General features: G+C 63.9%; 57 protein-coding genes, 11 pseudogenes and 1 other annotated feature (1 of these 69 cut by a window edge). Of the genes and pseudogenes, 44 read left to right on the top strand and 24 right to left on the bottom strand.

Annotated features, from left to right (window positions below; translation table 11 throughout):
• On the top strand, positions 1 to 1011 hold the full coding sequence (locus RSP_RS22350) for a lysozyme family protein (protein WP_227590690.1): 1011 nt from the start codon (positions 1 to 3) through the stop codon (positions 1009 to 1011).
• Positions 1012 to 1065: 54 nt separating this feature from the next.
• Here the strand turns inward: RSP_RS22350 and RSP_RS20865 are convergent, their stop codons facing one another.
• Complete coding sequence (locus RSP_RS20865) at positions 1066 to 1863, bottom strand: hypothetical protein (RefSeq protein ID WP_155731657.1); 798 nt, start codon at positions 1861 to 1863, stop codon at positions 1066 to 1068.
• Positions 1864 to 3165: 1302 nt separating this feature from the next.
• On the opposite strand from RSP_RS20865, the gene RSP_RS20870 reads away from it, so the two are divergent.
• Both RSP_RS20870 and RSP_RS20875 read left to right on the top strand, forming a co-directional pair.
• The gene (locus tag RSP_RS20870) at positions 3166 to 3891 is read left to right on the top strand and encodes an AAA family ATPase (RefSeq protein WP_011331416.1); all 726 of its coding nucleotides are present in this window, start codon (positions 3166 to 3168) and stop codon (positions 3889 to 3891) included.
• Positions 3888 to 4514 carry a hypothetical protein gene (locus tag RSP_RS20875; protein ID WP_020477363.1) on the top strand — a complete coding sequence of 209 codons (627 nt, stop codon included), beginning with the start codon at positions 3888 to 3890 and terminating at the stop codon, positions 4512 to 4514. Before RSP_RS20870 ends, RSP_RS20875 begins: the two co-directional genes overlap by 4 nt.
• Before the next feature lie 63 nt (positions 4515 to 4577).
• Here the strand turns inward: RSP_RS20875 and RSP_RS20880 are convergent, their stop codons facing one another.
• Positions 4578 to 4829 (bottom strand): hypothetical protein, encoded by a 252-nt coding sequence (locus RSP_RS20880; protein ID WP_017140537.1) that lies wholly within the window; start codon positions 4827 to 4829, stop codon positions 4578 to 4580.
• Between the two features lie 154 nt (positions 4830 to 4983).
• Here RSP_RS20880 and RSP_RS20885 point away from each other — a divergent pair, with 154 nt between their 5' ends.
• Positions 4984 to 5181 (top strand): hypothetical protein, encoded by a 198-nt coding sequence (locus RSP_RS20885; protein ID WP_017140536.1) that lies wholly within the window; start codon positions 4984 to 4986, stop codon positions 5179 to 5181.
• Between the two features lie 45 nt (positions 5182 to 5226).
• Here RSP_RS20885 and RSP_RS20890 read toward each other — a convergent pair whose 3' ends face one another.
• On the bottom strand, positions 5227 to 5418 hold the full coding sequence (locus RSP_RS20890) for a hypothetical protein (protein ID WP_017140535.1): 192 nt from the start codon (positions 5416 to 5418) through the stop codon (positions 5227 to 5229).
• A gap of 1056 nt (positions 5419 to 6474) precedes the next feature.
• On the opposite strand from RSP_RS20890, the gene RSP_RS20895 reads away from it, so the two are divergent.
• From RSP_RS20895 to RSP_RS20910, 4 genes are all read left to right on the top strand, one after another.
• A complete protein-coding gene (locus RSP_RS20895) occupies positions 6475 to 6633 on the top strand; it encodes a hypothetical protein (protein ID WP_023003456.1) in 159 nt (52 codons plus the stop codon).
• A gap of 576 nt (positions 6634 to 7209) precedes the next feature.
• Positions 7210 to 7881: an SOS response-associated peptidase gene (locus tag RSP_RS20900; protein WP_011331417.1), complete on the top strand. Its 672-nt coding sequence runs from the start codon at positions 7210 to 7212 to the stop codon at positions 7879 to 7881.
• A 62-nt stretch (positions 7882 to 7943) separates the two neighbouring features.
• The gene (locus tag RSP_RS20905) at positions 7944 to 8156 is read left to right on the top strand and encodes a type II toxin-antitoxin system VapB family antitoxin (RefSeq protein WP_017140533.1); all 213 of its coding nucleotides are present in this window, start codon (positions 7944 to 7946) and stop codon (positions 8154 to 8156) included.
• The gene (locus tag RSP_RS20910; RefSeq protein ID WP_011331418.1) at positions 8156 to 8569 is read left to right on the top strand and encodes a type II toxin-antitoxin system VapC family toxin; all 414 of its coding nucleotides are present in this window, start codon (positions 8156 to 8158) and stop codon (positions 8567 to 8569) included. Before RSP_RS20905 ends, RSP_RS20910 begins: the two co-directional genes overlap by 1 nt.
• Before the next feature lie 592 nt (positions 8570 to 9161).
• Here the strand turns inward: RSP_RS20910 and RSP_RS20915 are convergent.
• Genes RSP_RS20915 through RSP_RS20925 form a run of 3 tightly spaced genes read right to left on the bottom strand, consistent with a single transcriptional unit; the run spans position 9162 to position 11403 of the window.
• Positions 9162 to 9515: a hypothetical protein gene (locus RSP_RS20915; RefSeq protein ID WP_017140531.1), complete on the bottom strand. Its 354-nt coding sequence runs from the start codon at positions 9513 to 9515 to the stop codon at positions 9162 to 9164.
• Entirely contained in the window at positions 9512 to 10957 is a 1446-nt protein-coding gene (locus RSP_RS20920; RefSeq protein WP_011331420.1) for a DUF4942 domain-containing protein, read from the bottom strand. Before RSP_RS20920 ends, RSP_RS20915 begins: the two co-directional genes overlap by 4 nt.
• A gap of 50 nt (positions 10958 to 11007) precedes the next feature.
• A complete protein-coding gene (locus RSP_RS20925; RefSeq protein WP_011331421.1) occupies positions 11008 to 11403 on the bottom strand; it encodes a DUF3768 domain-containing protein in 396 nt (131 codons plus the stop codon).
• A gap of 179 nt (positions 11404 to 11582) precedes the next feature.
• Here RSP_RS20925 and RSP_RS22535 point away from each other — a divergent pair, with 179 nt between their 5' ends.
• The gene (locus tag RSP_RS22535) at positions 11583 to 12386 is read left to right on the top strand and encodes a plasmid pRiA4b ORF-3 family protein (protein ID WP_227590691.1); all 804 of its coding nucleotides are present in this window, start codon (positions 11583 to 11585) and stop codon (positions 12384 to 12386) included.
• A gap of 42 nt (positions 12387 to 12428) precedes the next feature.
• A pseudogene (locus tag RSP_RS20935) lies at positions 12429 to 12770 on the top strand (IS66 family transposase); the annotation flags it as partial.
• Positions 12771 to 12852: 82 nt separating this feature from the next.
• Here the strand turns inward: RSP_RS20935 and RSP_RS20940 are convergent.
• The 6 genes and pseudogenes from RSP_RS20940 to tnpB (RSP_RS20960) all read right to left on the bottom strand — a co-directional run bounded on the left by RSP_RS20940 (position 12853) and on the right by tnpB (RSP_RS20960) (position 16175).
• Complete coding sequence (locus RSP_RS20940) at positions 12853 to 13503, bottom strand: LysE family translocator (protein WP_011331424.1); 651 nt, start codon at positions 13501 to 13503, stop codon at positions 12853 to 12855.
• 6 nt (positions 13504 to 13509) lie between these two features.
• Positions 13510 to 14601: a DUF2332 domain-containing protein gene (locus RSP_RS20945; protein ID WP_011331425.1), complete on the bottom strand. Its 1092-nt coding sequence runs from the start codon at positions 14599 to 14601 to the stop codon at positions 13510 to 13512.
• 218 nt (positions 14602 to 14819) lie between these two features.
• A pseudogene (locus RSP_RS20950) lies at positions 14820 to 14951 on the bottom strand (IS3 family transposase); the annotation flags it as partial.
• Positions 14952 to 15007: 56 nt separating this feature from the next.
• Positions 15008 to 15388: pseudogene (locus RSP_RS22790) on the bottom strand (IS66 family transposase); the annotation flags it as partial.
• A pseudogene (locus RSP_RS22545) lies at positions 15381 to 15821 on the bottom strand (transposase domain-containing protein); the annotation flags it as partial. The pseudogenes RSP_RS22790 and RSP_RS22545, both read right to left, overlap by 8 nt.
• 63 nt (positions 15822 to 15884) lie before the next feature.
• On the bottom strand, positions 15885 to 16175 hold the full coding sequence (tnpB, locus tag RSP_RS20960; RefSeq protein ID WP_011331427.1) for an IS66 family insertion sequence element accessory protein TnpB: 291 nt from the start codon (positions 16173 to 16175) through the stop codon (positions 15885 to 15887).
• A 341-nt stretch (positions 16176 to 16516) separates the two neighbouring features.
• Here tnpB (RSP_RS20960) and RSP_RS20965 point away from each other — a divergent pair, with 341 nt between their 5' ends.
• The 8 genes and pseudogenes from RSP_RS20965 to RSP_RS21000 form a co-directional block, all read left to right on the top strand.
• On the top strand, positions 16517 to 17587 hold the full coding sequence (locus RSP_RS20965; RefSeq protein WP_011331428.1) for a radical SAM protein: 1071 nt from the start codon (positions 16517 to 16519) through the stop codon (positions 17585 to 17587).
• A gap of 7 nt (positions 17588 to 17594) precedes the next feature.
• The gene (locus RSP_RS20970; RefSeq protein WP_023003459.1) at positions 17595 to 18647 is read left to right on the top strand and encodes a class I SAM-dependent methyltransferase; all 1053 of its coding nucleotides are present in this window, start codon (positions 17595 to 17597) and stop codon (positions 18645 to 18647) included.
• A gap of 74 nt (positions 18648 to 18721) precedes the next feature.
• The gene (locus RSP_RS20975; protein WP_011331430.1) at positions 18722 to 19732 is read left to right on the top strand and encodes a LeuA family protein; all 1011 of its coding nucleotides are present in this window, start codon (positions 18722 to 18724) and stop codon (positions 19730 to 19732) included.
• Positions 19733 to 19806: 74 nt separating this feature from the next.
• Positions 19807 to 20175 (top strand): hypothetical protein, encoded by a 369-nt coding sequence (locus RSP_RS20980; protein WP_011331431.1) that lies wholly within the window; start codon positions 19807 to 19809, stop codon positions 20173 to 20175.
• A complete protein-coding gene (locus RSP_RS20985) occupies positions 20168 to 21490 on the top strand; it encodes a PLP-dependent transferase (RefSeq protein WP_011331432.1) in 1323 nt (440 codons plus the stop codon). Before RSP_RS20980 ends, RSP_RS20985 begins: the two co-directional genes overlap by 8 nt.
• Before the next feature lie 35 nt (positions 21491 to 21525).
• A complete protein-coding gene (locus tag RSP_RS20990) occupies positions 21526 to 22302 on the top strand; it encodes an MDR/zinc-dependent alcohol dehydrogenase-like family protein (protein WP_011331433.1) in 777 nt (258 codons plus the stop codon).
• An 8-nt stretch (positions 22303 to 22310) separates the two neighbouring features.
• Positions 22311 to 24074, top strand: a complete 1764-nt coding sequence (locus tag RSP_RS20995; RefSeq protein ID WP_011331434.1) for an asparagine synthetase B family protein — start codon at positions 22311 to 22313, stop codon at positions 24072 to 24074.
• A 62-nt stretch (positions 24075 to 24136) separates the two neighbouring features.
• Positions 24137 to 24268: pseudogene (locus tag RSP_RS21000) on the top strand (transposase); the annotation flags it as partial.
• Positions 24269 to 24335: 67 nt separating this feature from the next.
• On the opposite strand, the gene RSP_RS21005 reads toward RSP_RS21000, so the two are convergent.
• From RSP_RS21005 to RSP_RS21030, 5 genes and pseudogenes are all read right to left on the bottom strand, one after another.
• Entirely contained in the window at positions 24336 to 25907 is a 1572-nt protein-coding gene (locus RSP_RS21005; protein WP_011331435.1) for an IS66-like element ISRhsp5 family transposase, read from the bottom strand.
• Between the two features lie 68 nt (positions 25908 to 25975).
• Positions 25976 to 26329 (bottom strand): IS66 family insertion sequence element accessory protein TnpB, encoded by a 354-nt coding sequence (gene tnpB / locus RSP_RS21010; protein ID WP_011331436.1) that lies wholly within the window; start codon positions 26327 to 26329, stop codon positions 25976 to 25978.
• On the bottom strand, positions 26326 to 26775 hold the full coding sequence (gene tnpA, locus RSP_RS21015) for an IS66-like element accessory protein TnpA (RefSeq protein ID WP_320406920.1): 450 nt from the start codon (positions 26773 to 26775) through the stop codon (positions 26326 to 26328). The genes tnpB (RSP_RS21010) and tnpA (RSP_RS21015) overlap by 4 nt, the downstream gene beginning before the upstream one ends.
• Positions 26776 to 26990: 215 nt before the next feature.
• Positions 26991 to 27284 (bottom strand): annotated as a pseudogene (locus tag RSP_RS21025) (transposase domain-containing protein); the annotation flags it as partial.
• A 38-nt stretch (positions 27285 to 27322) separates the two neighbouring features.
• A pseudogene (locus tag RSP_RS21030) lies at positions 27323 to 27469 on the bottom strand (hypothetical protein); the annotation flags it as partial.
• Positions 27470 to 27554: 85 nt separating this feature from the next.
• Here RSP_RS21030 and RSP_RS21035 point away from each other — a divergent pair.
• A pseudogene (locus tag RSP_RS21035) lies at positions 27555 to 27764 on the top strand (integrase core domain-containing protein); the annotation flags it as partial.
• Between the two features lie 368 nt (positions 27765 to 28132).
• Positions 28133 to 28960 (top strand): hypothetical protein, encoded by an 828-nt coding sequence (locus RSP_RS21040; RefSeq protein ID WP_011331438.1) that lies wholly within the window; start codon positions 28133 to 28135, stop codon positions 28958 to 28960.
• Positions 28961 to 29002: 42 nt separating this feature from the next.
• Here RSP_RS21040 and RSP_RS21045 read toward each other — a convergent pair whose 3' ends face one another.
• On the bottom strand, positions 29003 to 29380 hold the full coding sequence (locus RSP_RS21045) for a hypothetical protein (RefSeq protein ID WP_011331439.1): 378 nt from the start codon (positions 29378 to 29380) through the stop codon (positions 29003 to 29005).
• The gene (locus RSP_RS21050; RefSeq protein WP_023003461.1) at positions 29380 to 29808 is read right to left on the bottom strand and encodes a type II toxin-antitoxin system Phd/YefM family antitoxin; all 429 of its coding nucleotides are present in this window, start codon (positions 29806 to 29808) and stop codon (positions 29380 to 29382) included. The genes RSP_RS21045 and RSP_RS21050 overlap by 1 nt, the downstream gene beginning before the upstream one ends.
• Positions 29809 to 30219: 411 nt before the next feature.
• Between RSP_RS21050 and RSP_RS22555 the strand changes: the two genes are divergently transcribed.
• From RSP_RS22555 to RSP_RS22570, 7 genes and pseudogenes are all read left to right on the top strand, one after another.
• Entirely contained in the window at positions 30220 to 31173 is a 954-nt protein-coding gene (locus tag RSP_RS22555; protein WP_023003463.1) for a hypothetical protein, read from the top strand.
• A gap of 71 nt (positions 31174 to 31244) precedes the next feature.
• A pseudogene (locus RSP_RS22560) lies at positions 31245 to 31597 on the top strand (IS3 family transposase); the annotation flags it as partial.
• A gap of 58 nt (positions 31598 to 31655) precedes the next feature.
• Positions 31656 to 32106 (top strand): annotated as a pseudogene (gene tnpA, locus RSP_RS21060) (IS66-like element accessory protein TnpA).
• Between the two features lie 119 nt (positions 32107 to 32225).
• Complete coding sequence (gene tnpB, locus RSP_RS21070) at positions 32226 to 32408, top strand: IS66 family insertion sequence element accessory protein TnpB (RefSeq protein WP_017140518.1); 183 nt, start codon at positions 32226 to 32228, stop codon at positions 32406 to 32408.
• 162 nt (positions 32409 to 32570) lie between these two features.
• The gene (locus RSP_RS22565) at positions 32571 to 32870 is read left to right on the top strand and encodes a transposase (protein WP_011331441.1); all 300 of its coding nucleotides are present in this window, start codon (positions 32571 to 32573) and stop codon (positions 32868 to 32870) included.
• Positions 32871 to 32930: 60 nt separating this feature from the next.
• A complete protein-coding gene (gene tnpC, locus RSP_RS21075) occupies positions 32931 to 33932 on the top strand; it encodes an IS66 family transposase (RefSeq protein ID WP_011331442.1) in 1002 nt (333 codons plus the stop codon).
• A 14-nt stretch (positions 33933 to 33946) separates the two neighbouring features.
• Complete coding sequence (locus RSP_RS22570; RefSeq protein WP_017140516.1) at positions 33947 to 34093, top strand: transposase; 147 nt, start codon at positions 33947 to 33949, stop codon at positions 34091 to 34093.
• 519 nt (positions 34094 to 34612) lie between these two features.
• Here RSP_RS22570 and repC read toward each other — a convergent pair.
• From repC to repA, 3 genes are all read right to left on the bottom strand, one after another.
• Complete coding sequence (gene repC, locus RSP_RS21080; RefSeq protein ID WP_011331443.1) at positions 34613 to 35824, bottom strand: plasmid replication protein RepC; 1212 nt, start codon at positions 35822 to 35824, stop codon at positions 34613 to 34615.
• Positions 35825 to 36006: 182 nt separating this feature from the next.
• Positions 36007 to 36993, bottom strand: a complete 987-nt coding sequence (gene repB / locus RSP_RS21085; RefSeq protein WP_011331444.1) for a plasmid partitioning protein RepB — start codon at positions 36991 to 36993, stop codon at positions 36007 to 36009.
• Positions 36993 to 38177, bottom strand: coding sequence for a plasmid partitioning protein RepA (gene repA, locus RSP_RS21090; protein WP_011331445.1), 1185 nt, complete (start codon positions 38175 to 38177; stop codon positions 36993 to 36995). Before repA ends, repB begins: the two co-directional genes overlap by 1 nt.
• Before the next feature lie 214 nt (positions 38178 to 38391).
• Between repA and RSP_RS21095 the strand changes: the two genes are divergently transcribed.
• Together RSP_RS21095 and RSP_RS21100 are read left to right on the top strand one after the other, a co-directional pair.
• Positions 38392 to 38619: an AbrB/MazE/SpoVT family DNA-binding domain-containing protein gene (locus RSP_RS21095; protein WP_011331446.1), complete on the top strand. Its 228-nt coding sequence runs from the start codon at positions 38392 to 38394 to the stop codon at positions 38617 to 38619.
• Complete coding sequence (locus RSP_RS21100) at positions 38609 to 39004, top strand: PIN domain-containing protein (protein WP_011331447.1); 396 nt, start codon at positions 38609 to 38611, stop codon at positions 39002 to 39004. The genes RSP_RS21095 and RSP_RS21100 overlap by 11 nt, the downstream gene beginning before the upstream one ends.
• A gap of 79 nt (positions 39005 to 39083) precedes the next feature.
• Here RSP_RS21100 and RSP_RS21105 read toward each other — a convergent pair whose 3' ends face one another.
• Positions 39084 to 39968 carry a recombinase family protein gene (locus RSP_RS21105; protein WP_011331448.1) on the bottom strand — a complete coding sequence of 295 codons (885 nt, stop codon included), beginning with the start codon at positions 39966 to 39968 and terminating at the stop codon, positions 39084 to 39086.
• Positions 39969 to 40533: 565 nt separating this feature from the next.
• On the opposite strand from RSP_RS21105, the gene RSP_RS21110 reads away from it, so the two are divergent.
• Positions 40534 to 41274, top strand: coding sequence for a biliverdin-producing heme oxygenase (locus RSP_RS21110; protein WP_227590692.1), 741 nt, complete (start codon positions 40534 to 40536; stop codon positions 41272 to 41274).
• Positions 41275 to 41341: 67 nt separating this feature from the next.
• A complete protein-coding gene (locus tag RSP_RS21115) occupies positions 41342 to 44137 on the top strand; it encodes a bifunctional diguanylate cyclase/phosphodiesterase (RefSeq protein ID WP_017140511.1) in 2796 nt (931 codons plus the stop codon).
• Positions 44138 to 44314: 177 nt separating this feature from the next.
• Here RSP_RS21115 and RSP_RS21120 read toward each other — a convergent pair whose 3' ends face one another.
• Complete coding sequence (locus tag RSP_RS21120) at positions 44315 to 44434, bottom strand: integrase core domain-containing protein (RefSeq protein ID WP_017140510.1); 120 nt, start codon at positions 44432 to 44434, stop codon at positions 44315 to 44317.
• A 164-nt stretch (positions 44435 to 44598) separates the two neighbouring features.
• Here RSP_RS21120 and RSP_RS21125 point away from each other — a divergent pair, with 164 nt between their 5' ends.
• From RSP_RS21125 to RSP_RS21185, 13 genes and pseudogenes are all read left to right on the top strand, one after another.
• Positions 44599 to 45153 (top strand): methanogen output domain 1-containing protein, encoded by a 555-nt coding sequence (locus tag RSP_RS21125; RefSeq protein ID WP_011331451.1) that lies wholly within the window; start codon positions 44599 to 44601, stop codon positions 45151 to 45153.
• Positions 45153 to 46187, top strand: a complete 1035-nt coding sequence (locus tag RSP_RS21130) for a sensor histidine kinase (protein WP_011331452.1) — start codon at positions 45153 to 45155, stop codon at positions 46185 to 46187. The genes RSP_RS21125 and RSP_RS21130 overlap by 1 nt, the downstream gene beginning before the upstream one ends.
• On the top strand, positions 46184 to 46648 hold the full coding sequence (locus RSP_RS21135) for a response regulator (protein WP_011331453.1): 465 nt from the start codon (positions 46184 to 46186) through the stop codon (positions 46646 to 46648). The genes RSP_RS21130 and RSP_RS21135 overlap by 4 nt, the downstream gene beginning before the upstream one ends.
• Positions 46649 to 46952: 304 nt before the next feature.
• A pseudogene (locus RSP_RS21140) lies at positions 46953 to 47191 on the top strand (transposase); the annotation flags it as partial.
• Between the two features lie 344 nt (positions 47192 to 47535).
• Positions 47536 to 47593 (top strand) — a sequence feature (sul1 is cis-regulatory element that is thought to sense ions involved in sulfur or methionine metabolism; They are found in Alphaproteobacteria).
• 64 nt (positions 47594 to 47657) lie between these two features.
• Positions 47658 to 49148, top strand: a complete 1491-nt coding sequence (locus tag RSP_RS21145) for a SulP family inorganic anion transporter (RefSeq protein WP_011331455.1) — start codon at positions 47658 to 47660, stop codon at positions 49146 to 49148.
• 11 nt (positions 49149 to 49159) lie between these two features.
• Complete coding sequence (locus RSP_RS21150) at positions 49160 to 50008, top strand: universal stress protein (protein ID WP_017140509.1); 849 nt, start codon at positions 49160 to 49162, stop codon at positions 50006 to 50008.
• Positions 50009 to 50014: 6 nt separating this feature from the next.
• Positions 50015 to 50350: a TraR/DksA family transcriptional regulator gene (locus RSP_RS21155; protein ID WP_011331456.1), complete on the top strand. Its 336-nt coding sequence runs from the start codon at positions 50015 to 50017 to the stop codon at positions 50348 to 50350.
• Positions 50351 to 50381: 31 nt separating this feature from the next.
• The gene (locus RSP_RS21160; protein WP_011331457.1) at positions 50382 to 51632 is read left to right on the top strand and encodes an MFS transporter; all 1251 of its coding nucleotides are present in this window, start codon (positions 50382 to 50384) and stop codon (positions 51630 to 51632) included.
• Between the two features lie 170 nt (positions 51633 to 51802).
• Positions 51803 to 52087, top strand: coding sequence for an ArsR/SmtB family transcription factor (locus tag RSP_RS21165; protein WP_011331458.1), 285 nt, complete (start codon positions 51803 to 51805; stop codon positions 52085 to 52087).
• Positions 52084 to 53142, top strand: coding sequence for a permease (locus RSP_RS21170; protein WP_011331459.1), 1059 nt, complete (start codon positions 52084 to 52086; stop codon positions 53140 to 53142). Before RSP_RS21165 ends, RSP_RS21170 begins: the two co-directional genes overlap by 4 nt.
• 12 nt (positions 53143 to 53154) lie before the next feature.
• Positions 53155 to 53385 (top strand): thioredoxin family protein, encoded by a 231-nt coding sequence (locus tag RSP_RS21175; RefSeq protein ID WP_011331460.1) that lies wholly within the window; start codon positions 53155 to 53157, stop codon positions 53383 to 53385.
• Positions 53382 to 53699, top strand: coding sequence for a rhodanese-like domain-containing protein (locus RSP_RS21180; RefSeq protein WP_011331461.1), 318 nt, complete (start codon positions 53382 to 53384; stop codon positions 53697 to 53699). Before RSP_RS21175 ends, RSP_RS21180 begins: the two co-directional genes overlap by 4 nt.
• A 112-nt stretch (positions 53700 to 53811) precedes the next feature.
• Positions 53812 to 53992: the beginning of a hypothetical protein gene (locus RSP_RS21185; protein ID WP_227590686.1), read on the top strand. The gene runs 386 nt beyond the window's last position; 181 of the gene's 567 nt are visible here — the first part of the coding sequence; it begins with the start codon at positions 53812 to 53814; its stop codon lies beyond the right edge, outside the window.

Consider the following 53992-nt stretch of genomic DNA (forward strand, 5'->3'; position numbering starts at 1 on the left):
ATGGCCGATCCGAGCGCTCAGAAGGCCGAAAACTACCGTGGCACGTCGTGCCACGCGCGTGGCACACTGTGCCACGGCCCCGAAAAACAACGTAAATACAGCGCGTTGGGAGCCGGGGGCAAATTACGCCCCCTTTTAAGACGAAAAGCCTTTATTTATAAAGGCTTGAAGGCAATGGGCAGCTTGCTGCGTCAGGTGTGTCCTCTTCAGGCCGGAGAGGCAGCCGTAAGGCTGCCGAACCGAGGCCTCCTCGCTCTCGCCGTCGCAGGCGGATGCCTGCTCCTCGACCCCTGCCCCGTATCGGCCGAGGCTTGGAAAGCCTCGGCCGATACCACCTGGGCGAGCGGGTCCTCCTTCAGTCCGCCCGCGGATCGCCGCCAGCCTGGCCCCGGTTCATCCTTCCTCGAGGCGCAGGCCAGCTCATCCTTCGCGCTTGTGCCGAGGGCCCCCCGCCAGAAGAAAAGCCGGGCCTTCGTCATGCCGACCGACCGCGACGAGTTCGTGCGGATCCGTGCGCTGGTTCATCACGCCGAAAGCGGCGCGGCCGGCTATGACGATTACCACCGAAGCGCACCCGTGCCCCCGCCCCGCGCACCCTCGACTATGACGCTCGACCAGATCCGGCAATGGATCGCCGCTACGCCGGGGCAGCAACATGCCATCGGCCGCTATCAGATCATCCCTTCCACCTTGGAGAGCCTGGCCTCGCGCGCAACCCTCCCGGGCTCCACGCTTTTCAGCGCTCCGATTCAGGACAGCATGGCCAGCATCCTCATTCTCGACGCTGGCTATGCGGAGCTGAAAAATGGCGCGATCACGCTCGACAGGTTCATGGACAACCTCGCCCGGATCTGGGCTGGCTTCCCCATGGCGAGCGGGAAGTCCGCCTATGAGGGCGTGGCCGGCAACAGAGCCACGATCAGCCGCAAATTCTACGCAGCGCAGATGGCCGAAATTTTCCCCACAGAGGCCCGCAGAGACCTTCGGGCTACGGAGGTGGCGGCAAAATAGCGTGAGGGCCTCAGACGGGGCTCTCCGTCAGCCTGCGAGTGGGTTACGCGCCGATCAATCGACCTTGCCGCCACGGCAGATCGAGATGAAGGCCACGGCGATGCGGTCAATCGGGCATAACCGGTAACCCGGCAGGCCGCCAACCCGGCAGACCCGGCAGCACGGGCAACCAGCCATCCGCAAGCCCGGCAACACCGGCAACCCGGCAGGCCGACCAACCCGGCAGACCCGGCAGCACGGGCAACCCGCCATCGGCAAGCCCGGCAACACCGGCAACCCGGCAACCCGGCAAGCCGTCCAAACCGGCAGACCCGGCAGCACGGGCAACCCGCCATCGGCAAGCCCGGCAACACCGGCAACCCGGCAGGCCGACCAACCCGGCAGACCCGGCAGCACGGGCAACCAGCCATCCGCAAGCCCGGCAACACCGGCAACCCGGCAGGCCGTCCAAACCGGCAGACCCGGCAGCACGGGCAATCCGCCATCGGCAAGCCCGGCAACACCGGCAACCCGGCAGGCCGTCCAAACCGGCAGACCCGGCAACACGGGCAACCAGCCATCGGCAAGCCCGGCAACACCGGCAACCCGGCAGGCCGTCCAAACCGGCAGACCCGGCAACACGGGCAACCAGCCATCGGCAAGCCCGGCAACACCGGCAACCCGGCAGGCCGTCCAAACCGGCAGACCCGGCAGCACGGGCAATCCGCCATCGGCAAGCCCGGCAACACCGGCAACCCGGCAGGCCGTCCAAACCGGCAGACCCGGCAACACGGGCAACCAGCCATCGGCAAGCCCGGCAACACCGGCAACCCGGCAGGCCGTCCAAACCGGCAGACCCGGCAACACGGGCAACCAGCCATCGGCAAGCCCGGCAACACCGGAATCCCGGGCATCCGTGTGCCCGCCGGTTGCGCGACGAAGGCAAGCGCTACGTCATGAAATGGAGAAACTTCCTTACCGGCATTTTTGAGCGCACATCGGGTCTTGGTCGGGGCACGCTTGCTCTGGGCGTCCCACGTTTGTCTCTAGGGCGCATCGGGTGAGCCGTGAGACACCGCAGGTGCCTCACGGCTTGCCCCTCGGCGAGAGCGGGGGGGGAGGGGTCAAGGGGCCGCGCGGAGCCGCCCGGAGCCACGCGCAGCAAAGCGAGCATGGCGAGGACGGCGAGCACGGCGGGCGCTTGCGCCCCTTGCCCTTGACCCCGATGGGGGCGGAGCCCCCCTGACGGCGCGCGTCTGCGCGCCATGCTCCTCACCACGGCGAAGCCACGCCGGCCGCCCGCAGATCTCGGCCGCGATCCCGAAGGGGTGACGGCGCGGCAGGTGCCGACGTGCCGGGAGGGCCGAAGGCCCCTAGGCTCGTCGGTGCCTGACGCGGCGGCGCGCCGGAGGGCAGGGCTCGAGCCCACGCTGGCCGCCCGCAGGTCTGCCCACGATCCCGGAGGGGTGACGGCGCGGCAGGTGCCGACGTGCCGGGAGGGCCGAAGGCCCCTAGGCTCGTCGGTGCCTGACGCGGCGGCGCGCCGGAGGGCAGGGCTCGCGCCACGCCGGCCGCCCGCAGGTCTGCCCGCGATCCCGGAGGGGTGACGGCGCGGCAGGTGCCGACGTGCCGGGAGGGCCGAAGGCCCCTAGGCTCGTCGGTGCCTGACGCAGCGGCGCGCCGGACGGCAGGGCTCGCGCCACGCCGGCCGCCCGCAGGTCTGCCCGCGATCCCGGAGGGGTGACGGCGCGGCAGGTGCCGACGTGCCGGGAGGGCCGAAGGCCCCTAGGCTCGTCGGTGCCTGACGCGGCGGCGCGCCGGAGGGCAGGGCTCGAGCCCACGCTGGCCGCCCGCAGGTCTGCCCACGATCCCGGAGGGGTGACGGCGCGGCAGGTGCCGACGTGCCGGGAGGGCCGAAGGCCCCTAGGCTCGTCGGTGCCTGACGCGGCGGCGCGCCGGAGGGCAGGGCTCGCGCCACGCCGGCCGCCCGCAGGTCTGCCCGCGATCCCGGAGGGGTGACGGCGCGGCAGGTGCCGACTAGAGAAAGAGACCATCCGCTTGTCAACACGGGCAAACCGGCAACACTGCCAACCCGGCATATCCGTCAACCCGGCGAGTCGGTTGACCCGGCAGAAAAGAATCCGACATAGTAGTGAAAACGACTGTGAGGGAACGATGAAGGTTATAGCTGCTTACAGCCACAAAGGTGGAACGGGGAAAACGACGACGCTCATGATGCTGGCAAACGCGATTGAAGCGCGCGGACAGACCGCGCTTCTCGTTGATTGCGATCCGCAGCAGAACTTCGCGATGTATCGGCGAAACTCTCAAGGCGAAGGGTTCGACTACTGGTCGGACAGAATGGACGTGATCTACCTCGACTTCGAGGGCACCACCGTTCGGCAGCTAGAAGAAGCACTCCTAGCCGCGGACGAGAGTGGGAAGTATGACTATGCGCTGCTGAACCTTGCAGGCGCCGATCACCCCTTCAACCGCCTGGCTCTGCGCTATGCCGAACTGACGCTGGTTCCATTCAAGCCTGCGGCGACGGAGCTCGCTGAACTCACGCCAGCCTTGAACGTGCTGAAGGAGCTCGAGCAAGAAAGCGAGGTCGGACAGGTCCGCGTTCTTTTCACCATGATGCGCTCGAAGCTGTCGGCGGCCCAGGTGCTCTACAAGGAAGCGGCCGAGCAACAATATCCGGTGATGCAGACGCACATCAAAGAGACGGCGCTGTTTGCCGATCTGGTCATGCGCGGCCTGCTGGCGCGGACAATCGAAGGCGAGGAGCCCCATGCGCAGGGTCTCAGGAAGACGGAGATCGGACGCATGAAGGAAGCGCTGGCGGACTGCATGGGACTGCTGGAAGAGGTCAACGGCATCATCGGGAGCGAGCAATGAAGAATAAGGGGTTCCTCGGGGGTGCACGCCGGCTCCCGGCCGCAGATCATAAGGGAGACGGTCGCCCCACTGCGCTCATCGGCACGATCTTCGCTGGAGAATCCGCCAGCCCCCAAGAGCCGCAGGAGGTTGCTCGGCAGAATGCCGACGTGCCGGCCGCACCTGACGTCAGCGCGGAGCGCTTCGGTCCGCGCGAAAGTCTATCGCCTCAGGCTCCGCGGCGCGGCCGCCCACCAAAGCAGGCCGAAGCAAAGTCAGACGAGAAGCGCTTCTACTTCAGTTTGTTGGTCGAGCGTGCCAGTGTCGATCGAGTGGAGACTCTGCTGGTCAACCATCCTGGGGTCAACCGCAGCCTCATCATGCGGCGTGCTGCAATGGACATGCGGGCGAAGCTGCTGGCGGATGGTATGAAAAAGGTGCCTCGATACACGCCTAAGGATCCTGTGCGAGTGAGCCTCGAACTGCGGCTTCCGCTGGCGTTCGCCAACAAGATCAAGGATCGTGATGATCCTCTTGACCTTGAGCCGATCACTACGGTGCTAGGTCGCCACGTTGCTCGCTACTACGCCCAGATGCTCGATAGCATCGGACAGCGTGACGAGACTGCCCCTCGCTCTGAATGACCGTCCAAGGCCGGGGCACAAGCCCCGGCCGAATAAGACGAGGCGACGGCTCTTTGCCCGGCATCAATCGGTGCCTTCACTGATGGACCGGGCTGATCCGTCCGCGGTTGGCGCTTCCCGCGGCCGCAATCCTTTCCGCATGATCCTCGCGCCCTGCTGGAGCGTCATTTCCTCGTCACGCCACGCATTCAGTGCAGCCTCGAAAGCAGCCAGCGCCACACTGAAGTGGGCCGCACCTGCCACCTCCTCAATCATGGTGCCGGTCGTGGACCATCTGATAACGCGGTAGGGGTATTCAAACAGCTTCGGTCTCATGCTTCACCCTCGGCATCCTTAGGCCGCCTCCCTATCGGAACACAATGGGAACATGCAACCGTCTCGGGGCGCTGTGGTTTCCACTCCGGCGCGCCGTTTTCGATTTTCGGTATCAAGCGGTAGCGTATGCGCAGCACCACCAGAGGAGAACGGAATGGACGTGCGGACTGAAGATTATGAGGATCTGTGCCGCGCTTGGGCTGCGTTGGGCGACGCCCCGCAGGAACTGGCGGAGATCGTTGGGGAGCGCCGCGGTGCAGAAGAGGGCGTCCGCCTGGACGATCTTTTCGCCGCCGTAGCGCGGCTTTGCGATACGGCCGAGGAGCCGAGCCCGGAACTGACCCCGAGCTGACGTTAGATGGAGGGGAGCCGATGCGGCTCCCACTCCTTCTTCATTTCAGAGGATCGGAACGGCGGTGATCGTGGCGATGCTCCACGGTATCAGCCCCCGAAAAAGGATTTCAATGCACTCGCCCTGATTGGTGAGGGCACGCAGGCCCACGATCTCCCGGTATTTTCCGTCCTCGTCTTCCCACTCGGCCCATACGTCATGCGTTTTGCGGCCGCTCTTCGTCAGTGGTGACACCATTACGCGCTCCTATCGGTGTGCGGCGGTGGGGTCTTTGCCCTCATCCGCCAGTGGGGCGCGGCCTCTCCGATCTGACCTCTGGAAAGCACCGCGTGCTTTCCGGAGGACAGAGCGGGGAGGGCGAAGCCCTGCCTGCGGCCACGGGGCCGGATGAGACAGGGGCCGGTGACGGGGAAAATTGGGGGGCACCCGCGCGGGCTCGCCCGCGTGGGGGAGCCGATTTTCTCCGGCGCCGGTGACGCGCCCCAGGCGCGGCATCACAACCCCTGTTCAGCCGGAACCGGGGATGTCAGGCGGATCCAGCACCTGCAAAAAGTGTCGCGCCGCTCCCGCGGCGCGTCCGTGCCAACTCGATCCGCGCCTTCGCGGATCTCCATCGACCTCACCGCATCGAGGAGAGCTACAGCCCGATGGACGAGGCCCGCCCTCTCAGCTCGCCCGCGCGAGGATCGTCACCCGAATGGGCGGAGACAGGGCGTCCTATCGGACCATGCACGGCTGCGACATGACCGGCTCAGAGAGACGGGCAGGGCGCCCGCCGCGCAGGGACGAGAGGGCGTCCTGGCTCCGATCCCGGCCGCTTGCGGACGGGACTAGAGCCGTGCCCCGGCCACGCCGGGGTCGCGCCCAGATCGCCCTACCAACCCAGATCGCGTAAAATTCGCCTTCTTTGGCAAAGAATGGGGTCAACGACTCGCTGGCGGGCTGTCGATCCACCAATTCCTGGGTCAGTGCAGTGACTTAGATTCACGCGCCTTTGGCGCCCTCTCCGCCACTCTTCCGGCAAATAACCACACGTTTGTCCACAGCTTCTTGACCAATACCACCACTGGAGGCGAAGAGCCCGTCGAGCACATTATCTTGGGGGCAGGCGGAACAATTCCCTTGCGGTCATAGGGTTCGAGGCCTCATTTTCGCCTACAGCCTGAAAGGGTTGCGGCCCGCTCTGCCCGTGCCGGGGCAGGCGAGCCGCTCGATCTCGACGCGGGCCAAGATCAGGTCACGACATATGTCTGACACAGGCCCGCACCTTCGTAAACTGCTAGGAGGTGTGCCATGAAGGCATCCAGAACGAGGCGGCCTCGGATCCGCTTGAACAATCCGATGACAGGCTGGGCGATAGATGCCGAGGGCCACGCGGCCATCTTTGGTGTGATTGTCATCATGATGGGGCCGCCGCTCCTCGCGATGGCGGTGAAGCTGCTCCACCCGTAACAGCGCAATCGCCAGCCCGGCGGGACGCCGGGCTGGCGATAGCCGCCCTGCGACGATGCTCGGCCCTCGTGCTCGCTGTCAGTCAGTCGGTCCACGAAGCGGTTCTGCTCCATGGCGGGCCCACGGTCCTTTCGAAGTCGTTACGGCGGTCCGGACCGCCGGCGGCACGCCTTTTTTGCAGCGCCGCGCAAAGCGCGGCCGGAATGTCTTGATCCGCGTCCTCGCGGATCTCGATTGTCGGCGTCCGTCTTATCCAGCCCGCCGTGGCCTTCGGCCGCGGCGGGCCCTGCAGGTGCGGAGCTGAACGCAGCATTCACGCGGCGCAGAGAAGCGGAGCACCTGTGGGTAAGACGGGCGCCGCGGCCGAGGGCTCTCGGCCGAGCGGCGGGCAGACGGGACTCCTCTGCCTGCCCCTTCGAGCGCGCGCATGGATAGCGCGTTGACGCGGGATGCGGCCGGAGACCTCGACCGCTCGCGGTCGATACGGGTCCGGCCGGTGCGTCATCCGGCCAAATCAGAGCGGCGCGCCGGAGCGCGCGCGCTATATTGCAGACCGACCACAAGGGGACAGGGCGAATGTGCAACCTCTACAGCAACACGACCGCTCAAGAGGCGATGCGCAGCCTCTTCGACGTCTCCCTCGAGCTCGACCGCCTGGGGAATGCGCAACCGCTGCCGGCGATCTGGCCGAAATACGAGGCACCTGTCGTGCGGCTCGACACCGAAGGCCGCCGCGAAATGGTCATGATGCACTGGGGCTTCCTCACGCCGAAGACCTCCGCAAAGACCGGCAAACCCTTGGCGCCGGACGCTTGGAACAACGCGCGCGACGACAAGCGCGGAAGCGGCCTCTGGCGCGCCAGCTTCCAGTCGCGGCGCTGCCTGATCCCCGGCTCGAGCTTCCGCGAGGCGAAGGGGCGCGCGCCGGCGACGGATTTCTGGTTCGCGCTGGCGGGCGAGGAGGAGAGGCCGCCTTTCGCTTTCGCGGGCCTCTGGCGCCAAGGGCAGCCGAGCGTCGATGGCGAGGCCGGCCAGTGGGTCACGCATACCATGATGACAACGGAGGCGAATGACCTGGTTCGCCCGGTGCACCCCACTCGAATGCCGGTGATCCTGGCGCCCGAGGATTACGAGACGTGGCTCACGGGCACGGCGGAGGAGGCGGCGGCTCTCCTGCGGCCCTATCCGGCTGAGCGAATGCGGATCGTGCGGGAGGGGATCGGCATGACCAGCGACCCAATGTCGTAGCGCAGAACGGCGCCAAGCCGAGTATATCCCCAAGGGAATATGCGGGATATGCGGGAGGGGATATGGCGCTCTACATCAAGGATGCCGAAGTGGATGAGCTGGCCTCGAATCTGGCGCGATTGACCGGCAAAAGCAAGACTGCCTCCGTGCGCGCAGCGCTAGAGGCCGCCATCGCCACACATCGCAACATGCCATCCCTCGCCGAGCGCGTGCTCGAGCTCCAGAAGCGCGTGCGAGACAACGGCTTCAAGGACGATCCGAGAGGGCGCTCGTGATGTTCATCGCCTCGTCCGCCTTCCTTGCCATTCTCCTCGATCGCCCGGGCGCGCTCGAGCTGGTGCTCGAGGCAACCGCCGGCCCGCGGAAGCCGATCACGTCACCGCTCGTCCGCTACCGCGTTGTCGTGGACCTCGCGCGACGGCGCGCCGGGCACTCGGCACCCTCAGCCGAAGATCTCGAGCTCGCGTCGGCGCGCTTCGATGAGCTGCTCGATCTGCTCGGATGCTCGGAAATCATGGTCACGCCGAAGATTGCGCGCGGAGCCGTGGCTTTGAACGGGGCGTCCGGCCGAAGGCCGGACGCGGCCGCAGAAGACCTCTTCGAGGAAGCCTGCGCCATGGCGGCCGGTGCAAGGCTCCTGACAGGCCCGGCCCGGAGGGATCCGCCGCAGGGTCTGGCGGCACGCTGAGAAAGAGCTGAAGCCGCCGCAGGCGGCGAAGCCCTTGAGGCCGGATCCGGGGGCGCTGCCCCCCGCGATGCCGATGGCCGAGCGCAAGCGTCGGCGGGCCGGTATCCCCGCCTTCCTACGCCTGCGGCTCCGTGCAGGTGGGTGATCCCCCTCCGGCCCGCCGAGCCAGGCATCGCACCCCCCGCGTTCGCCACGCGGCAGACCGGCATGGGCGCGCGTCGCGACCATGCCGATCAGCCAGAATTGTGGAGAGCCCGCATGACAGACGAACTGCAGAAAAGGTCAGTCGTGGACCGCCTCCGGGCAGTGCGCCACCTCTCGGCCGCCATTGCGGCCTGTGAGCCGGAGGATGCCGCTGTGCTCATGACGGCCGCGCTGGACGGAATGCTGCAGGGATCGCCCGTGCCCTCCCTGTTCGAGCTGGAGGACCAGGCACACCTCTGGGCCACCTCGGCATCGCCGGCCGAGCTCGAAGCCTACCTTTCGGCCTGCATCGAGCGCCTGACCATGGCCGCCTCCCATGTCCCTCTGCGAAAGCGCATGTTCATGCTCCTCTGGCAGTCCTTCACGCCGAAGGACCGAGAAGCCTTCATCACATGCCATAGCGCCGGGGCAGAGGGCGACCGCTCCCCCCGACCCGCTCGGCGAGCGTCGCCCTGATCCGGTCACGCGCCGCTCTCGGGAAGGGGCCGCGGAAGGCGCGGTCCAGGGCGGCAGTCAGATAGGCCTCGACCTCGGCCGGCGACGCGGCCGCCGCCCATAGCTCCGCGTCCTCCGTCGCATCGAGGAATGCGGGCAGGGGGAAACCTGCAGACAGATCCTCCAGGGCAGCGGTCATGATCGTGGTGGCGTCGGACGGATGGCAGTCGGCTATGGCCGCGCCAAGCCGCTCCGCTGCGGCGATGCGCTCGACCGTCTCGGCGCTGGGGCAGGACCGGCCAATCATGGCCGGCTCCCTTTGCGCATGGTCAGGACAACCGTGTTGATGTTGACGCCGACCGACCGGAAGCTCTCGGGCGGCAGATCACGGAAGAGGCGGCTCCAGCGGTCGCGGTGCTCCCGGCGCGCCCAATCGCGAAACCGCTCATGACGCGGGGTCTCGTTCACCTCTGCCGACGCCGGCAGGATGGCCGCGAGCTGGCCGCCCGGCTTCAGGAAGGCCCATGCCTGCATCACATGGTCCATCCAATGCGTGCCGGCGAAGGGCGGGTTCATCACGACCGCATGGTAATCCTCACGCGGCTGCAGCCCGAGGAAATTGGCGCAGCGGACAGTGAGGCCCGGAGCGCAGCGGCCTTCAAGTGCGGCAGCGCGGTCCGGGTGGATCTCCACCGCATCGACCAGACAGCCCCGCTCGAGGAGGGGCCAGACAAGCCCGCCGATCCCGGCGGAAGGCTCGAGCACCTTCATCCCCGGCTTGAGGTAGAGATCGTGGAGGGCATCGGCCGCAACCTCGGCCGGCGTGGGGTAGAAGGCCAGATCCTTTGCCGGCACGGTAGCGCGGTTGCGGAAGATGTCCGGACGCGCATCCGCCGGCGCGGCATCCGGCAGCGCCTCGCCGTAATATTCCGCGAGCTTGCGGTTGACGGCGGCCACGAGAGTGGCGTCCCTGAACCAGAGGTGTGCGTTCCCGTTCTTGAAAACCCGAACCTCGAAGAACCTCGTCTGAGTCTGGGACTGCTTGGGCCCCCATCCCGTCCGGTCGGCCTCGATTGCCCGCCGGAGAGCGCCCGGCGCGGGCTGCAATCCCGCGAGGATCGCGAAGATCCGTTCAAGGTCCATGAGCGTCGCCTCGATGCGACAGCCATAATTCCAATGGCCGGTGTCCGACGACATGAGGCGGTCCAGGATCACGCGCGACCCGATCTTGAAGCCGTCATGGCTCTTGAACCGGCGGTCCAGTGCCGAGAAGGACCGGGCGAGGCCGCGCAGGAAGATGAGCTCGGCATCGCCGCAGAGACGCTGGAAGGTAGCGCCGATGTTTTCGAGGGTGGCCTCGGGCACCTCTTCGCCTGAGAGGGAGCGGTCGAAGTCGTCACGCTCCTTCTGGTCCATCATGGTGCGAAGCCCAGTTTCTTCCAGAAGCCGCGTCCAGATCCGGGTATCGAGGCTGCGGCGCATGGCGGCAAGGCTGGCCTCGGCCGAGAAGCGCTCGCCGAAGTAGGCGGCGCAGGCTTGCTCGGAGCGGCCGTATCCATGGCCCCCGTGGGCGACCTGCGCGACCCGTTCGGCCTCGGCCGCGGCAGCATAGGCGGCGGTCAACTGCTCACCTACGCCCTCGAAGGCTTTGAGCGCCGCGGCGCGCGCGTCGGCGATGCGCTCGATGAAGTTCATGGACACGAGGGAGCCGGAGGCTGCGGAGGCCCCGATCTTTTCAAAAACTGACATGGGAAATCTCACAGGGAGGGGGGACCGGCCCGCAGGCCGATCCGCTCGCCTCAGTATTCGGACGGAAGCAGCACAGTCAGGAGCCGCCGCGTCTTGGTGACGTCGGCCGCATCATCCGTGGCGAAGGCATAGGCGGGATCGTAGAGGTCGATTTTCCAGTAGAGCTTCACCTTCTCGCCGCCATAGATCACGAAAAAGGCGCCGAAATCGTGCTGGCCGGAGGGATCATTAGCCTCCGTGAAGTCGGCGAAGCTCTGGATGGCCACCATGATCTGCACAAGCACGTCGTAACCGAGCGCCACCACGCCGGGCGTCAACACGATACGGCCGGGCACGGTAAAATCGGCGCCCCAAGTCGCGCGAAAGCGATCATTCTGCGCGGCGATCAGCGCGGGCAATGCGGTATCTCCTTCGGCCGCTTCCGGATTTTCCATCAAGTCGCACATGCCATTGTCTCCTTCGGTGCGCAACGGTGGGGTCTGTGCCCTCATCCGCCAGTGGGGCGCGGCCTCTCCGATCTGACCTCCGGAAAGCACCGCGTGCTTTCCGGAGGACAGAGCGGGGAGGGCGAAGCCCTGCCTGCGGCCACGGGGCCGGATGAGACAGGGGCCGGTGACGGGGAAAATTGGGGGGCACCCGCGCGGGCTCGCCCGCGTGGGGGGAGCCGATTTTCTCCGGCGCCGGTGACGCGCCCCAGGCGCGGCATCACAACCCCTGTTCAGCCGGAACCGGGGATGTCAGGCGGATCCAGCACCTGCAAAAAGTGTCGCGCCGCCCGCGCGGCGCGTCCTTGCCAACTCGATCCGCGCTTTCGCGGATCTCCATCGACCTCACCGCATCGAGGAGAGCTGCAACCCGATCGGCAAGGCCCGCCCTCTCAGCTCGCCCGCGCGAGGATCGTCACCCGAATGGGCGGAGACAGGGCGTCCTATCGGACCATGCACGGCTGCGACATGACCGGCTCGGAGAGACGGGCAGGAGCGACACGCACCTCTACGAGTTCCGCGCAAGAGGCGTCGGCTGGGGCGTCGCCGATCCCGAGGGCTTCCACGACGGCTCGCTCCCGGCCAGCAAGACCAGCCTGCTCGATGTCATAGAAGACACCGGAACGAAGACGATCCATTACATCTACGACTTCGGCGACAACTGGCATCATGTGATCAGGGTTGAGAAAATCGACGACGCTCTCCCCGGGGCCGATTATCCACGCCTTGTGCGTGCCATCGGCGCCTGTCCTCCCAAGGATGTGGGACGTACCCACGGCTATGCCGAGTTCCTCGAGGCTCACGCCGAGACGATGAATCTCCATGGCGGCAAGTTCGAGCCGGACGACCCAGGCATCGGCCGCATCATCGACAGCTTCCAGCGCCCGGCAAAGAAATGGGCGCCGAGGCCCCGGAAGCCCAAAACCACCAGCAGGCGGCTTTGAGCTACCGCCCGGCCCGCGGCCTTTGCCGGATGCTCACACCGGATGCGGGCCGAACAGGGAACAATGTCGAAGCACAACCGTGTCGCCAAGGCGATCAGCTACATGTTCAAGAAGGACCGATGGAATACCTTCACGCTCTTCCTCGAGGATGAGCGCATCTGCCTGACAAACAATGCTGCTGAGCGCGCACTGCGCGGTATCGCCTTGGGACGGAAAGCCTGGCTCTTCGCCGGATCCGAGCGCGGTGGCGACCGCGTTGCCTTCATGAATTCCCTGATCGCCACCGCCAAGATAAACGACATAGAGCCGCAAGCCTGGCTCGCCGACGTCCTCGCAAGACTGCCAAAGACAACTGCCTCACGGGTGCCGGACCTTCTGCCGTGAACTTCCAGCCAACAAAGTGCCAGCTCGCAGCGTGACCAAGGCCTACGCCGGATGCTTACGTCAGGTGAGAACATCCATCGCATCAGTTCAATACGGGATACGCCGCGAACACCAGATCGTAAGCGACCAATCCCGCCAACCAGATAAGGACGACACCGAACAAGACGTTGATCTTGGCTTTGGCCAAGTTGCTCCCCCGCACGATCATGGGCGACGAAAACACAAGCGCAGTTACCCCATGGAGCACCAGCCCCAAGGCACCGCACAGCACGACGACGAACACCTTGAACGCTACAGACGAATCCGCCGGCACGAAGGCGCTAAGGATTGAGCCGAAGAAGAACGCCGCATTCGGGTTGGTCATGCTGACCAGAAATCCAGTAAGGAAGGACGCCCCCGACGGCGACGGCGGACGCCACTGAAGGTCGGCGGCGCTGGCATCCCTAAAAGCGCTGCGCAGCAGCTTAATCCCCAGCCAACTTAGGTAAGCAACCCCGACTAGCTTCAGTGCGGTCACCAGAGACGGAGCGTGCCGGAACAGTACCGCCACCCCAAGCATCGCCAGACTCGCCCACAGTAACGATGCGCCGGCGAGGCCGGCCGCCACCGCAAACCCGTGAACGCGACCATGTTGAACCGACGTGCTGATGACCAACACCATGTTCGGCCCCGGTGAGAGCCACGCGAGAAAATTAATCACTACGATAGACGTGATCGCGAGCGTCGTGTCCATGACCTGTCAGTCCGTTCTCAGATGCCAGATGATCCGGCGGCAATGCGGGTCCGCCGTCGCGAGCCGCTCCTGGCCACCCCCCGGCCAGAGACGCAGTGCCAGATGAGGCTCGGCATTCCGATCCAGCTCGAATGAGAGCCAAGCGACCGGGCTCTGAGAAGTTGCGTGCGCGCCGATGGTTTCCATATGCTCCGCTATGGCTACCTGGCTGTCCGACGGCAGGTAGCTGAACATCAGGGAATGAAACAGCACTCGCGCGACACCTGGAATGCCCGGCAGGCGAAGACGGTTTAGAACCCAATCAGATGCGTTACCCTGCTCTATCGGCACAGGATCGTCCAGAAACAGAGAGATCGCCTGGGCAATCCTGCGGTGGCGCTGTTCCTGATCCGGCCAGATGTAAGCGTGCGCCCTCTCCCGGCCGACCGCGTTGGTCACATCGATGGGCGCCAAGTCACAGCCGCACCGCGATACGATCCGAGGCTCCGGCTCGCGCGGCGATGGCCCGATCCAATCGGGATGCAGAACTAGTGGCGAGCCCGGATTGCCAGCTTTGCGGCCGCTCAATACGTAGGCATAGCGATCAAGGATCAGGTTCAGGCCAGCGCTCGTCCCAATTTCGAACACCGACAATGGGCACCCGGTTCGCCCGGCGACCTCCATCATGCCTGCGTAAAGCAGAGCCGCGCGCCCGACCTCGTTGGTCTGCGGCGCATGTTCCAGCCAAGACGAAAGAAACTCATCGTTTTCGGCGATCGCTTCCGCCAAGAGCCGCTCGAATGCAACAGGCCCAACGCTCGAATTAGGAGGGTAAGCCTTGGCGAGATCGCATGAAGGTCTCCGGCGGACAAGCGCATGCAGGGCGCCTGCCACCCGCAGTGCCAGCGCATCGGCCGTCGCGCATGGATTGCCGTCCCATGTCAAGATGCGTGTGCCGAACCGCGTGTGCCCGTTAAGAACCCGAAGCACACTTCGTAGCAGAGCCGCCGTGAATGTTGAGCCGAACCTCTCGCAGAGCTCCGCCTGATCCGCAAACGACGCGCGCACCATCTGTGATCTCACGTCTACCTCACCCAATCTCAGCGTCTCGTCAATCATCGCTCCACCTTTGCCCCAGAGAGATAACGCAATCTTGTCTTAATTGTTAACTCTGATACTCACCTTCTTTCTTCGATAAGAATTTGACCAGCGGTCCCTGTTTTCGCGGCAGACTTTGAGAAGCCGCGTCTATTCTGGCCGCAATTTTTGTAACGGATCACACATTCCTGCAAGTGAAGGGTAAGCCTACCCATTATAGCGGGGCGCGACCAAAGCACTCACGCAGCCATTTTCAGCTTCATGGTGGGTGTGACCCCGCCGATGCCCATGTTGGTGAGTCTGTTGTTGTAGGTCCAGAGCCGTGGGGTGGCGATCTGCTGCACTTCTTCGTTGGTTTCAAAGATGTAGAGGCTTGCCGCACGACTAGCAGGCTGCTGAATTTGTCGGTAAGCGCCTCGCCGATCCCCTAAGCGGCTCGGCTTGACGTCTTCCGGAAGTGCCACGGCATCAGGTCTTCGATCCGGCTTGCCGGGTGACCATTGAGGATCGCGCGTAGGGTTTCGGCGATATAGCTCACCGGGTTCACGTCGCTCATCTTGCAGGTGGCCACGAGCGAGGCGAGCATTGCCCAATTCTCGGCGCCGACCTCGTGACCGGCGAACAACGCATTTTTGCGTGTGAGGGCCACCCTGCGGATCTGGTTCTCGACCGGGTTGGTGTCCATCTCCAGCCGTCCGTCCTCGAGGAACCGGACCAGGCCCGGCCAGAGGCCGAGGGTGTAGCGGATGTCCTCTGCCAGCTTTGATGACCGTGGGATGCGGGAGAGCTGCACCTCGAGCCAGGGACGGAACGCACTCGCCGACAAGGCGCAGGGTGCCACCGTAATCCGGGCAGGTCTCGCCGGGATCGAACTCGCGGCGCTCGCGCGGCGTGTCGGGCGGCACCCGCGGACGGCGGCGCGGCGCCTTCTCCGGGGCTTCGTTGTCGCTTGGTTCATCTGACGTCCCGCAGACCGGCGCGGTCTCGACGCTTTCCGGCTCGGGTGGCGGGGCGACCTCGGCCTGAGCCACCTGCAGACTCTCGAGTGCGAACTCCAGCTGCTCGATCTCGCGGGCGATCTTCTCCGAGCCCTTGCCGAAGGCCTGCCGCTTCAGCCGCGCGATCCGCAGCCGGAGCGACTGCACCAGCAGGTCGTGCGCGCGCAGCGTGGCCTGCAGCTGAAGGATCATCGCCTTCAGCGCAGCAGGGTCGTCTGGCAGGGAAGAGGCGGTGAGCGACATGGCCATAGCTACCATGCCGATGCCAGAATGCCCAACAAAACAAGGGGAAAGCGGCGCTTTGACTCACATCCGCGTCGGCGCGCTCGTCCAGCGCGGCTGGCGCCAATCGATCCCTTCCCAGAGCATCGCCATTTGCGCCGGTGTCAGCGCAACCTTGCCCTCGGTGGCCTTCGGCCAAGGGAAGTGCCCGCGCTCGAGCACCTTGTAATAGAGGCAGAAGTCCTGCCCATCCCAGTGCAGGATCTTCAGCCGGTCGCCCATGCGCCCCCGAAACACCAGGAGCGTGCCGCCCGCCGGATCCTCGCCCAATACCTTCTTCGCCCGCGCGCAGAGCCCGGCAATCCCGCAGCGCATGACGCAGAACACCCACAATCTGTGCCTTGGCGAAACGGCTATTCTTCATCCAAATCTCCTCGTCGATCTTGCCGAGAAAATCTGCTTCCGCATCTCTTTCTACATGCTGCGGAATAGCCCGCAGCCATTACGCTGAATCAAAGCATGAATCCCATCTGGTGAGATGCGCAGCGGCTCCACTTCACACCATCCGCCAAATCTTAAGAAATTCCCAATTGAAGAATGAAATTTTCTTGCAGGTCGCTGGAATCAATTCTTGACAACCATAACGGGTATTTTTCAAATTTATCCTACCGCGGCGATTCTCGTTATCCGACAAGGTCGACGCAAAGGAGGAAGCAATGCGAAGCGAAGCGAAGAACCAGAAGCCCACGGCGTACCCGATGAAGGGAATCGATGACCTCCCCCTGCACGAAATTATTGAACCCGCTCTGGATATCACCAGTCCGCAGGTAGCGTGTGTTGGGATCGGAGTTCGCGCGGTGTGCAACTACGATTGTGTTTACTGTTACGCTGGGCATTCCGATAAGCGTGGCGACATGTCTGTCGAACAATACTTTGACGTGATGGAGCAGGCCGCCGAACTCGGCGTGAAGACAATCATCATGACCGGGGCCGGAGGCAAGTCAGAACCAGGCCTGTTCAAAGGCCTCCTGCCGATCCTGGAACGTGCGTCTTCGCTCGGCATGTCGACGGCGATGTTCACCAATGGGTCGCAGTTCGGCGACGACAAGGTCGCTCGCATCCACAACCTTTCTGCCGTCGAGTTGGCGCATAAGATCCGCGAGCTGAAGGTGTCACTGTTCATCGCCTGCGAGACCTTGGAGCCGGACCTCTATTCCAACATTACCAAAAAGCCGATCGCGCCGTTCCAGACCGGGCTCATTAATTTGATCGCGGCCGGTTTCATTGGGACGCCGGGCGAGCCGACCTCGGTGACGATTAGCAGCGTGATCATGCGGCAGAACTTCGAGGAGCTCCCGGTTCTTCAGAAATTTGCGCACAACAACGGATGGCAGTACATCTGCAAGTTCCCAACCCTCGTTGGAAGCGCGCTCGACCATCCCGAGCTGTTCTTCTCGCCCGAGGAAGCAGCGGAGCGCCACAGCATCGTCGCAGAGTTGCGCGACAAGCCGGAAACCCTGACCGTCACCCACAGCGGCGCCGAATACTGCCTAGTTAACCAGGTCGGAATGTCTTTCGACAACCTAGGCACGCCGCTGAACTGTCTGTCGGGATGCGAGATCACTAGCCGCAAGGATATGAACCTTAAGTCCATGCGCCTCGCGGACATCGTTCTGCTCAAGAAGCACCTCGCCCACCAAGGTATCGGCAACTGCCCGAAGAAGGCGGTGTTTTACGACTTCAAGCAACCAAAGCTTGAAGCAGCGGCGTTCCATGGATTGTCTTGAGGCCGTCATGTCGATGTTCAACCCATCGTCCTCACCTAGAGACGCGACCCATCCGACCGCCCAAGCCGGGGATCGCTCAAACGGGTCTGCCGCACAGTATGTGGCCGGTCTCTCCTTCGAGGACTTCGTTGCTATGACGAAGTTCCGCCACCCCAGGCTGCACGGCCTGCTTGACCCGCATTGGCAATGCGACGGTCGGGCACAGGCGGAGGTGGACCGCCTAAACGTCCAATCTTGGGAGTTCGAGGGTCAGACCGAGGGCGGGCGTGGGAACGATTACAATCTGGCGCAACGCAACATTGACAACCGTCACATCGGGATGACCCGGCTGTTGCGGCTATTCGGCGAAGATGGGGACACACTCCCCGGCCCGCGGACGGTGATCTTGGACGTGCTAGCGGGCGACGGCACGCTGCGGAGATTTTGCGAACGGTTCGGAGGTACCTCGCCGGAAATCATCTCAGCCGACATGTCACGGCTCATGGTCGACGCCTGTCTGGCCCAAGGCTACCCCAGCATTCGTCAATCCGCATCGAAAAGCTTCCTGAAGGACGCGGTGCTTGACGGGGTGTTGATCGCCTATGGAAGTCACCACTTGACCAATCCTGAACGGCGCGAAGCGGCACGCGAAGCGCACCGGACCCTTAGGCGCGGAGGTCGGTTCGTACTCCACGACTTCGAAACGAACGGCCCCGTCGACAGGTGGTTTCGTGAGGTAGTAGACCCGTTCTCCGCAACCGGGCACCCGCACCCGCATTTTTCCGCCGACGAAATGCGGCAGATCATGTCCGATGCGGGCTTCCGCGACGCCAAAGTGCAGGCGATGGAGGATCCTTTCGTGCTCACCGGCGACACGCCACAGGCTGCTCGGCGCACTATGCTCCAGCACTTACGCATGATGTATGGGCTCGTACGGCTGACGCTAGAGAGCGACGCGGACTGGGACCGGCTGGAGGCCCTTGCCGCCGACACCTTGGGAGAGATGACCATCCGCGCCGTCGATCGCCACTACGAGGCAACTCTAATGCGTGATGCCTTGGTCGCCGTCGGCATACGATAGGCGGTTCCACCACCAGACCGGTCTCGCCCCGCAGGGCGCGACCCTACGGGTCCCAGCAGAAACGGTCTCTTCGCATGCAAAGAAAACGAACCCTCATCAACGACGCAACGCTGCGCGAAGGGAATCAGGCTTCGGGCGTAAGGTTCAGCGTACACGACAGCGTAGCCATTGCCACCGCGCTTGACGGGATCGGCGTCGACATGATCGAGATCGGTCACCCGCTCGCCGGACCATACGAGCACCAGCGCACCGAGGCCGTTGCGAAGCTCGGGCTCGGCGCAAAGATCATTGCGCACGCCCGTGCACATCGCACCGATATTGAGGCCGTCAGCCGTACCGGGGCCACTTGGGTCGGGATCTTCCTGGGTGTCAACGACATCACGACGAAGGCCCGGGTGATCGGTCGCAGCACCACGGAACTGATCCGAATGGTCGCCGACGCGGTGAAGGTCGCCAAGGATTGCGGCTTGAACATCCGCTACAGTTGCGAAGATGCTAGCCGCACCAACACACTGTTCCTAGTGGACGTGTTCGGCGCGGCGATCGACGCAGGCGCCGACCGCATTTGCTACGCCGATACGCTCGGAATCGCCGAGCCTGCCGAAGTTGCGCGCAAGGTCACCCTGATGAAGTCCGAATTCCCCGATGCGGAGGTGGAGGTGCATCTGCACGACGACCGCGGCCTCGCCATGGCCAACTCGCTCGCCGCGATCGACGCCGGTGTCGACTCTATATCCGTCTCGGTGAATGCGTTGGGCGAGCGCTGCGGCATCACGGACCTAGCGACCTTACTCGTCAATCTTGGATTTCGAGGCGAGCGCGCACTGCCCGACATCTCGGAGCTTCGAGCACTGTCACGATTGGTCGCCATGTCATCGAATACGCCCTTCGACGCGCTGCGGCCGATCGTCGGCGACAACGCGTTCAAGCATGGATCAAAACTTCACCAACGCGCCACGCAGTACGAGCCGCGTGCCTACGACTGGATCAAGGAGTTCATCTACAGACATGATCAGCAGGCCGTTGGGCAGGCACCTGGCGAGGAACCGTCGGCTCCCGACCAAACGGTCAGCGAAATTTCGTAGTCGATGCCCGACTGCGGCGCCCGTTTCGGCGCGCCGGAGTGAGCACAAGTCTTCCAGACGCGGGATGCGACGCCATGAAGATTAAACTGATCTACACACCAACCGCGGATCCGACCAGTCCTTGGGACTACCTTTACATCTTGAAGGGCTTCTTCGACAGCAAGACCGACTGCAGGATCACAGTTTGCGGTCTCAACATCACAGGATTGCTGTATCTCTTCCAGCCGAAGTGGATCGAGACCTGTTGGGACCGGCTGAACGAGCGGGTCCTTCAATTCGAGGCGCGGAACAAACTCTCTACCCTCCAGCAGCTGGAATTTGACGCCGCGATCAATCCCCACAAATCCCCCGATGCCTCGGACGTGACCTGCTACTCCCTCGGGCCGTTGAAATACATCGCTTCGGCGAATGGCTGGTACTGGGAGGGTTCATCCTATGCCTGACAGCCTCGGCCACAAACGGTCGATTCCGCTCCCCCACATTGGTCTGGCGACGAACGACCCGTACAGGTCGCTGGTTGCGCCGATCTATCAGACCACGGCCTTCGAACTCCCGGAGGCCGACGAGGCCGCAGCGCTGTTCGCGCTGGAGAAGCTCACACCGATCTATGCGCGCACCGACAATCCGACGACGCGCGTCCTTGAGGAACGGATGCGGGCCGTCGAACAGGGCGAGGCTTGCATCTGCTTCGCCACTGGCAAGGCCGCGATAGTCGCGGCGATCTGCGCGGTCACCGGAGCCGGAGACAATATCGTTGCGTCACGCAACCTGTTCTCAGGCACAATGGCAATGTTCTCCGCGACGCTGAAGAACTTGGGGATCAATGTCCGATTCACCGAGCAGGACACGGCCGAAGCGTTCGAGGCCCTAAGTGATGAACGCACTAAACTGTGGTATGCTGAGACCTTGTCAAACCCGCTGCTGAAGGTCTTCCCAATCGCCAGCGTCGCACGGCGATCGCACTCGCTCGGTATCCCACTGGTTATCGACAACACGCTGGGCGTGGGCCTATGCCAGCCGCTGGCGTTCGGCGCAGCGGTTTCGGTTGTCTCCCTCTCGAAATACGTGGCGGGCGATGGCTCGACTATGGGCGGAGCCCTAAGCGAAGGGAACTTTGAGTGGGCCAGCGCGCGTGACCGGTTTACTTGGCTGTTCCAGCCAGATCCCGCATTCGCTGGCGTTGTGTGGGCCGATCTTGCCCGCAAGCATCGCACTACGCCGTACATGCTGCGGCTTCGGTTCGTCATGCTGCGGGATTTCGGCGCTACCTTAAGTCCATTGTCTGCCTTCTTGCTATCTCAGGCGACGGAAACGCTCGCACTGCGCATACAGCGCCATGCCGAATCCGCGCGTCGCGTCGCCACCTTCCTGGATGGCCACCCTCGCGTGCGATCGGTCTGTCATCCCACGATCGGTACGGCCGACGAGGTACGGCGAAATGCGGATACGATTCCCGGCGGCGCCTGCGGGATGGTGTCGGTCGACATCCATGGCGGCCAAGTCGCCGGACAGCGTTTCGTGGCGGGCCTGACGCTGTTCCGGCATGTGGCGACCGCCGGATCAAGCGCCAGCCTCGCCATCCATCCCTATTCCACGCAGCTGCGGCAATTGACGGAGGACGAGCGTCGCAGAACAGGCGTTCCGGAAGGATTCGTTCGCCTGTCAATTGGCTTGGAGGATCCGGACATGCTGATCGACGATCTTCAACAGTCTCTCGCCGCCTTGGATGGGGGGCCAGCGCCAGTCCTACCCGAATGACCCCGTCAATGCTCAACTTATTGCGAGAGGTAGCCATGACCATAACGAATTCGAAGGCCGAGGCCTGGGAGCTTATCGGCAACCAGTTTTGGACCATTGGCCGGGTCGCCGCACGTCCAAGCGATCGTGAGAACGACATCTTTCTGGAGAACATCGTGCCCGGTAGCACCGTTGCAGTAATCGGCGCGTCCACGCGCTTCCTGATCGAGAAGGCCCTCGAACGGGGCGCGTCCGTGACCGTCTTCGACTTCTCCCAACGCATGTGCGACGACTTGGCGGAAGCACTAGCGGACCGCTGCGTAACCATCGACCTTCTCGACATCACCGCCGAGATCCCCAAGGAACTTGCCGGTCATTTCGACTTCGTGCTGAACGACCGGCTGATCAACCGCTTCACCACCGAGGAGGCGCGGCGTGCCTGTCTCGGCATGCTCAGCCTCGTGGGCTCCGGGACCGTCAGAGCGTCGGTCAAGCTCGGCTTCTACGACATCGACCTGAAGCTGATCGAGTATGGCGAGCAATCGGGTACCTTGGCGAAATTTTTCGATCCGAGCGACAAGACCTTCCACTTCCGTGAGGCAGGTGACGTACTCGACCGGGCGCTAGTCCCGCACGGCTTAATCGACAAGCCGACATTGCTGGAATGGTATCGCCGCCGCGGCAAGGAGACCCGCTTCGACGACGAGGACGTGCGCGCCTTGCTCAGCCACGACGTCGTGAATGCCAGAGGGTACGTCACCCTTGAAAAGGCGGTTGAACTTCCGGATGCACCGAACACGATGCTCTATCAGTTCTCGCGGCGGGCAGGATAGAGACGGCGATGTGCGGAATCTACGGCTTTTCGCGCGCGCCGGGATCAACATTCGACGGTGCACGGTTCCTGAACGACGCCCTTAGTAGCCAATCGCATCGTGGACCTGACGGGGTGGGCGTCCATATCGGCGAGGCGGCGGGTGTTGGGATGGCGCGCCTGCGGGTCCGCGCGCCACTCGGAGAACCCCAGCCGATACCGATGGCGGACGCCGGGTACGCCGCATACAATGGCGAAGTCTATCACAACTATCTTGGGCGCACGCCGGATGGCGGCGCAGGCGAGGTAGACTGCCTAACCTCCCCTTCCGTCGACGGCATGTACTCGCTGCTGAAGATTAACGCACTTGGCACCACCTTGGAGATCCAGCGTGACACGTATGGCATCAAACCCTTGTTCGTGCGCAAGCACCGAGGAGCGCTGGCCTTCTCATCAGAAAAGCAGCCCCTAATCCAAGGCTTGGGGAAGATCCGGCTTAGGCGCGAGGCCATCGCTCAATACCTTGCGTTCGGCCGGCCGATCGACGGCCTCGGCTTCTACGAGGGACTACGCTCGATCCCAGCGGGCGGGCGGTTGAGCGCCTCAGGCGACACTTTGGTCCAGGCCTCGGCATCCCGGGACATCGCACAACGGATCACCGGAGCCACCCTCCGAGCCCCGCCGTGCCACGAGGAGGTCCGGGAGGCCATTCGCGACGCCGTAGGCCGAACTCTGGTCTCCAATCGGAAGGTCGGCGTTGCGGTCAGTGGCGGGTTGGATTCGACGATCCTGTGCAGCGAGCTCGATTCGCTGGGCATCACCGATCTAGATCTCATCAGTATCCAAGCGTTAGGCTCCCAGGATGGAATTACCGACCTCTCCGCTCTTGAGCTTAAGGGCGAGGCTTGGAAATCTTGGCGGCTCACCGCCAGCCGCTTCGACCCAGCTACCTACTGGCGGGACCTTCGCCGGGCGATCGCCATCTTGGGCGAGCCGACCCAGATGACCAGCGCGCCGCTCTATCTCGGGCTGGCGGAGAAAGCGGCCGAGGCCGGAGTCGTCGTTCTGCTGCTAGGGGAGGGGGCGGACGAGTTGTTCTGCGGGTATCGAAGCTACCTGCCCATGTTGTCCGGCTGGTCCCTTCGCGATTTCCTGTTCCGACCTTTGGAGCGCGCCGTCTGCCAACGGCTGTTCTCAGGCGAGATCCAAGCTCGGTGCGCCGCAGCACTCGACGTCTTTACGAGGGCCCTGCCCGAAGGGGACCAATGGACGCAGCTGCGCGCCGCTGAAATGAGTCACAATTTGGAGCCTCTTCTCCTGCGCGCCGACCACACGCTCATGCGCTGCTCGATCGAGGGGCGCACCCCGTTTCTGCACGGCGATGTCGCAGACTTGGCATTTAGCCTTCCAATCGACTCGCTACTGAGCCCGAACCAGACCAAAGTGTTTCTGCGCCAAGCCTACTTCCGGGACCTGCCGGCCCACTTCAGCACCGAAATCAAAAAGCCATTTCGTGCGCCGGTTGCCACTTGGTTCGTCGGGCCGCTGAAAGCGTGGTTGACCGAGGAGTTCTCGCGGCAAGAAGCGGTGTTCGCCTGTCTGGGAATCGAGCCCGGAGGACTGGAGCACGTGTTGACCAAGACGGCCCAAGGCCATGCGAGAATGGCGAAGGTTGCCTTCTGTCTCCTCACCCTGGGCTTCTGGATTGACTGGCTGATGGAAAATGACCTGATTGACGAACCGGACATCGCGCGCGCCCATCGCATGGGCAACGAGGGTCCAGCGAAACGGTGACCTGCTCCCCTGAAAAGTCCGCGGTTTGAGGTTAGCCTGTTCTCCAAACGAGGAGACAGACGATGCGGAAAAGCCGTTTCAGCGAAGAGCATATCATTGGCATTCTGAAGGAGAACCAAGCCAGGATAGGCGCCAAGGAGCTCTGCCGGAAGCACGGCGTCAGCGATGGCACGTTTTACAAGTGGCGTTCGAGGTCAGCTCCGTGCCGTTGTAGCTGACCACCGTAAGCGCAGGCTGACCGCCCCTCGGGTAGCGGCTTGACTATCCGCGGAAGTTCCAGGGCATCAGTTCCGCGATGTCGCTCTGCATGTGCTGGTCGAGGATCTTGCGGAGGGTCGCTGCGATATACGCCTCAGGGTTCACGCCGTTCAGACGGCAGGTGCCGATCAGCGAGGCGATGCGGGCCCATGTCTTCGCCCCATCCGTGGAGCCGGCAAATAGTGCATTCTTTCTTGTAAGTGGAATCGGACGGATCGCGTTCTCCACCCCGTTGGTGTCCATCTCGAGCCGGCCGTCTTCGAGGAAACGGGTCATGCCGTCCCATCTCTTCAGCCCGTACCGGATGTGCGTGCTGAGCTCGTTGGACGAGGAGAGATCCTGAAGGCAGCCCTCGAGCCAGGGCCGGAGCGCCTCGACGATGGGCCTCGAGAACTTCTGGCGGACCGCGACGCGGGCGGCGGGATCACGGCCGCGGATCTCCTTCTCGATGGCGTAGAGCTGCGCGATCCGCGCGATCATCTCGTCGCAGATCGGCGAAGGCGTGTCCTGGCTGAACTTCACGAAGCGCCGCCTCCAATGTGTCCAGCAGAAGGCCAGGGTCCAGGGCTTCGCGGTCTTCTTGGGGTCGGCCAGCAGGTCGTAGCCGCCATGGCCGTCAACCAGCAGCGTACCGCCGGCGAACCCCTTCAGGATCTCCTGCGCGACCTTGCCGCCGCGGCTTTGCGAGTGATGGAAGACCACGATCGGAGGATCGCCGCCGCCCCAGCCCCGCTGGTCGCGCAACACCACCCATAGCCAGTCCTTGCGCACTGCGCCGGTCCCGGGCGCCAGCACGGGGGCGGTGGTCTCGTCCATCTGCAGCCGGTCGCTTCGTCGAAGCTCGGCCATCATCGCGTCGATCACCGGGGCCAGCAGCTGCGCCGCCCGCCCCGACCACTCGGCCAGCATCGTGCGGTCGAGTTCGATCCCCTGGCGCCGGTAGATGTCGGCCTGGCGGTAGAACGGAAGGTAGTCGCCGAACTTGCCCACCACGCTGTGCGCGACCAAGGCCTCAGTCGGCAGGCCGCGCGACACCAGCCATTCCGGCGCCGGAGCCTGGGCATGTTGTGCCCCCGCGCAGGTCCGGCAGACGTATTTCGGCCGGATCGTCACCAGCACGCGGAACTGCGCCGGGATGACATCGAGACGCTCGGTCCTGGTTTCGCCCACCCTTTGCATCTCGCCGCAGCCGCAAGGACAAAGGATGCTGTCGGGCTCGATCACCCGCTCGATCCGCGGCAGGTGCTCCGGCAGGTGCCCCTTGTTGCGCTCCGAAGGCCGGGACGGAGCCTTCCGGGTGCCGAGCGCCTTCTCGGCCGCTTCGCTCGCCGCGGCCAGCATGCCGGCCGCCGCCTCGACATCCTCGAACGGCAGGTTCCGTTGGTCGGGGTCGAGCTTCTCGGACTTCGAGCCGAAGGTGTCGCGCCGCATCTGTGCGAGCAGCCGCTCCAGCCGGGCGCGGGCCTCCTCGACCTCAACCAGGCGGGCCTCGGCCGCGGTGCGCGCGGCTTCCGCCTCGGCCAGCCGCCGCTCGAGATCCGCCACGCGGGCCGCACTGGTTCGGATCGATGCCATGGGGCGAGGATACCCCACAACCCGCTGCAATGCCTGCCGAAACGCCAGCCCGAGTCACCCTGCCGCGGCTATCCGGCCAGTCGCGGCCGCGGCCGCCGCTCGGCCCGGACCGCTCGCCAGTCCAGCCCTTCGATGAGGGCCGAGAACTGCGCCGGCGACAGCCGGATCACCCCATCGGCCGGCTTCGGCCAGTGGAAGGCGCCGCCCTCGAGCTTCTTGTAGACCAGAACGAGGCCGGTCTGGTCCCACACCAGGCACTTCAGCTGGTCACCGCGTTTCGAGCGGAACAGGTAGATCGCGCCGTTGTACGGATCGTGGCCCAGCACGCTCTGCACGATCAGCGCCAGCCCGGCATGGCCCTTTCGGAAATCGACTGGCCGCGTCGCCAGATAGACCCGGGTGATCCCGCCCGGCAGGATCACGCCGCGCTCCGGACCGCTGCGATCACCCGGCCGAGGTGGGCGGCGTCAAAGACGGCAGGCACGAGGATCCTGACGTCACCAATCTCCAGAGCGAGGCAGGCATCAGATCTACCACCAGCGCTTTGTCCCCCATCCGCCACGACGATCGGCACGAGCCCTAGCGCCTCATCCTCCGGCATCGGCAGAAGGCCCTCACGGGCCGCCCGCCGCCAGGCATGCAGCTGCGGCGCCGAGACTCCGTGCTTGCGCGCGACATCCGAAACCGACACCCCGTCGCGGAAGGTCTCCAGCACCATCGCGGCCTTCACATGCTCCGGCCACCGCCGCCTACCGGTCGGACCCGTCACAACCTCGATACGACCGGCATATCCTTGCTCGTGACTGTGAGAAGTTACGTATGTTTGTACGTCCGTATCCATCGACGCCTCCGTTGTTACAGGCGTCATCTCGGAAAGCGCTGCCGATCAGGCAACGAGGGCGATGGGCGGTCGCTTACTGACCACCATGCATGGATAGCCGCGCACCCGAGCGATGCTGTCGAGTTCACGGCCAACGCGCTGCCCTCGAACGCCATCCTCAAATGGCAGGAGGATCGCAAGGTCGAGTGGCACTATATCGCTCCGGGAAAGCCCATGCAGAACTTAAGCGCCTCGCCGATCCCCTAAGCGGCTCGGCTTGACGTCTTCCGGAAGTGCCACGGCATCAGGTCTTCGATCCGGCTTGCCGGGTGACCATTGAGGATCGCGCGTAGGGTTTCGGCGATATAGCTCACCGGGTTCACGTCGCTCATCTTGCAGGTGGCCACGAGCGAGGCGAGCATTGCCCAATTCTCGGCGCCGACCTCGTGACCGGCGAACAACGCATTTTTGCGTGTGAGGGCCACCCTGCGGATCTGGTTCTCGACCGGGTTGGTGTCCATCTCCAGCCGTCCGTCCTCGAGGAACCGGACCAGGCCCGGCCAGAGGCCCAGGGTGTCCCGTATCGCCGTGCAACATCGGCGACATGAACGCCGGGGCGGTAACTCTCGGAGGCGATCCGGGCCTTCTCCTCATCGCTCCAGCGCCGCCGACCCGACGGACCCTCGACCACCTCGAGCCGCCCCGCAAAGCCATTCGGCGAGACGTCCATACAGCCGTCCATTTTGACGTCCACTCCCGTGCAAACACCCGATCATTCGCACGTTCGGGAGTTCGTCGGCAGGAGGGGAGCGGCGTGGCGCTTGCTGCAGAACGGCTTCGTCGAGAGCTTCAATGGCCGCCTGCGCGACGAGTGCCTCAACGAGCACCTGTTCGCCAACCTGCGCCACGCTCGGGAGCTAATCTCGGCCTGGCGCGACGATTACAACCACCACCGCCCTGACACGAGCCTCGACGGGCTCATTCCCAAGGGAGTATCACCAACGGTCAGTAGAGGACCAAACCCTGAACATAGCTAACCTATAAGCGCGGACTCCAAGGGGAGCAGGTCAATCGCAATGAGCTCTTGAACGATACGCTGCTCTGCGGCCTCGAACATGCCCGCAGCAGCATCAGCGCCTGGATGGCGACCACAACGCCACCCGGCCTCATTCCGCGCTCGGCTACAGTGACGTCCGCCGCCAAACTCACCGCAATGGACTGCGGGCCCCGCGCATCTAAGCCGCTACGCCGATCGCCATTGCTCCCTCCGCGCAAGCGGGCGATGGTCAACTAATAGCTCTAGGTTCAGCTGGATGAGCGTCGGGGGGCAGAGCAGCTGGCTAAATGCTAGAAATGTCTGCCTTTACCCTGCGACAACTGCTCTAGACTTCGCGGGAGCGTACATATGCTGTGGTTCTTCTATCTTGTTGTTCGGGTGTTTGTGGGGTTCCTCTGCTTGGCGGCGCCGCTAATGGTACAGCAAGCCTCACTCTGGGTTTACGTCTTGTTCTGGCCGAGCGCCGTGGCGATCCTGATGCTGGGATTACTAGACCCGCGTTACCTATTGCGTCGCACCATCGCGGCCATTTCCACTACCGCTATCACCGGCTTCCTCATCAGCGGACTGCCGCCGCTGACGGAAGCCGCTATTGCCGATGACACCCTGCGCGAAGTGCTTAACCTTATGATCGTTATGGTGACGGGCCGCATGTCCCAAGACTGCGGCTGGCCGCTGGTGTCATTGGTCAGTTTCACATTGTTGATTCTCGCGGCGCTGGAGGTGCTGCGGACTCGGGAGGAAAGGCCGAAGGACGCGAGGTTTGTGGCCCGGCCTGTTCCCTCCCCGGTGTCGCTTCCGTACGAGGAAGGGGCGCTCCTGCTCTCGCTCGGAATCACAGTCACCAACGTTGGCAAGAAGGTCTGCACAATCAACCCCCGCGACGTGCGAATCCGAGTCTGCTGGCTCTGGACCGTCGCGGCATCACCAAGCCTAGAGAACAACAACGACGTGTTGCCTCTGCGCGCGCCCCTGTCGTTGCAACCTGCCGAAACATGCACCCTGCATCTGGATGAGACGATACATAGCCGGATCCTGAACCAGCTGGCGCGGCTGCCGCGTTGGTTGACTTGGCTCCTGTTGTGGGGTGACGTAGACGTGGCTGGCGAGGTGTTTAGCACGCGCTTTCCGTCATATCGCAGGCTCGGTGACGATGCTGGACCTAGCCCCGCTTGAACAAGCGTCAGATCCCGACGCGCCTTGCCTAGTCTGCGAAGACTAATGTTCAGCGTCGAGTACCACCAGCCAGTGTTGTGGCGGGATGTACCGCTCGCCGTAGGCTATGGCCACGCCGGAGTAGGTCTGCTTAAACAGCGCTGCGTATGTCTTCTGGTAGGCTACGCGTCTATCGGCCGGCACGTCCTGCCAGCCAACAGGCTGCGGGAAGCCGTCCTTCTCCCGGTAATTGTGGACATTACGCATCTGGGTGAGGATCTCCATTAGGAGGGATTGGGCCAACCGCATCACTTTCTCGCGGTCGGCCCGGTAGTCCGGCATGGCAGCAACGGCCGAGACCATTGCTGCCATAACCTTTTCATACGCGCCCTCCGGCACACGCACCTTGAAACTGGCAACCGGGGCGCGAAAGCAGGACATCAGGCCACCTGAGACTTTTCAGCCGCTTCATGCGCGCAGGCGTAGCCGACTGTCCGATCATGCGCATGGATCATCTCGTTGATCTCTTCCATTACGCCTTCGACCTTTCGTTTCAGGTCGAGCAAATCGTTCCGCGCGGTCACGTCAGCGGGATCTTCCGCTTCCAGCACTAGGTCTGTGGATCCAAAGTCACCGACCTTGGACGCTGGCCAAGACAGCGCAACATGCGCATCGGCGTCGGTGGCCTCTAACGTCGCGAGGTCCGGCATGCTGACGAGCACCGCGGTGGGATGCTTGTGCTTGGTAAGGATGACGCGCTGGCCATGCTGGCTGACGAGATCAACGAGTTCGGCCAGACCTGCCCGAGCGTCCGTCACAGGAACTTCGAGCGCTTCGCCACGAGAAATGACGTATTCTTCATGTTTCATCTGTTCGATCTCCTTCAAAAGGACTCAAACAATATGTACATTTTTCCCCCACAAGTCAAGGTTTTTGTACGAAAATTGGATTCAACCCGGCGGCCAGCGTACATCTTGTCCGTCCTTCATGTGGAAGATTGCGGTTACTTGGTGCCCTGCTGAACCTTTTTTACGTACGTTACGTGCATCAGTCAAGCATTCAACGCGACGTTGTGTACATAAATGTTGCATCAAGGCCACGATTACTGTACGTTTAGCCTAACAGCGAACGTTCTCTTCAACCTTTGTACGTTAAAGCAAACGCAACACTTGCATTCGTTCCACCTGCTCCCAAGTCGAGAGTTTATGTACAGAACTGTAGCCGTCCTTAGTCGCGCGGGACGCACATAGGGACACCGTGAAGCACTGGAGGACGGAGTCATGGCATATCAGCAGGCGAATTGGATCACCATGCACGGGATCACCTTCGAGGCATCTGCTGCAATCGCTCTCCGTAAACTCGATCCAGCCGCGCGTCAAATCGTCATGGTCAATCTAGCTCGGTTGCGGCTCAGGATCCTGAAGACGCCGCTGAACGCCTCCACCCCCGACGTAGTTGTGCTCGAACACGTCCAGATCCGTGACCTGCGCGTCTGGTATGTCCGCAACGAGACCGACATGCTGGTCAAACGCTTTGAACGCACTATCCTCCGCTATCCTCTTGATACAGTTCACCTGCTTCATCGAGCAGAATTTCCAATAGAGCCTCTCGCTCCTGGCGCCTCTACAACCTACGGGGCTTCTGGCGAACTCGAGCCATACGATCATGAGACGCCGCTGCTGGCCGAAAGCCCACCAGTGGCCTTCTTGCTGACACTGCGCAATAGCCGGTTGCAGGTCGCACTCGACACGCGAGCAGACAGTGCGCTGGCTTGGCAGGCCGACTGGACCGCACCGCACTGGCCTCATGCGGGAAATGCACTGATGCTCGAGGCCCGGCTGATGCTAGACTTGAGGTTGCAGCACGATACCAGCATTCGCGGCGCGTTCCGGATCTGGCAAAGGGAGGACCATGGGAACGACCTGCCACAACCGCTGCCCGCACCGGCCCGCCAAACAAAAACCTATGTGACACGCCCCACCGCGCGCAGAGCGCGCCCGCATGACCTGACGGATCGCGTCGCTGCAGGGGACTACAGCCATCTTGCCCAAGTAAGCGCTATGATGCAGGCGATAGAGCTTCTGTCCCAAGGGCGGACCGATGGCTGGGCGCTGTGTCTCGACGCTTTAAAGGCCGCTGGGGACGACGTCTACTACGCCCTCTCGCTGGATGTAACACTGCGCAGGAGCACCCTGCGGCGGCGCTGGCAGGGGAAAGTCGACATCGAATGGTGAGTACGCGACGCGAGCTCGTCGTTATGCAGGCACAAGCACGCCAAGTGGGGAGACCTCGTCCGGAGCAGACTTTGCAAGCTGCCCCGTCCACCTACTACGATCCCTTGGCAAAGTATGCTGATCTGGCCCGGTTGCCTCGGTGCGACGTTCTGCGGCCCGAGAGCAAGCGCGTGTTCGAGAAGACTTGGCGGGTCTAAGGGGTTCGCGAGATCTGGCGTCAGTTGGATCGCGAAGGCTTCGATGTCGACCGTTGCACCGTCGCCAGGCTGATGAAGGGCATGGTATTTAAGGCGTTATCCGCCGCAGGCCGCATAAAACGACGGTGCCGGACAAGAAGGTTCCATGCCCATTGGACAAGGTGAGCCGTCAGTTCCGCGTGCCGGCTCCCAACATGCTCTGGGTCAGCGATTTCACCTACGTCGCCATCTAATGGCTTGTGTGCGCCGCCTATGGCCCATTGATTTCCCGGGTTCCGGATCGGGATGGGAGGGGCGAGCCTCGTTCTGAGGCTTCAGAAGGAGGCGACGATGCCGGATGGTGGTGAAGGGTTCGACGGCCGGATCGAGGTGATCCGGCGCACTCGTGGCTATCGGCGCTGGCCGGACGAGGTGAAGGCCACGGATCGTGGCGGAGAGCTTCCGCCTGGGCGTTCGTGTGGCAGAAATGGCGCGGCGGCACGGGGTTCTTGCGCACCAGCTTTCGGCTTGGCGGCGGCAAGCCCGGAAGGGGCTGCTCGCTCTGCCCGAGAACGCGGTGGAGGGTCTGGAGGCTGCCTTAGTGCCCCTGACGGTGGAGCCGGAGGTTGGCGCCGGACTGGATGGCCTGTCGGGCGTGGTCACCATCGAGATCGGCGTCGTCGTCCTGCGAGTTCCGGGTAATGTGCCGGCCGAACGGGCGGCGGCGCTGGTGCGGGCGCTGCGAGAGGCGGCATGATCATCGCCGGACAGCGGCTGCCGATCGTGGTGGCAACCCGGCCCGTCGACTTCCGCTGTGGCCATCAGGCGCTGGCGCTGATCGTGCAGGACCAGCTGAAGCTTGATCCGAACTAGGGCGTGACGGTGATCTTCCGCTCGGAGCGCGGTGACAGGCTGAAGATTTTGGTGTGGGACGGCAGTGGCCTGGTGCTGATCTACAAGCGGCTCGAGCAGGGAAACTTCGCTTGGCCGAAGATCCAGGACGGGGTCATGCGTCTGTTCCGGGCGCAATATGAGGCGCTGTTCGAGGGGCTGGAGTAGCGTCGGGTGGTGGCGCAGCGGGTGGCCCCACCGGCTGCGGCGGGGTGACTCAGGCGGCCCTTTCCGACCTTGTTTTATTGGGTTCACGGCCCGGATCGGGTAGAAGGGCACATGTCGTAGCCCGTCGATCTCAGCCGCTTTCCCGATCTTCCGCCCGAGGTGGTGAAGGCGTTTGAAGCCGCGAAGTTCGAACTCTCGGTGGAGCGCGCCGCGCGCCTGCACGAGCAGGCGGTGGTGGCCGAGAAGGATGCCTTCATCGCCGACCTCAAGGAGCTGATCGGGAAGCTGGAGGGCCAGATCGCGCAGTACCGGCAGGCGAAGTTCGGGCCCAAATCCGAGAAGCTCGATCCGGCCCAGCTGGAACTGGCACTGGAGGATCTGGAAACCGCCAAAGCCGAGACCGAGGCGCGCATCGCCGCGGTCGAGGAGAGGATCGCGGCCAGCGCTCCCGATGCGGAGTAGACGCCCCGCGCGCCCCGCAGGGCTCGTGCCCTGCCGGACCACCTGCCGCGGGTCGAACGGGTGATCGAGCCCGAGAGCATCGCCTGCCCGTGCGGCTGCGGGGACATGGCCCGGATCGGCGAGGACCGCACAGAGCGGCTCGACGTCATCCCGGCGCGCTATCAGGTCATCGTCACGATCCGCCCGAAATACGCCTGCCCGAAGGGGCGGATTGGCGTCGTCCAGGCCAAGGCTCCGGCGCATCTGCTGGAAGGCAGCTGGCCGACGGAGGCGCTGCTTGCCCATGTCGCCGTGGCCAAGCATTCCGAGCACATGCCGCTCAACCGGCAGGCCGTGGTCATGGCGCGGCTTGGCGTGCCGATCGACCGCTCGGTGCTGGCAGACTGGATGGGGCGGACGGGTGCGCTGATCGCGCCGGTGGTCGAGCGGATGGCGGAACTGCTGAAGGCGCGCAGCTCGCGGCTCAACATGGACGAAACCACCGCTCCGGTGCTGGATCCGGGGCGCGGCAAGACCAGGACCGGCTATCTCTGGGCCATGCTGCGGGATGACCGGGGATGGGCGGCCTCTGCCACCCGGGCTGGTCTTCCACTACCGCCCGGCCACAGCGGTGAGTTCGCCGACGAGATCCTCGACGGCTTCCACGGCACCATTCAGGTTGACGCCTATGGTGGCTACAGCCACCTGGCCATGGCCGGCCGGATGGGCGGTCAGCCGTTGAAGCTGGCGTTCTGCTGGGCCCACGGTCGGAGAAAGCTGATCAAGGCCAAGCCGAAGATGGGCTCGCCCATCTTCGGCTTGGCGCTCCTGCGCATCGCGCTGCTGGATCAGTTCTTCGCCTGGCTTGCCGCCCGGGTCTCGCGCGAGTCGGACCTCGGCGATGCCATGGCCTACATGCTCCGCCGCCAGGCCGGCTTCCGACTGTTTTTGGAAGACGGCCACGTCGACATCGACTCCAACCTAGTCGAGAACGCCATCCGCAGCCCGGCCATGAACGGCCGCAACGCACTCTTCGCGGGCCACGACGAGGGCGGACGGTCCTGGGCGCGTTCGCGAGCCTGATCGGCACCTGCAAGATGAATGGCGTCGAGCCTCACGCCTACCTGCTCGACCTGTTCACCCGGCTCGCCCACAGCCACCTCGACAAGGACATCGACGCGCTGATGCCTTGGGCCTACATCCCGGCGGCCAACACCAAGGCCCCCTCACAACCGGCGAAATGACCTCATCCGTGAGGACCCAGTGAGCTCATATGAGTTCCGACAATCAGCGGACGCCGGCGCCCTTGCCGGGCGACCGCAAGCCAGAATTCAATGGGCCAGAGACGCCGCTTACGGCTCACCCGCTACCGTTGCACAATCAAAGGCGCGTTGACACCTTTCCCGCTTCGGGTCCGAACAGAGGACTGAGTGAGGAAGCTGCGTGTTAGGCCGGAGGTGTCGCTGGAGAACAATGCATCTGCGTAATCGGCGGCCATGTGAGGATCGTGTATGGGCCCGGGGAGGGCCGCGAGCTGTGGGCACTGTTGCGCTAGGTCAGTGATCGCGATGACCTAGTCGCCGCCGTCGCGCTCCAGGTCGGCTCATTGTCGAAACAGCATCATGTTGGCGACCACCGCTCCGAGAAAGGGCCCGCGTGCACCCGAGTGACATCGGACGAAGGCGCAGTGCGGCACATGTAGTTCACAGCTGTGAACTCTGCTGGATAGGCCTCCAACGGCGTGATGTTCACAGCTGTGAACATCACGCCGCATCTCGTCGGGATATTAACGCCATAATCATCGGCCCGCAGGAAAACTCGCCCGCCGCGGCCTTCGTTGTGAGCGCGCGGAGGTATCCGCCGGGCGATCTGATTTCTGCAAAGCGCTCGAGCATGGCGACAACAACAATCGATGCCTGCTCTGGCCCCATAAAGCGCTGAGCTTCTTCCCAAGCGGACGCGCTGATCCCCATGGCCGGCCGCACATGGGACGCGGCGCTATAAAGTTGATGCCAGTGCCTGACTTCGCCTTGGTAGAAGGTCTTGAGCGATGGACAGCCAGCAATCACCAAATGGAGCGGGATCTTTGGCAAGCGTTTTGTCTCCGCTTCCTCCCCGCCAGCAACAGATGTATCCCTTTCAATATGTGGCGCGCCGGCCGCCGGCCCGCCTTTTTCTAAGGCCGGTTCAAGATCTATGGTTTCTTTATTTGAATTATGAAGGCGGCGCTCATAATGGGCATCATTGGTGATCATTTCTTCTGTTTCAGGGCCATCAATGATGTCGCGTGCCTGATCAAGGCGTGCTTCAAGGTCTTCTCGATATGCCGAAAGCTCTTCGAGAGTGAGCTTGCGGCGCAAGGCGCGCGCGGTCAGGACGGCTTTGTCGCGAAGCTGATCCCAGAGGCCAAGGCTTGGCTGGAGCTCCTCGCCGAACTCCGCTAGAGATGCGAGATCACGCCGCATGAGGCTCACGACCTCCCGCAGTCGGCGTACACGTTCTTCGGCCTCACGCACCGCCTCTGCAGCCCGTGCTACCTCTTCGGAACGGCGGTAAAGCGGCGAGAGATCAAAGCCGAAGGCCACTCGCTCTTCGCCGTGCTTGCGTACATACCTCTTCCCATTAGGGCTATCTCGGCGCATGAGCAAGCCAGCGTCCACCAGACGGGCAATGTGCCTGCGCATCGTAGAGCAAGGCATGCCATTCAGCCGCTCACAGATCGCCTTGTTGGATGGGAAGATGACCATGTCAGCGTTCCTGCCAAGTGCATCATCGGGAAAGAAGCTAAGAAGTCCCTGCAGTACAGTTAGATCGCGCTCGGAAATACCAAAGGTGGCCTGCGCCTTGGAGAGCTCGCGAAGGAGCTCCCACTTGCTGACGGGCTTGCCAGGAGCAGCCGCCTCAGGCTGCTGGACTACGCGCATATGAGCGAGCGAGATCGGCCGCATAAACGGCGAAATCGGTGTGTACTCCATGATGTCGTTCACGAAGGCATAGAAAAGCCGTTCCGCAAATCACATAAGACTTGCGGTTTGCGCGCTGGCCCACTACCTTGAAAGTGCTAAGATCAAAGTTGGGGTCTCGTGGAGCGCAAGCTTTGCGGGACCTTTTCTTTAGCCTGTACCGTGCCTCCTTTTTGTTGCTGCTCTGCCTCTCATCATGTCTCGCGCCTCCAGCGATCATGAAGCTGATCGAGGACGTCTTGCGCATTGGCGTCGAGCCACTGCGCAAAGGCATCGTCCACATCCGTAAGTTCCAGCCGTAGCGCTCGGGCTGACCTCTTAATGGCGCCCGCAGGCGCGCCTTCGATCAGAAGGGGTTTCGGTCTCGGCTTCTTGGCGGGAGAATTACCGTTGGTCTTTCTCACATAGCGTACAACGGCTTCAAAAGCCGTGACCGAAGGATCAACCTGGGGCTCTCCTTCGGCCTGTTCGCGTGCAGCCGCTTGGCCACGGGCATCACTCGCCACCCGGCAAAGCTCCTCCATATCCATGCCGGCATCGGGGAGTTCCTTTGCCAGCGACTCCCATCTTGGGCGCCCAATGCCGTGAGCCGGTCCGATCGCATGGGCCAAGGCAGTCCCGATCGCCTTGGCAACCGAGATCGACATCGACACCGCAGAACGGGTCGCATTCAGCACTTCGGCAATCTGAGCCTGCGAACCAAAGCCGCTGTCGAGAAGCTCCTGTGCGAAGAGGGCGCGCTCAATGTAGCTCAGGTCACGCCTTCCAGTATTCTCGGAAACTTGGGCGCGCAGCGCGGCTGTATCGTCCAAAATCGCGATAAGCGCTCGGACCTTCTTGACCTTGTCGGAGGCACGAATGGCCTCGAGACGGCGGCGTCCATAGACGAGGAGATAGCGATCCGTTTCGGTCGGGTGGCGCCTCACAAGGATGGGGACGGTCTGGCCGTTCTGCTCGATTGACGCGCGCAGATCATGCACATCCTTGGGGTCCAGGCGATCCGAATACCTCTCGTCCTGGATCTCGACCGGATCGAGTTCCCAGACATGGTGAGCATCAACAGCATCGCGCGCCGAGCGCAGCGCCCGATTACTTGACATCATGCTGCCCGGGGCAGGGGGCGTACCCGCCGCTGCGAGACTGTCCAGCATGGACATGCGCTTCTTCTTGCTGTCGGTCATCAGCGCCCCCACGTCATCTGGATAAGCTGGGCAATCTCGTCGTTGACAGCGTTCAGGCTTTCGATTGCCCGGTCATAGGTCGTCCGTGTGAAGGCGCTGCGTTCGACCTCGTAAAGGGTCTGTTTGGTCAAGCCGGCATCCGATATGGCCGTCGACTTGAGCATCGGCGCGTTCAAGACCTTGTCGCCATACATCGTCCGCAAGAAGGCGACGATGCGGTTCTGTGGTGCGTCTGTCGGCTCATAACGGGTCAAGAGGTACCGCATCCAGTCATGCGACATGTCGGCACCACTGTCGGCGATGACGTCCATCAGGTCGGCCGTCATTCTGAGGAACTGGCTCATCGACATCACGTCGAGCATCTCTGGATGGATTGTTACGAGAACGCCTGTCGCGGCCGACAGTGCTGACATGGTCAAGAATCCGAGCTGCGGAGGACAGTCGATGACGACCACGTCATACCGCTCGTCGACCTGCGCCAGCGCCTCTTTCACACGGAAGAAGAACAAACCAGCGTTGCCGCGAGAAAGCGCCCGCGGCGTCTCATGCTCGAACTCCATCAGTTCGAGATTTCCAGGAATCAGATCGAGGTTTGGGATGTATGTCTTTCGGATCACCTCTGTGATCGGGACGGGGTGTTCATAACGGATCGCATCATAGAGCGTGCCGCCGTCCAGCAGATCAAATTCAGGCTGAACCCCATGCAAGGCCGTCAAAGAAGCCTGCGGATCAAGGTCGATCGCTAGGACACGGTAGCCCTTGAGGGCCAACCTTTGAGCGAGATGCGCCGAGGAGGTCGTCTTTCCCGAGCCACCCTTGAAGTTCATCACGCCGATGATCTGCAGATGGTCACCGGCGCGACGACCGGGCAGATAATCTCCCGCCTTTCGAGCCGTTTTCTCTAGCAGAATTCTCAAGTTATGGATATCTTCAGCCGAATAATGTCGCCGGTTCCCCGAGGAAACTTCTGGCGACGGCCCCTTGCCATCAAGGTGGAGCTTTCTGAGGTAAGAGTCGTTAACGCCCAGCAGAGCAGCGGCCTCTCCAGAAGTGAATTTGCGCATAGACTTGGATGCATCGGGAGGGAACAGGCTCTCACGCTGCGAATGCAGTTGTGCCGCCAACAGCTCCGAGTGCTGACGGATCACAGCGTTCAGTTCTTCCTGTGTATCCACTCTGCTCATCTGCCCTCGCGCGCCCGCGGCGTGTTCACGGATTTCGGCGTTTAGTCACCCTTTTCCGTGACTATTGCCGTGGGAGTCAGATTCGTGCAAGCTCTTTCTAAATCTGGTGTCAGCCGCTGCTTGACTCACAAGCATAGGACGCCTTCGAGGACAGGCTTGCCCAAGCATCCAGTTGGATATACAGTCAGGGACGTTTATCACATAGGAGGTCACGATGCAGGTCGCAAAATGGGGCAACTCGCTGGCCGTCCGCTTGCCCGCGGAGCTTGTTCGGGAACTGGGTCTCAAGGAAGGCGATCAGATCGACTTGGTCAAGGACGACCACCAGGTCCGAGTCCGTCGCCTTGCTCGTGCGGATGAGGTGCTGATGGGTCTGCGCCGTTTCCGGGGCGCGTTGCCGGCTGCAGAGCGCCTTAGCCGCAACGACGCGCATGAGCGCTGAGTTCGCGGACACGAACGTCATCCTTTACCTGCTCGATAACGGACCGAAGGCTGACTGTGCCGAGGAAATTCTGGGTCATAGGCCCCGGATCAGCGTTCAGGTCCTGAACGAGACGCTGGTGAATTGCCGCCGCAAAGCCGGCCTCAGTTGGGAGGAAGCAGGAGCGTTTCTCGAAGGAGTGCGCGCCCTGTGTCCCGTCGAAAGCCTGACCATTCAGACCCATGACGTCGGCCGCGCCTTGGCGGAACGCTACGGCTTCTCGATCTACGACTCGATTATCGTCGCCAGCGCTTTGGTCGCGGGGTGCACCACCCTGTGGAGCGAGGACATGCAAGATGGCCTGCTGGTTGAAGGCCAGCTTCGCATCGTCAACCCCTTTGCATGAGCGGGCCGCCTGTGATCCTGGCACTGGCCACAATCTCGTACTCCTTCCATATTGTGAAGGATTTGCAGGGGTTGTTCGGCTAGTCAACCAGCCCCAGCCTCTCAGCCCTCTCCAGCAGCATTTTCACGGATGATGCCTGCCACTTGGTTCTCCCACGTGGGGTGCGTTCACGCATGGCCTCGAGGCGTTTGCAGATGTCCTGCAGGGTGATGTTCGGGTCTGCGCCTTTGATGGCGGCGATGATTGCGGGCAGTCGGTCGTCAGTTTCGCGGCGGCCGGCGCGGCCGAGGACGGTTTCGGGCAGGAAGCCGTCGCGGACATAGGCGTTGACGGCTCGCAGGAGCCGGCTCTGGGTCCAGCGCCGGGCCTCGGGCAGGGGGGCGTTGAGGATGCGCAGCACGTCTTCCCATGCCATGGCGGGGCGCAGGCGGCGGACGTGGGGCACCCAGTCCTGCGCTGTCTGGTTCAGGCGCTCCATGTAGCCGTCCTGTCGCGCGAGGCGGATCTTGCGCAGCGCTGCCGGATCGCGGGCGCGCAGGCCCGGGTTGCCGCCGATCCGGCCTTCGGTGCGGGCGCTGGCGAGGCCTGCCTTCGTGCGCTCGCGGATCAGGGCACGCTCGAACTCGGCCGTGGCGCCGAGGACCTGGAGGGTGAACTTGCCCTGGGGTGAGGCTGTGTCGATCGGGTCTGTCAGCGAACGGAAGAAGGCGCCCCTAGCCTCGAGGCGTTCGATGACCTCGAGGAGATGGGAGAGCGAGCGCGCGAGGCGGTCGATGCGGACGACGACGAGGGTATCGCCGCGGCCGATGCGCTCGAGCACCCGCGTCAGCACGGGGCGGGCACGGTTTCCGCCGGAGGCCTGTTCCTGGTGGATCTCGCTGCAGCCTGCGGCCTTGAGGGCCTGGGACTGGGGCAGGGGGGTCTGGTCCTCGGTGGAGACGCGGGCGTAGCCGATGAGGGGCATGGGGGGGGTGGTTTCCAGTTTCGGATGCTGCGAGTAAACGACCGTTTATAAACAGATGCAATGGTGCTCGCTTGAGCGCTGCTGAGCAGAAAGCCATTTGTTGACTGACGTTAAGCACGATCAGAGGGGGTTTCAGACCGTCGCGCATGTGCATAAAACAGAATGCGGAAAGCTGGCTGGAAGAAGTGGTGGGTAAAGCGCATATGCGCTGTATTTTGCGCGTAAAAGAACTAACTATCTGTTTTTAAATTTATAATTTAGGCCGTCTTTTCTGACGTTGAACAGGCTGAGGGGGTGGCCAAGGTCGATCAGGGATCCTGCGAAGGCCGAACGAAAGGGAGCCCGGCGATCCAGAGATAGGGCGGCGCGCCCTCGGTCGGTCGCGCAGACAGTCATCCATCACTCATGCGCCTGAAAAATCGCACTCTGAGAGGTTTGCAGCCAAGGCTCTATTCGCCGTGTGCAAACTGCCCGCTGCGTGTACACATGCAAATCAATCCCGTACGAATGCATGGGCGACCGGATCGCGTCGGTGTGCTATGCACGAAGGCTATCGGAAATTCTCATGAACATGTCGCACATCCTGCAGCACGACGAACTTGCGCCTTCCCTTCGCAGGAGGGTTCGCGGGCAGGTCGCAATCAGCAAGCCCGCTTCCTGTCCGCTGGGTCGTGGATCGGCAAGCTTGCAGCCCGACCCGTGCAAGCGCGTGATGCCCCTTTCCCGCGATCTTCGCGAGAAGACGGGCATGCTCCACAACCGGGCCGAAACGCTCCTCGGCTTGCCAAGCGGCATCATGGGCTGGGCCGATTACGTGGATTGGCTTCGGCATTTTCTAGCCTTGTACGATCCGATCGAACGTAGGATTGTGGCCTTTGGAGGCTGGAGCGGGTTGGCATCCTTCGACCCTGACCCGGGCCATTCGCGGCGCCTGATCCAGGATCTGCACGCCCTTGGCATCGACACCGACCGCATCCCGCGAGCACCGGCCGAATACTGCCCGCCGCTCACGAACTTCGCCCGGGCGCTCGGCGCCCGCTATGTGCTCGAGGGCTCTGCGCTTGGCGGCAGGGTCATCCTGCATCATCTGAAGAAGCGCATCGGCGACGAAATCGGGAATGCGACTGCCTTCTTTGGCGGCCCGTCCCACGGGACCGCGACGCACTGGCGTGCCTTCCAGGCTGCGCTGGACCGGTTCGGTGCGGCACATCCCGACAAGAGGGCGGATGTGCTGGCCGGCGCCGCCGCGACCTTCACGGCGCTCCTCGAATGGTTCACCCCTTTTGTGGCAGCCCGGCGGGTATGACCGCCCTCCGCCGCCATGCAGGTCTTTGCCGCACGTTTGCCAGAACTTCGTTGTGCGGGGGTGCCTCATGACGATCTCTGGGGGCACCTTCGACCCTTCGATCTGCGAGATGGAACCGATCGCCACGCCCGGCGCGATCCAGCCGCACGGAGCGCTGATGACCGCGCGGGCCGACAGCGGCCGCGTCGCCCATGCCAGCGTCAACTTGGGCGAGATCCTCGGCCTGCCCGCGGCCTCGGTTCTGGGGGCGCCCATCGGAGAGGTGATCGGGCGCGTCAACGAGATCTTGCTGCGCGAGGCGCGTCGTAGCGGCTCCGAGACGCCGGAAACAATCGGGTCCTTCCGCAGAAGCGACGGACAGCTGCTGCATCTCCATGCGTTCCAGTCGGGCGACTACATGTGCCTCGACATCGAGCCGGTGCGCGATGAGGATGGCCGGCTCCCTCCGGGAGCCAGGCAATCGGTTATCGAGACCTTCTCCAGCGCCATGACGCAGGTGGAACTCTGCGAGCTCGCGGTTCACGGGCTGCAGCTGGTGCTGGGCTATGACCGGGTGATGGCCTATCGCTTCGGCGCTGACGGACATGGCGAGGTTATCGCCGAGCGGCGCCGGCAGGATCTCGAGCCTTACCTGGGCTTGCACTACCCGGCATCGGACATTCCGCAAATCGCGCGCGCGCTCTACCTGCGCCAGAGGGTGGGTGCCATTGCGGATGCGTGCTACCGGCCGGTTCCGTTGCTCGGCCATCCCGAGCTCGACGACGGCAAGCCCCTCGACCTGACGCACAGTTCGCTGCGCAGCGTCTCGCCGGTCCATCTCGACTACATGCAGAACATGAACACGGCGGCCAGCCTGACCATCGGGCTGGCCGACGGCGACAGGCTGTGGGGGATGCTGGTCTGCCACAACACGACCCCCCGTATTGCCGGCCCCGAGTGGCGTGCGGCGGCGGGCATGATCGGGCAAGTGGTCTCGCTGCTCCTGAGCCGGCTGGGCGAGGTCGAGAATGCCGCCGAGACACTGGCCCGGCAGTCGACGCTCTCGACGCTGGTCGAACGGCTATCGACCGGTGATACGCTGGCTGCGGCATTTGTCGCGGCAGATCAGCTGATCCTCGATCTGGTCGGAGCCAGTGCCGCGGTCGTGCGGCTGGCTGGACAGGAATTGCACTTCGGGCGGACGCCGCCGGTCGATGCGATGCAGAAGGTCCTGGACAGTCTGGGTCGCCCCTCGCCCCTGGAGGTGCTGTCCCTCGACGACGTCACCCTGCGCCATCCCGAGCTGCCAGAGCTGCTGGCGGCCGGAAGCGGCATCCTGCTGCTCCCCCTGACATCCGGGGACGGAGATCTGATCGCCTGGTTCCGCCCTGAGCATGTGCAGACGATCACCTGGGGTGGCAATCCGGCCGAACATGGCACTTGGAACCCGGCAACGCAGCGGATGAGACCGCGCGCCTCGTTCGACGCCTGGAAGGAGACAGTCACCGGCCGCTCGCTTCCCTGGACCTCCGCCGAGCGAAATTGCGCGCGCGAGCTGGGTGAGGCGATCGCCGCCGAGATGGCGCAGCGAACTCGGGCCGAACTCGCGCGGCTGCGCCATTACGACCCGCTGACCGGCCTTGCGAACCGCAGCTACCTTCAGGAGCGCCTGGCGCAGGACGGCCAGTCGGCGGCGGCCTTGCTCTTCATCGACCTCGACCGGTTCAAGGCCGTGAACGACTCGATGGGGCACGGCGTGGGCGACGGGCTGCTGATCGAAGTGGCACGCAGCCTCGTGGCAACCGTGCGTCCCCATGATCTGGTGGTCCGGCTCGGCGGTGACGAGTTTGTTGTGCTCTGTCACCGACTGGACGCGGCCGGGATCGTCAGCCTCGCCGAGCGGCTGCGGCAAGTGCTCGAGCAGCCCTTCGAGGTTGCTGGCCGCAAATGCCACATCTCCGCCAGCATCGGAATCGCAATGGCGGACAGCATCGGCGATCTGGATCTGGTGCGGGCGGCCGACATCGCGATGTATGCCGCCAAGAAGAACGGTGGCAACCGGGGCGAGCTGTTCCGCCCCTCGCTGTACGAGGAGACGACGCAGCTCGTCGAACTCGACAACGACATGCGCGGAGCAATCGAAAGCGAACAGTTTCACCTCGTGTATCAGCCGATCTTCGCCCTCAACCCGGAGACAGAGAGGCTGGTGGGGTTCGAGGCTCTGCTGCGCTGGGACCATCCGCTCCACGGTGCCCTGCAGCCCGGCATCTTCATCCCGCTCGCGGAAAGACTTGGGCACATCCATGCAATGGGCAACTGGGTCCTGCGTCGCGCGATCCTGCAGCTGCAAGCCTTCCGATCCGCCGGCCCGGAGCTGGATCTGAAGATGAACGTGAACGTGTCGCCCCTACAGCTGGCAAGGCCGGACTTTCTGGCGCGTCTCGCCGACTTGCTGGCGCAGGTGCCCGACCTCCCGCGCCACGCACTTTGCCTCGAGATCACCGAGACGTCCCTGAGCGACGAGGCCGTCTCCGAGGCCTTGATCTCGATCCGGGCGCTCGGGGTGCGGATCGCCATCGACGATTTCGGCACAGGCTTCTCGTCGTTGGCCTGCCTGCGCCGACTGCCGGTGGATGTTGCGAAGCTGGACCGGGCCTTTCTCGGCGGCGGTCATACCGCGGCCCAGGACCATAGGTTCTTTGCCGCGGTCACCGGGCTGGTCCATGCGGCGGATCTGAAGGTGGTGCAGGAGGGCATCGAGACACTCGATCAGCTTGCCCTCGTTCGCGCGGCCGGGGCTGATTTCGCTCAGGGCTTCCACCTCGCCGCCCCACTCTCCATCGCCGCCGCGCTTGGCCTGATCGCGGCATCACGAAAGGAATGACGCGGACCGGCGTGACGTGCCCCAAGGGTGTGGTTCGCTGTCAATGTTAATGCGTCGTAGATCTTGGCGCCACGGTTGAGGAGGCCGGCGTAGCGGGTGTAATTGGCAAGCCGGAAATCTCACTGCCAGTGGCGCCGGGAGTCGGCAGTGAAGCGATGAACGCGGGAGCCTTGTGGTTTAGTGGTGGCGCCAGGTCTCGACCACGATCCGGGCCGCGGCCAGGCTGTAGAAGATCTCGCCGGTCAGCAGCTCTTCGCGGAGCTTGGAGTTGAAGCTCTCGCAGTAGCAGTCCTCCACTGGCTGCCGGGCCGGACGAAAGCAGTACGGGCACCGACAGTGGGGTAGGCCGCGCACCTTCAGAGCATGCGCCGCAGGCTCTGTCAGGCGCTTTCCCTGCACAATCGGCAACACCCCACTGGCAAGTTCTTCTCGCTGGTGTCATATTAAGTCCGGGCTGCGGCATGCAGCAGAACCTGAAGGTTTCCATGAACGCAAGGACCGACAGCATCCGCGATCTGGCCGTGCCGCTGGGATCCGACGTCTTCCTGCGTTCGCTGCTTCGGGAACTGGCCGGCACGCTTGAGAAGGTCGTTGGCCTCGACGAAGCGTCTGGATACATCAGCGTTGTCGGCAGCGCGATGGGCGAGCATATCGATGGCGCCTACCGCGGTGCTCTGCAGGTTGAAACGCTTAGCCGAGATCAGGTCGGCGCGGTGCTGGTGGATCTGAAGCGGCGTATCGAGGGCGATTTCTACATCCTCGAAGAGCGCGAAGAGCGTATCGTATTCGGCAACCGGCGCTGCCCCTTCCGCGAGCATGTGCTGGGTCGTCCATCGCTCTGCATGATGACCTCGAACGTCTTTGGCTCGATCGCGGCCGAGAATCTCGGCTATGCGAGGGTTGATATCGAGCAGTCGATCGCAGCGGGCGACGTGGGCTGCCGCGTGGTGGTATATTTTACCCCGAAGGAGACACCCGAACCTAACGCACGCGAGTATTTTAGGCGACAGGAGTGATGGCGGCAGGGATCGAGCAGTCGCTTCTGGATTTCCTTCAGGAGCCGGTCTTCCTTCTGACGCCGCAGGGCCGGATCATGCGTGCCAATGCTGCCGCCCTGCGCCTCATCGGCGGTGACCGCAGTGGCGAGGATCTGGGTTCCTTTCTTGAGACGCCGTCCAATGAGTTTCGGGCATGGCTGAGGTGCTGCTCGGGAACATCGAGCCCAATGGCAGGCCAGTTGCTGTTCCGCCAGCCGGAGGCGGGACCCCGGCGCCTGCGGATGCAGGGGGCGAGGCTGCGCGAGGCGGGCGGGCATGTTATGATAGCGGTACGATGCACGGCCCCCGACTCCGACCGCTTCTCGGTACTCAAGAAGGAGGTGGCACAGCTGAATGCGGAGGCGCATGCGCGCCGCCAGCGCCAGTCGCTTCTGGAAGAGGCACTACACCGCAACATGATCATGCTGCGCGAACTCAACCACCGGGTGAAGAACAACATCCAGCTCATGGTCGGGCTCTTTTCGGCTGCCATCCGCGAGACCGGATCCGAGGAGGTGAGGGATGTGCTTCAGGCGGCCAACCAGCGCCTCCTTGCGGTCGGCGCGGCGCAGGCGCTGATGTACGAGACACAGCAAGTTTCGATGGTCTCTTCCGCCGCGTTCCTGGAGGCTCTGGCAAGCACCCTGTCGGTCACCCTTGGCCCCGAGGTGCGCCTCGAGGTTTCAGCTACCGAGGGGAGGCTGTCCAGTGAGGCCACCTTCCCGCTGGCGCTGATCGTGAACGAACTGGTGACGAACGCGGTCAAGCACGGGCTTCGCGGTGGGACAGGGGCGGTCCGCATCGTGTTGGATAGACAGGGGCATGAATTCACGCTGATCGTGCAGGATGACGGCCCCGGGATTGTGACGGCTGGCTCGTGGCGCCGCTCCTCAGGACTGGGCATCGTGAAGGGACTGTGTCGCCAGCTTGGAGCCGAGCTACGAATCGAAAAACAAGATGGGGCGCGCATTATCGTGCGGTTCACCGATAGCGGGAACGAATTCCTTACATGACCCTTTATAGCGTCGCGCCGCCTCAGGCTCCGGAAGACGCCAGCAAATTGGCGGCGACGTTGGAAAACGTGGGCGCAGGTCGGAAGCCGCCTGCCCGCATCCTCGTGGTCGAGGACGAGTGGCTAGTCGCCTGCGAGATCGAGGCCGCGCTCGCAGACGAGGGATTGGAAGTCGTCGGCATCGCCGCTAGCGCTGAGGAGGCACTCCAAATGGCCGAGGTTCATATGCCCGAACTGGTCTTGATGGACATCCGGATCCGTGGCAACGGCGACGGAATCTACGCGGCCCTCGAGATCAGCCGTCGCTTTGGCCTACGGTCCCTCTTCGTGTCCGCCAATGACGATCCCGGAACCCGCGAGCGTGCTCAGGCGGCTCATCCGCTAGGCTGGTTGCCGAAGCCCTTTTCGACAATGCAGCTCGTTTCGGCCGTCGAAGAGGCGCTGCGGGGCCTTCGACCCTGACGGTGATAATTGTCACACAGAAGTGAGCCGGGTTCGCAGTTACCCCGCGGACTTGGCCAAGGGGGGTCCGAACTAGGCCGCATTGCAGACAAATAGAGCTTCGAATTCCTCGTGGATTCGGTGGCAGAAGGCGGAATGCAGTCGCTTCGAGTTGTAGACCTGCTCCATGAACACAAACAAGCGGCAGCCAATCGGGGCGCGAATACGGAGACCTAAACACAGGTCTCTAGGCTCAGGACCCGTTGATCTGCTTGCGCCGCGCCGGCCGGCGTGATTCGCGGCCCTCGATCAACGGGGGGCCACGATGAGCAATCTCTTCTGGTGACGGAAGCGCAGATGGAGCGGCTGCCGCCGTTCTTTCCGAGGAGCCATGGCAGGCCGCGGGTCGATGATCGAAGAGTGTTGAGCGGCATAATCTTCATCAACCGCAATGGCTTACGATGGTGCGATGCCCCCAAGGAATACGGTCCGGCCAAGACCCTGTACAACCGCTGGAAGCGTTGGAGCGACAATGGTGTCTTCGCACGGATCATGATGGGTCTGGGCGAAACACCTGAGCCTTTCTTCGGGCAGACCTTCTTCACCTGTGGATATCGTAACGTTGTGCGCGCGGGGGGCCGGCCTCTCTGGTTTTGGGTAGCGGCGAGGAACATCGTGGGAGGCGCTGGTGACAGCCGAACCCGGCCTTGTCGAGAGCGTCTTGGTCGGTGCCCGATCGGAACCAATGGGGTTTCCGCCCTTCGCCTGCTGGCGCGATCGCTGCAGCACGGCCGAGCTCCTCCGCTTATCACTGCCCTATTCACGAGCTCGAGGTCTGCCAAGGACGGCAAATCCAAGTGGCAGCCGCTTGGAATCGCGGCGCACATGGTTTAAAGGCGGGGCATTCGTCAGGACCCGGGTGCGATCCCCGGGTGGCTCCTCCGGCCGCCGATCCGCCGGACCACCGTTCAAAACAGACGGAACGTTACCGGCGGGCCAAGGGCCACTGCCGGTCCAGAACGGATTATTCATGATTTCTTTGACCACCTACCGCCAGGAGTGGCTGGGCAACCTGCGGGGCGACCTGCTTTCGGGCATTGTCGTGGCGCTTGCCCTCATCCCCGAGGCCATCGCCTTCTCTATCATCGCCGGGGTCGATCCGAAGGTGGGGCTCTACGCCTCCTTCTCGATCGCCGTCATCACCGCCATCGCGGGCGGACGGCCAGGGATGATCTCGGCCGCCACCGCCGCGACCGCCGTGCTGATGGTGACCCTCGTGCGCGATCACGGGCTGGAATATCTGCTGGCGGCGACCGTGCTGGCGGGGCTGATCCAGACCAGCGCGGGCTTCCTGCGGCTGGGCTTCGTCATGCGCTACGTTTCGCGCTCGGTGATGACGGGCTTCGTCAATGCGCTGGCGATCCTGATCTTCCTGGCGCAGCTGCCCGAACTCGATCCCCGGACCGTGCCGCCACTGACCTACCTGCTGGTGGCGGGCGGGCTTGCGATCATCTACCTGTTCCCGCGGATCACCCGCGCCGTGCCCTCGCCGCTCGTCACCATCGTCGTGCTGACGGCGCTGACCTTCGCGCTGGGGCTCGATGTGCGGACGGTGGGCGACATGGGCGCGCTGCCCGACACGCTGCCCATGTTCCTGATCCCCGACATCCCCCTGACCTTCGAGACGCTGCAGATCATCCTGCCCTATTCCATCGCCGTCGCGGTGGTGGGGCTTCTGGAAAGCCTGATGACGCAGAACATCGTGGACGACCTGACCGACACGCGCTCGAACCGCAACCAGGAGTGCATCGGCCAGGGTCTGGCCAACACCGCCACCGGCTTCATCGGCGGCATGGCGGGCTGCGCCATGATCGGCCAGTCGATCATCAACGTGAAGTCGGGCGGGCGCGGGCGACTGTCGTCCTTTGCCGCCGGGGTCTACCTGCTGTTCATGGTGGTCGTGCTGGGCGATCTGGTCAGCCGGATCCCGATGGCGGCGCTGGTGGCGATCATGATCATGGTCTCGATCGGCACCTTCTCGTGGTCGTCAGTGAAGTCGCTGCGCACCCATCCGCGCTCGTCCTCGGTGGTGATGCTGGCGACGGTGGCGACCGTGGTCTGGACCCACAATCTGGCCATCGGCGTTCTGGTGGGCGTCCTGCTGTCGGGGATCTTCTTCGCGGCCAAGATCGCGCAGCTGTTCGGTGTGACATCAGAGCTGTCTAAGGACGGGCGCGAACGGATCTATAGGGTCGAGGGCCAGCTGTTCTATGCCTCGGTCGAGGATTTCATGGCGGCCTTCGACTTCCGTGAGGCACTCGACCGCGTGGTGATCGACGTGAGCCGCGCCCATATCTGGGACATCTCGTCGGTTCAGGCGCTGGACATGGCGGTGCTGAAGTTCCGCCGCGAAGGTGCCGAGGTGCGGATCGTTGGTATGAACGAGGCCTCGGAAACCATGGTGGACCGGCTGGCCATCCATGACAAGCCGGGCGCGATGGACCGGCTGGTGGCGCATTGAGAGAGGATGAGATGACGGACAGGATTTTGGCGCTGGTGGACGGTTCGGACTTCTCGCGCAGCGTCTGCCTGCATGCGGCTTGGATCGCGCAGAGGCTCGAGCTTCCAGTGGACCTCCTGCATGTGCTGGGCCGACGAGAGGCGGCGGACCGGGGTGACCGTTCCGGTGCGCTCTCGCTGGGGGCGCGGACCGCGCTGCTCGAGGAACTGGCCGCGCTCGATGCAGCGCGGGCGCGGCTGGCGCAGGCAAAGGGGCGGGCGATCCTCGAGGATGCGCAGGCGATCCTGGCCGCCGAGAGCGTCGAGGCGACGCCCCATCTGCGGCAGGGAGACCTGATCGACACGGTGGCCGAGATCGAGCCCTCCATCCGGGCGCTGGTGGTCGGCAAGAGGGGCGAGGCGGCAGGCTTCGCCAGCGACCATCTCGGCTCGAACCTCGAGCGCATCCTGCGGGCGACGACGGTGCCGGTCTTCATCGCGACCGCAGACTACCGGCCGGTGCGCAAGGTGTTGGTGGCCTATGACGGCGGCGCCAGCGCGCGTGTGGCGATCGACCGGATGGCGGCGAGCCCGGTATTCCGCGGCCTTGCGATCACGCTGACCTGCGCGGGCAACGCGGACGAGGCCAGCCGCAAGCTCGAGCGCGCCCGCGGCACGCTTCTGGCCGCCGGAGTCGAGGTCGAGACCTGCATTGTTCCCGGAGAGCCCGAGGTGGCGCTGCAAGCAAAGATCGAGGCCGAGGGCTTTGACCTGCTGGTGATGGGCGCCTATGGCCACAGCCGGATCCGCAGCCTGATCATCGGCTCGACCACCACCGCCCTGATCCGCGCCTGCACCATCCCCATGCTGGTCTACCGGTAGTCCGGGATGGAGGAAGATTTTGCCGTCCGCTACGGCCCGCGCCTGCGCGCCGAACTTGCCGAACTGAGAGCCGCGTCCGAGGGCGCGCTCGAGGCCCGGCGCCCGGTGGAGTTGGATCAGCAGAGCGTCGGTCGGCTTTCGCGGATGGATGCGCTGCAGGGTCAGGCGATGGCGCAGGCGGTGGATGTCCGCCGCGCCGCCCGCCAGCGTGTGGTGGAAGCCGCGCTGTCGCGACTGGAAAGCGGCGAATTCGGCTGGTGCGAGGCCTGTGGCGAGCATATCGGCGTGAAGCGGCTGGACCTAGACCCAACGCTCGTGCGTTGCGTGGGCTGCGCGCGCTGAAAGGCGCGTCGGTTCCAAGGATATTCTCGAAATGATGACGACAAGGACGCCGTCCCTCAGCGAGCTCACGGGGCGGCAGGCCAGCTGGATTGCCGGCGGGCTGGTGATGACACTGGCGACCATGCCGGGCCAGACCAACTTCATCGCGCAGTTCAATGCGGTGCTGCGGGCCGAGTTCGGCCTGAGCAGCGGCCTGTTCGGCGGCCTCTACACGCTCGCGACCCTGACCAGCGCTACGGGGCTGATCTTCGCCGGGGCCCTGGCCGACCGGATCGCGCCGCGGAAGCTGGCCTTGGCGATCATGGCCGGGCTCGCGGCGACGGCCCTTCTCATGTCTCAGGTCCAGAACCTGCCGCTGCTGGTGGTGGCGCTGGCCCTGCTGCGCTTCTTCGGGCAGGGGATGCTGATGCATGTGGCGCTGACCGCCATGGCGCGCTGGTTCGACAGGTTTCGCGGGCGGGCCCTGTCCTTCGCGATGTTCGGCATCACGCTGGGGGATTCAATCCTACCCTTCATGCTGACCGTCTCGATCACGGCCTTCGGCTGGCGGACCGTCTGGATCGGCACGGCCTGCACGCTGGCCCTGGCGTTGATGCCGCTGGTGTTCCTCCTGCTGCGCCGCTCGCCGGAAGGAGGGGCCGTCCCGGCAGGAGGCCCTGCGCCGGCGGCGACCGGTCTCGAGTGGCGCCGCGCGCGCGTGCTGCGGGATCCGCTGTTCTGGGCGATCCTGCCGGGCATCATGGCGATGCCCGGGATCGGGACGCTCTTCATCTTCCATCAGGCCAATCTGGTGGAGGCGAAAGGCTGGGATCTGACCACCTTCACCGCCTTCTTCCCCGTTCTGGCGGTGACGGTTGCGGCCTCGTCGCTCGCCGCAGGCGTTCTCGTCGACCGGCTGGGCGCCTGGCGGCTGATGCCCGTCCTGCTCCTGCCACTTTCGGCCGCCTGCCTCGTGGTGGCGGCCCTGACCCCGGTCTGGTCCATCCCGCTAATCTTCCTCGGCTTCGGTCTAACCCAAGGCGTGATGAACCCCGTCATGGGCGCCGTATGGGTGGAACTCTACGGCAGCGCCCACATCGGCGCCGTGCGGTCGCTGGCCACCGCGGCGCTTGTCGCGGCCTCGGCAATCGGGCCTGGCCTCGCGGGCTGGCTGCTCGACGCCGGCATCCCCCTTGAGCGGCAGGCGGTGTGCTACGCCGCGTTCTGCCTTGCCTGCACAGCGATCTACGCGCTCCTCCAACCGCGGCTCCGCCGACGAACGGTTGCGAGCGCTACTGGCTGACCGGACACGTACGCGCGAGACAGGATGTCTTTGCACCCCACTAGTCCGGGAACGAGGATCTGATCGCGGTTGCGGGGCGCGTGGGCGCCGCGAGCCCTTCGCCGGCTGATCCAGATCAAGGCCAGGTGATCCATCGCATGCGCATAAACGCATGAGACGGAGTCGCCGCCATGATCCAGATACTCTCGGCGCTTGCCGAACCTACCCGCCTTGCAGCCCTCAGTCTCCTGTGGGACGGCAGCGAGCATTGCGTGTGCGAGTTGATGACGCGTCTCGGCGCCACGCAAAGCCGGATGTCGCGGCACATGCAGGTGCTGAAGCAGGCGGGCCTGGTCACCGACCGTCGCGATGCTCAATGGGTGCGCTACCGGCTGAACCCTGAGATGGCACCGGCCGTGCGCACCGTCCTTGCCGCCGTCATGGCATCGCTGGCCGAGGATCGGAAAGCGGCATGAGCGTGCAGTCCACCCCTACCCCCCGCGCGGCCTCGCCCCTGATCTGGACGGCCGGCGTTCTGGCCGCCGTCATGCTCTGGTGGCTCGTCTATCGCCAGCTTGTCCCGGCCTCCGAGACGATCGTGGCGCTTCTTCCGGTCGAACGGCACAGCCACACCGGCGAGGCGCTGGCCTTCTTCTTCTACGACGTGCCCAAGGTGATGCTGCTTCTGGCACTGATCGTCTTTGCCATGGGAGTCGTGCGCAGCTTCTTCAGCCCCGAGCGCACCCGCGCGCTGCTGGCGGGCAAGCGCGAGGGCGTGGGCAATGTTATGGCCGCCAGCCTCGGGGTGGTGACGCCGTTCTGTTCCTGCTCGGCGGTGCCGCTGTTCATCGGCCTCGTCTCGGCCGGGGTGCCGCTGGGGGTGACGTTTTCCTTCCTGATCTCGGCGCCGATGGTGAACGAGGTGGCGCTGGTGCTGCTGTTCGGCCTTGTCGGCTGGGAGGTCGCGCTGACCTATTTCGGGTTCGGCCTGCTGATCGCCATCGTTGCGGGCTGGGTGATCGGCCGGCTGAATCTGGAGGGCTGGCTGCAGGACTGGGTGCGCGACATCCATTCCGGCGCCGCGACCCCGGCGGCCGTGGACGGGGCGCGGCTGACGCTGGTCGACCGCTACCGGCTGGGGCTTGAAGCGGTGCGCGAAATCTTCGGCCGGGTGTGGAAATGGATCATCCTCGGCATCGGGATGGGCGCGCTGATCCACGGCTATGTGCCCGAGGACCTGATGGTGCGCATCATGGGGGCGGAGGCCTGGTGGTCGGTGCCGGCCGCGGTCATCATGGGCATCCCGATGTACACCAACGCCGCCGGCGTGATCCCGATCGTCGAGGCACTGCTGGGCAAGGGCGCGGCGCTCGGCACGGTGCTGGCCTTCATGATGTCGGTGATCGCGCTCTCGTTGCCCGAGATGATCATCCTGCGTCAGGTGCTGACGCTCCGGCTGATCGCGGTCTTCGTGGGGGTGGTGGGCGCCGGCATCCTCGCCGTGGGCTTCCTGTTCAACCTGCTGTTCTGAAAGGGCTTTCCAATGGATATTAAGGTGCTCGGCCCCGGTTGCGTGAAATGTCGCGCGACCGTCGAGGTGATCGAGGAGGCGGCGAAGGCCCAAGGCGTGCCGGTGACCGTGACCAAGGTCGAGGGCATGCGTGAGATCGTGGGCTATGGCGTCATGTCCACCCCCGGCGTCGTGGTCGAGGGGAGGGTGGTCCACACCGGCTCGGTCCCCACGCGCGATCAGGTGAAGGAGTGGCTGAAATGACCGCCCGCGAGTTGCCCGAGGCGCGCCAGCTTTGCCCGACCTCGACCCGAAAAGCGCTGGCTTCGGGCGCGCTGCTCGTCGACGTGCGCGAGGCCGACGAGCAGGCCGCCGTGGGCTTTGCCGAGGCCGAGGTCCTGTCGATCCCGCTCAGCCAGTTCGAGGCGCGCTGTGCCGAGGTGCTACGCGAGCGCGAGGTGGTGGTGGCCTGGCGCTTCCGGGTTGATCACGACGATCTGCGGAACGTCCGGCTCCCGAAGGCGTGCGATCATCGCGTGGGCCAGCTTGCGGACCCGAAATACTGGCTGCCGTTGTAAAGTGGCCACCGCGCCGGCCGCCGATCGCGCGTCTCGATCCGGCGCCAGCGCTGCAAGCCTTCCGGGCGCGGCTGCTTCTTGTGCTGGGCGACGAAGTCACGATTGACCACATATGGCTCGTCGGCCAGATCCCGGCGCAGGGCAACACGAGCCACTGGCTGATTGCGCGCAGGGAGGATCCGGGCAATCTCAACGTGTTCCCGGTCCGGCGTGGCAACTGAGGAATCATGCCGCGCGGGCTTTACACAACCGAAACGTGCGCAACCTACTGGCCGAGGCGCTGCCGCCGAGGT

This window comes from Cereibacter sphaeroides 2.4.1 (assembly GCF_000012905.2).
In the GTDB taxonomy this organism is placed as follows: Bacteria; Pseudomonadota; Alphaproteobacteria; order Rhodobacterales; family Rhodobacteraceae; genus Cereibacter_A; species Cereibacter_A sphaeroides.

Coding starts and splice junctions, on each gene's coding strand:
- RSP_RS22350 (WP_227590690.1), top strand. CDS start 1: ATGGCCGATCCGAGCGCTCAGAAGGCCGAAAACTACCGTGGCACGTCG.
- RSP_RS20870 (WP_011331416.1), top strand. CDS start 3,166: ATGAAGGTTATAGCTGCTTACAGCCACAAAGGTGGAACGGGGAAAACG.
- RSP_RS20875 (WP_020477363.1), top strand. CDS start 3,888: ATGAAGAATAAGGGGTTCCTCGGGGGTGCACGCCGGCTCCCGGCCGCA.
- RSP_RS20880 (WP_017140537.1), bottom strand. CDS start 4,829: ATGAGACCGAAGCTGTTTGAATACCCCTACCGCGTTATCAGATGGTCC.
- RSP_RS20885 (WP_017140536.1), top strand. CDS start 4,984: ATGGACGTGCGGACTGAAGATTATGAGGATCTGTGCCGCGCTTGGGCT.
- RSP_RS20890 (WP_017140535.1), bottom strand. CDS start 5,418: ATGGTGTCACCACTGACGAAGAGCGGCCGCAAAACGCATGACGTATGG.
- RSP_RS20895 (WP_023003456.1), top strand. CDS start 6,475: ATGAAGGCATCCAGAACGAGGCGGCCTCGGATCCGCTTGAACAATCCG.
- RSP_RS20900 (WP_011331417.1), top strand. CDS start 7,210: ATGTGCAACCTCTACAGCAACACGACCGCTCAAGAGGCGATGCGCAGC.
- RSP_RS20905 (WP_017140533.1), top strand. CDS start 7,944: ATGGCGCTCTACATCAAGGATGCCGAAGTGGATGAGCTGGCCTCGAAT.
- RSP_RS20910 (WP_011331418.1), top strand. CDS start 8,156: ATGTTCATCGCCTCGTCCGCCTTCCTTGCCATTCTCCTCGATCGCCCG.
- RSP_RS20915 (WP_017140531.1), bottom strand. CDS start 9,515: ATGATTGGCCGGTCCTGCCCCAGCGCCGAGACGGTCGAGCGCATCGCC.
- RSP_RS20920 (WP_011331420.1), bottom strand. CDS start 10,957: ATGTCAGTTTTTGAAAAGATCGGGGCCTCCGCAGCCTCCGGCTCCCTC.
- RSP_RS20925 (WP_011331421.1), bottom strand. CDS start 11,403: ATGTGCGACTTGATGGAAAATCCGGAAGCGGCCGAAGGAGATACCGCA.
- RSP_RS20940 (WP_011331424.1), bottom strand. CDS start 13,503: ATGGACACGACGCTCGCGATCACGTCTATCGTAGTGATTAATTTTCTC.
- RSP_RS20945 (WP_011331425.1), bottom strand. CDS start 14,601: ATGATTGACGAGACGCTGAGATTGGGTGAGGTAGACGTGAGATCACAG.
- tnpB (WP_011331427.1), bottom strand. CDS start 16,175: ATGCGCTGCGGGATTGCCGGGCTCTGCGCGCGGGCGAAGAAGGTATTG.
- RSP_RS20965 (WP_011331428.1), top strand. CDS start 16,517: ATGCGAAGCGAAGCGAAGAACCAGAAGCCCACGGCGTACCCGATGAAG.
- RSP_RS20970 (WP_023003459.1), top strand. CDS start 17,595: ATGTCGATGTTCAACCCATCGTCCTCACCTAGAGACGCGACCCATCCG.
- RSP_RS20975 (WP_011331430.1), top strand. CDS start 18,722: ATGCAAAGAAAACGAACCCTCATCAACGACGCAACGCTGCGCGAAGGG.
- RSP_RS20980 (WP_011331431.1), top strand. CDS start 19,807: ATGAAGATTAAACTGATCTACACACCAACCGCGGATCCGACCAGTCCT.
- RSP_RS20985 (WP_011331432.1), top strand. CDS start 20,168: ATGCCTGACAGCCTCGGCCACAAACGGTCGATTCCGCTCCCCCACATT.
- RSP_RS20990 (WP_011331433.1), top strand. CDS start 21,526: ATGACCATAACGAATTCGAAGGCCGAGGCCTGGGAGCTTATCGGCAAC.
- RSP_RS20995 (WP_011331434.1), top strand. CDS start 22,311: ATGTGCGGAATCTACGGCTTTTCGCGCGCGCCGGGATCAACATTCGAC.
- RSP_RS21005 (WP_011331435.1), bottom strand. CDS start 25,907: ATGGCATCGATCCGAACCAGTGCGGCCCGCGTGGCGGATCTCGAGCGG.
- tnpA (WP_320406920.1), bottom strand. CDS start 26,775: ATGACGCCTGTAACAACGGAGGCGTCGATGGATACGGACGTACAAACA.
- RSP_RS21040 (WP_011331438.1), top strand. CDS start 28,133: ATGCTGTGGTTCTTCTATCTTGTTGTTCGGGTGTTTGTGGGGTTCCTC.
- RSP_RS21045 (WP_011331439.1), bottom strand. CDS start 29,380: ATGTCCTGCTTTCGCGCCCCGGTTGCCAGTTTCAAGGTGCGTGTGCCG.
- RSP_RS21050 (WP_023003461.1), bottom strand. CDS start 29,808: ATGAAACATGAAGAATACGTCATTTCTCGTGGCGAAGCGCTCGAAGTT.
- RSP_RS22555 (WP_023003463.1), top strand. CDS start 30,220: ATGGCATATCAGCAGGCGAATTGGATCACCATGCACGGGATCACCTTC.
- RSP_RS22570 (WP_017140516.1), top strand. CDS start 33,947: ATGAATGGCGTCGAGCCTCACGCCTACCTGCTCGACCTGTTCACCCGG.
- repC (WP_011331443.1), bottom strand. CDS start 35,824: ATGGAGTACACACCGATTTCGCCGTTTATGCGGCCGATCTCGCTCGCT.
- repB (WP_011331444.1), bottom strand. CDS start 36,993: ATGACCGACAGCAAGAAGAAGCGCATGTCCATGCTGGACAGTCTCGCA.
- repA (WP_011331445.1), bottom strand. CDS start 38,177: ATGAGCAGAGTGGATACACAGGAAGAACTGAACGCTGTGATCCGTCAG.
- RSP_RS21095 (WP_011331446.1), top strand. CDS start 38,392: ATGCAGGTCGCAAAATGGGGCAACTCGCTGGCCGTCCGCTTGCCCGCG.
- RSP_RS21100 (WP_011331447.1), top strand. CDS start 38,609: ATGAGCGCTGAGTTCGCGGACACGAACGTCATCCTTTACCTGCTCGAT.
- RSP_RS21105 (WP_011331448.1), bottom strand. CDS start 39,968: ATGCCCCTCATCGGCTACGCCCGCGTCTCCACCGAGGACCAGACCCCC.
- RSP_RS21110 (WP_227590692.1), top strand. CDS start 40,534: ATGAACATGTCGCACATCCTGCAGCACGACGAACTTGCGCCTTCCCTT.
- RSP_RS21115 (WP_017140511.1), top strand. CDS start 41,342: ATGACGATCTCTGGGGGCACCTTCGACCCTTCGATCTGCGAGATGGAA.
- RSP_RS21125 (WP_011331451.1), top strand. CDS start 44,599: ATGCAGCAGAACCTGAAGGTTTCCATGAACGCAAGGACCGACAGCATC.
- RSP_RS21130 (WP_011331452.1), top strand. CDS start 45,153: ATGGCGGCAGGGATCGAGCAGTCGCTTCTGGATTTCCTTCAGGAGCCG.
- RSP_RS21135 (WP_011331453.1), top strand. CDS start 46,184: ATGACCCTTTATAGCGTCGCGCCGCCTCAGGCTCCGGAAGACGCCAGC.
- RSP_RS21145 (WP_011331455.1), top strand. CDS start 47,658: ATGATTTCTTTGACCACCTACCGCCAGGAGTGGCTGGGCAACCTGCGG.
- RSP_RS21150 (WP_017140509.1), top strand. CDS start 49,160: ATGACGGACAGGATTTTGGCGCTGGTGGACGGTTCGGACTTCTCGCGC.
- RSP_RS21155 (WP_011331456.1), top strand. CDS start 50,015: ATGGAGGAAGATTTTGCCGTCCGCTACGGCCCGCGCCTGCGCGCCGAA.
- RSP_RS21160 (WP_011331457.1), top strand. CDS start 50,382: ATGATGACGACAAGGACGCCGTCCCTCAGCGAGCTCACGGGGCGGCAG.
- RSP_RS21165 (WP_011331458.1), top strand. CDS start 51,803: ATGATCCAGATACTCTCGGCGCTTGCCGAACCTACCCGCCTTGCAGCC.
- RSP_RS21170 (WP_011331459.1), top strand. CDS start 52,084: ATGAGCGTGCAGTCCACCCCTACCCCCCGCGCGGCCTCGCCCCTGATC.
- RSP_RS21175 (WP_011331460.1), top strand. CDS start 53,155: ATGGATATTAAGGTGCTCGGCCCCGGTTGCGTGAAATGTCGCGCGACC.
- RSP_RS21180 (WP_011331461.1), top strand. CDS start 53,382: ATGACCGCCCGCGAGTTGCCCGAGGCGCGCCAGCTTTGCCCGACCTCG.